This window comes from Fredinandcohnia onubensis (assembly GCF_002734285.1).
GTDB classification, from domain to species: Bacteria; Bacillota; Bacilli; order Bacillales; family Bacillaceae_L; genus Ferdinandcohnia; species Ferdinandcohnia onubensis_A.
On record NZ_NSEA01000005.1, the window covers coordinates 57,672 to 115,342 of the forward strand.

At 37.8% G+C, this 57,671-nt stretch carries 54 protein-coding genes and 1 other RNA gene (2 of these 55 cut by a window edge); 48 read left to right on the top strand and 7 right to left on the bottom strand.

Going from position 1 to position 57,671, the window contains the following annotated elements:
• From rnr to CKJ95_RS06165, 6 genes are all read left to right on the top strand, one after another.
• Nucleotides 1–1,405 carry the 3' portion of a ribonuclease R gene (rnr, locus tag CKJ95_RS06140; protein ID WP_099352522.1) on the top strand. 938 nt of this gene lie to the left of the window's left edge, so only the last 1,405 of its 2,343 coding nucleotides appear in the window; the start codon falls outside the window, past its left edge; the stop codon is at nucleotides 1,403–1,405.
• Between the two features lie 119 nt (nucleotides 1,406–1,524).
• Nucleotides 1,525–2,502 (top strand): L-lactate dehydrogenase, encoded by a 978-nt coding sequence (locus CKJ95_RS06145; RefSeq protein ID WP_373604835.1) that lies wholly within the window; start codon nucleotides 1,525–1,527, stop codon nucleotides 2,500–2,502.
• A 21-nt stretch (nucleotides 2,503–2,523) separates the two neighbouring features.
• Nucleotides 2,524–3,300 (top strand): formate/nitrite transporter family protein, encoded by a 777-nt coding sequence (locus CKJ95_RS06150; protein WP_099352523.1) that lies wholly within the window; start codon nucleotides 2,524–2,526, stop codon nucleotides 3,298–3,300.
• Between the two features lie 114 nt (nucleotides 3,301–3,414).
• Nucleotides 3,415–3,882: an SsrA-binding protein SmpB gene (gene smpB / locus CKJ95_RS06155; RefSeq protein WP_099352524.1), complete on the top strand. Its 468-nt coding sequence runs from the start codon at nucleotides 3,415–3,417 to the stop codon at nucleotides 3,880–3,882.
• A gap of 163 nt (nucleotides 3,883–4,045) precedes the next feature.
• Nucleotides 4,046–4,384: a transfer-messenger RNA gene (gene ssrA, locus CKJ95_RS06160) on the top strand.
• A gap of 596 nt (nucleotides 4,385–4,980) precedes the next feature.
• Nucleotides 4,981–6,498, top strand: a complete 1,518-nt coding sequence (locus CKJ95_RS06165) for a fatty acyl-CoA synthetase (protein ID WP_257215720.1) — start codon at nucleotides 4,981–4,983, stop codon at nucleotides 6,496–6,498.
• Between the two features lie 107 nt (nucleotides 6,499–6,605).
• On the opposite strand, the gene CKJ95_RS06170 is transcribed toward CKJ95_RS06165, so the two are convergent.
• Nucleotides 6,606–9,104: an NEW3 domain-containing protein gene (locus tag CKJ95_RS06170; protein ID WP_099352525.1), complete on the bottom strand. Its 2,499-nt coding sequence runs from the start codon at nucleotides 9,102–9,104 to the stop codon at nucleotides 6,606–6,608.
• 356 nt (nucleotides 9,105–9,460) lie between these two features.
• Here CKJ95_RS06170 and CKJ95_RS06175 point away from each other — a divergent pair, with 356 nt between their 5' ends.
• From CKJ95_RS06175 to CKJ95_RS06210, 8 genes are all read left to right on the top strand, one after another.
• Nucleotides 9,461–10,666 (top strand): ROK family transcriptional regulator, encoded by a 1,206-nt coding sequence (locus CKJ95_RS06175; protein ID WP_099352526.1) that lies wholly within the window; start codon nucleotides 9,461–9,463, stop codon nucleotides 10,664–10,666.
• A gap of 125 nt (nucleotides 10,667–10,791) precedes the next feature.
• Nucleotides 10,792–11,883, top strand: a complete 1,092-nt coding sequence (locus CKJ95_RS06180; RefSeq protein ID WP_099352527.1) for an extracellular solute-binding protein — start codon at nucleotides 10,792–10,794, stop codon at nucleotides 11,881–11,883.
• A gap of 86 nt (nucleotides 11,884–11,969) precedes the next feature.
• Nucleotides 11,970–13,040, top strand: coding sequence for an ABC transporter ATP-binding protein (locus CKJ95_RS06185; RefSeq protein ID WP_099352528.1), 1,071 nt, complete (start codon nucleotides 11,970–11,972; stop codon nucleotides 13,038–13,040).
• A gap of 11 nt (nucleotides 13,041–13,051) precedes the next feature.
• On the top strand, nucleotides 13,052–14,779 hold the full coding sequence (locus CKJ95_RS06190) for an ABC transporter permease (RefSeq protein ID WP_099352529.1): 1,728 nt from the start codon (nucleotides 13,052–13,054) through the stop codon (nucleotides 14,777–14,779).
• A gap of 202 nt (nucleotides 14,780–14,981) precedes the next feature.
• Complete coding sequence (locus CKJ95_RS06195; RefSeq protein ID WP_099352530.1) at nucleotides 14,982–15,734, top strand: creatininase family protein; 753 nt, start codon at nucleotides 14,982–14,984, stop codon at nucleotides 15,732–15,734.
• A 1-nt stretch (nucleotide 15,735) separates the two neighbouring features.
• Nucleotides 15,736–17,259, top strand: coding sequence for an argininosuccinate lyase (gene argH, locus CKJ95_RS06200; RefSeq protein ID WP_099352531.1), 1,524 nt, complete (start codon nucleotides 15,736–15,738; stop codon nucleotides 17,257–17,259).
• Nucleotides 17,252–18,205: an N-acetylglucosamine kinase gene (locus tag CKJ95_RS06205; protein ID WP_099352532.1), complete on the top strand. Its 954-nt coding sequence runs from the start codon at nucleotides 17,252–17,254 to the stop codon at nucleotides 18,203–18,205. Before argH ends, CKJ95_RS06205 begins: the two co-directional genes overlap by 8 nt.
• A gap of 175 nt (nucleotides 18,206–18,380) precedes the next feature.
• A complete protein-coding gene (locus CKJ95_RS06210) occupies nucleotides 18,381–19,268 on the top strand; it encodes a DMT family transporter (protein ID WP_099352533.1) in 888 nt (295 codons plus the stop codon).
• A 58-nt stretch (nucleotides 19,269–19,326) separates the two neighbouring features.
• On the opposite strand, the gene CKJ95_RS06215 is transcribed toward CKJ95_RS06210, so the two are convergent.
• Nucleotides 19,327–19,542, bottom strand: a complete 216-nt coding sequence (locus tag CKJ95_RS06215) for a hypothetical protein (RefSeq protein ID WP_099352534.1) — start codon at nucleotides 19,540–19,542, stop codon at nucleotides 19,327–19,329.
• Between the two features lie 117 nt (nucleotides 19,543–19,659).
• Entirely contained in the window at nucleotides 19,660–20,259 is a 600-nt protein-coding gene (locus tag CKJ95_RS06220; protein WP_099352535.1) for a YitT family protein, read from the bottom strand.
• A 161-nt stretch (nucleotides 20,260–20,420) separates the two neighbouring features.
• Here CKJ95_RS06220 and CKJ95_RS06225 point away from each other — a divergent pair, with 161 nt between their 5' ends.
• From CKJ95_RS06225 to fba, 7 genes are all read left to right on the top strand, one after another.
• Complete coding sequence (locus tag CKJ95_RS06225) at nucleotides 20,421–20,951, top strand: Gmad2 immunoglobulin-like domain-containing protein (protein ID WP_099352536.1); 531 nt, start codon at nucleotides 20,421–20,423, stop codon at nucleotides 20,949–20,951.
• 182 nt (nucleotides 20,952–21,133) lie between these two features.
• A complete protein-coding gene (tnpA, locus tag CKJ95_RS06230; RefSeq protein ID WP_099352537.1) occupies nucleotides 21,134–21,604 on the top strand; it encodes an IS200/IS605 family transposase in 471 nt (156 codons plus the stop codon).
• An 817-nt stretch (nucleotides 21,605–22,421) separates the two neighbouring features.
• Nucleotides 22,422–23,897 (top strand): CoA-acylating methylmalonate-semialdehyde dehydrogenase, encoded by a 1,476-nt coding sequence (locus CKJ95_RS06235; RefSeq protein ID WP_099352538.1) that lies wholly within the window; start codon nucleotides 22,422–22,424, stop codon nucleotides 23,895–23,897.
• 83 nt (nucleotides 23,898–23,980) lie between these two features.
• The gene (gene iolB, locus CKJ95_RS06240) at nucleotides 23,981–24,799 is read left to right on the top strand and encodes a 5-deoxy-glucuronate isomerase (protein WP_099352539.1); all 819 of its coding nucleotides are present in this window, start codon (nucleotides 23,981–23,983) and stop codon (nucleotides 24,797–24,799) included.
• A gap of 21 nt (nucleotides 24,800–24,820) precedes the next feature.
• Nucleotides 24,821–25,819, top strand: coding sequence for a 5-dehydro-2-deoxygluconokinase (gene iolC, locus CKJ95_RS06245; RefSeq protein WP_099352540.1), 999 nt, complete (start codon nucleotides 24,821–24,823; stop codon nucleotides 25,817–25,819).
• A 14-nt stretch (nucleotides 25,820–25,833) separates the two neighbouring features.
• Nucleotides 25,834–27,744 (top strand): 3D-(3,5/4)-trihydroxycyclohexane-1,2-dione acylhydrolase (decyclizing), encoded by a 1,911-nt coding sequence (gene iolD / locus CKJ95_RS06250; protein WP_099352541.1) that lies wholly within the window; start codon nucleotides 25,834–25,836, stop codon nucleotides 27,742–27,744.
• Nucleotides 27,745–27,864: 120 nt separating this feature from the next.
• Nucleotides 27,865–28,704: a class II fructose-1,6-bisphosphate aldolase gene (gene fba / locus CKJ95_RS06255; protein ID WP_099352698.1), complete on the top strand. Its 840-nt coding sequence runs from the start codon at nucleotides 27,865–27,867 to the stop codon at nucleotides 28,702–28,704.
• Nucleotides 28,705–29,001: 297 nt separating this feature from the next.
• On the opposite strand, the gene CKJ95_RS06260 is transcribed toward fba, so the two are convergent.
• Nucleotides 29,002–30,744, bottom strand: a complete 1,743-nt coding sequence (locus CKJ95_RS06260) for a sensor histidine kinase (protein ID WP_099352542.1) — start codon at nucleotides 30,742–30,744, stop codon at nucleotides 29,002–29,004.
• A 95-nt stretch (nucleotides 30,745–30,839) separates the two neighbouring features.
• The gene (locus CKJ95_RS06265; protein ID WP_099352543.1) at nucleotides 30,840–32,300 is read right to left on the bottom strand and encodes a response regulator transcription factor; all 1,461 of its coding nucleotides are present in this window, start codon (nucleotides 32,298–32,300) and stop codon (nucleotides 30,840–30,842) included.
• A 283-nt stretch (nucleotides 32,301–32,583) separates the two neighbouring features.
• Between CKJ95_RS06265 and CKJ95_RS06270 the strand changes: the two genes are divergently transcribed.
• From CKJ95_RS06270 to CKJ95_RS23655, 9 genes are all read left to right on the top strand, one after another.
• A complete protein-coding gene (locus CKJ95_RS06270) occupies nucleotides 32,584–33,828 on the top strand; it encodes an ABC transporter substrate-binding protein (RefSeq protein ID WP_099352544.1) in 1,245 nt (414 codons plus the stop codon).
• A gap of 86 nt (nucleotides 33,829–33,914) precedes the next feature.
• Nucleotides 33,915–34,856: a carbohydrate ABC transporter permease gene (locus CKJ95_RS06275; protein ID WP_099352545.1), complete on the top strand. Its 942-nt coding sequence runs from the start codon at nucleotides 33,915–33,917 to the stop codon at nucleotides 34,854–34,856.
• Between the two features lie 11 nt (nucleotides 34,857–34,867).
• Complete coding sequence (locus CKJ95_RS06280) at nucleotides 34,868–35,680, top strand: carbohydrate ABC transporter permease (RefSeq protein WP_099352546.1); 813 nt, start codon at nucleotides 34,868–34,870, stop codon at nucleotides 35,678–35,680.
• 35 nt (nucleotides 35,681–35,715) lie between these two features.
• The gene (locus CKJ95_RS06285) at nucleotides 35,716–37,716 is read left to right on the top strand and encodes an alpha-amylase family protein (RefSeq protein ID WP_099352547.1); all 2,001 of its coding nucleotides are present in this window, start codon (nucleotides 35,716–35,718) and stop codon (nucleotides 37,714–37,716) included.
• Nucleotides 37,717–37,988: 272 nt separating this feature from the next.
• The gene (locus CKJ95_RS06290; RefSeq protein WP_180271426.1) at nucleotides 37,989–39,200 is read left to right on the top strand and encodes an ABC transporter substrate-binding protein; all 1,212 of its coding nucleotides are present in this window, start codon (nucleotides 37,989–37,991) and stop codon (nucleotides 39,198–39,200) included.
• 408 nt (nucleotides 39,201–39,608) lie between these two features.
• Nucleotides 39,609–39,812 (top strand): hypothetical protein, encoded by a 204-nt coding sequence (locus CKJ95_RS06295; protein WP_099352549.1) that lies wholly within the window; start codon nucleotides 39,609–39,611, stop codon nucleotides 39,810–39,812.
• A 38-nt stretch (nucleotides 39,813–39,850) separates the two neighbouring features.
• Nucleotides 39,851–40,762, top strand: a complete 912-nt coding sequence (gene iolE / locus CKJ95_RS06300) for a myo-inosose-2 dehydratase (protein ID WP_099352550.1) — start codon at nucleotides 39,851–39,853, stop codon at nucleotides 40,760–40,762.
• 74 nt (nucleotides 40,763–40,836) lie between these two features.
• Entirely contained in the window at nucleotides 40,837–41,889 is a 1,053-nt protein-coding gene (locus CKJ95_RS06305; RefSeq protein ID WP_099352551.1) for a Gfo/Idh/MocA family protein, read from the top strand.
• A 167-nt stretch (nucleotides 41,890–42,056) separates the two neighbouring features.
• Nucleotides 42,057–42,182: a sugar phosphate isomerase/epimerase gene (locus CKJ95_RS23655; protein ID WP_218962742.1), complete on the top strand. Its 126-nt coding sequence runs from the start codon at nucleotides 42,057–42,059 to the stop codon at nucleotides 42,180–42,182.
• Nucleotides 42,183–42,361: 179 nt separating this feature from the next.
• Here the strand turns inward: CKJ95_RS23655 and CKJ95_RS06310 are convergent, their stop codons facing one another.
• Both CKJ95_RS06310 and CKJ95_RS06320 read right to left on the bottom strand, forming a co-directional pair.
• Nucleotides 42,362–43,126 (bottom strand): DeoR/GlpR family DNA-binding transcription regulator, encoded by a 765-nt coding sequence (locus tag CKJ95_RS06310; protein WP_099352552.1) that lies wholly within the window; start codon nucleotides 43,124–43,126, stop codon nucleotides 42,362–42,364.
• Nucleotides 43,127–43,449: 323 nt separating this feature from the next.
• Complete coding sequence (locus CKJ95_RS06320) at nucleotides 43,450–44,460, bottom strand: LacI family DNA-binding transcriptional regulator (protein ID WP_099352554.1); 1,011 nt, start codon at nucleotides 44,458–44,460, stop codon at nucleotides 43,450–43,452.
• A 220-nt stretch (nucleotides 44,461–44,680) separates the two neighbouring features.
• On the opposite strand from CKJ95_RS06320, the gene CKJ95_RS06325 reads away from it, so the two are divergent.
• The 18 genes from CKJ95_RS06325 to CKJ95_RS06405 form a co-directional block, all read left to right on the top strand.
• Nucleotides 44,681–45,199, top strand: coding sequence for an amidohydrolase family protein (locus tag CKJ95_RS06325; protein ID WP_099352555.1), 519 nt, complete (start codon nucleotides 44,681–44,683; stop codon nucleotides 45,197–45,199).
• Nucleotides 45,187–45,375 (top strand): amidohydrolase family protein, encoded by a 189-nt coding sequence (locus tag CKJ95_RS06330; RefSeq protein WP_099352556.1) that lies wholly within the window; start codon nucleotides 45,187–45,189, stop codon nucleotides 45,373–45,375. The genes CKJ95_RS06325 and CKJ95_RS06330 overlap by 13 nt, the downstream gene beginning before the upstream one ends.
• Nucleotides 45,332–45,493 carry an amidohydrolase family protein gene (locus CKJ95_RS24060; RefSeq protein ID WP_373604837.1) on the top strand — a complete coding sequence of 54 codons (162 nt, stop codon included), beginning with the start codon at nucleotides 45,332–45,334 and terminating at the stop codon, nucleotides 45,491–45,493. The genes CKJ95_RS06330 and CKJ95_RS24060 overlap by 44 nt, the downstream gene beginning before the upstream one ends.
• Before the next feature lies 1 nt (nucleotide 45,494).
• Nucleotides 45,495–45,830 carry a UxaA family hydrolase gene (locus CKJ95_RS06335; RefSeq protein WP_306475356.1) on the top strand — a complete coding sequence of 112 codons (336 nt, stop codon included), beginning with the start codon at nucleotides 45,495–45,497 and terminating at the stop codon, nucleotides 45,828–45,830.
• Nucleotides 45,814–46,980 carry a UxaA family hydrolase gene (locus CKJ95_RS06340; RefSeq protein WP_099352558.1) on the top strand — a complete coding sequence of 389 codons (1,167 nt, stop codon included), beginning with the start codon at nucleotides 45,814–45,816 and terminating at the stop codon, nucleotides 46,978–46,980. Before CKJ95_RS06335 ends, CKJ95_RS06340 begins: the two co-directional genes overlap by 17 nt.
• Nucleotides 46,981–46,999: 19 nt before the next feature.
• Entirely contained in the window at nucleotides 47,000–47,818 is an 819-nt protein-coding gene (locus CKJ95_RS06345; RefSeq protein WP_099352699.1) for an SDR family NAD(P)-dependent oxidoreductase, read from the top strand.
• Complete coding sequence (locus CKJ95_RS06350; RefSeq protein WP_099352559.1) at nucleotides 47,815–48,588, top strand: SDR family NAD(P)-dependent oxidoreductase; 774 nt, start codon at nucleotides 47,815–47,817, stop codon at nucleotides 48,586–48,588. The genes CKJ95_RS06345 and CKJ95_RS06350 overlap by 4 nt, the downstream gene beginning before the upstream one ends.
• 19 nt (nucleotides 48,589–48,607) lie before the next feature.
• Nucleotides 48,608–49,504, top strand: coding sequence for a fumarylacetoacetate hydrolase family protein (locus tag CKJ95_RS06355; RefSeq protein ID WP_099352560.1), 897 nt, complete (start codon nucleotides 48,608–48,610; stop codon nucleotides 49,502–49,504).
• Nucleotides 49,497–49,919 (top strand): RbsD/FucU family protein, encoded by a 423-nt coding sequence (locus tag CKJ95_RS06360; protein ID WP_099352561.1) that lies wholly within the window; start codon nucleotides 49,497–49,499, stop codon nucleotides 49,917–49,919. The genes CKJ95_RS06355 and CKJ95_RS06360 overlap by 8 nt, the downstream gene beginning before the upstream one ends.
• 246 nt (nucleotides 49,920–50,165) lie before the next feature.
• Entirely contained in the window at nucleotides 50,166–50,999 is an 834-nt protein-coding gene (locus tag CKJ95_RS06365; RefSeq protein ID WP_099352562.1) for an amino acid ABC transporter substrate-binding protein, read from the top strand.
• The gene (locus CKJ95_RS06370) at nucleotides 50,983–51,687 is read left to right on the top strand and encodes an amino acid ABC transporter permease (protein ID WP_099352563.1); all 705 of its coding nucleotides are present in this window, start codon (nucleotides 50,983–50,985) and stop codon (nucleotides 51,685–51,687) included. The genes CKJ95_RS06365 and CKJ95_RS06370 overlap by 17 nt, the downstream gene beginning before the upstream one ends.
• Nucleotides 51,688–51,700: 13 nt before the next feature.
• Nucleotides 51,701–52,450 (top strand): amino acid ABC transporter ATP-binding protein, encoded by a 750-nt coding sequence (locus CKJ95_RS06375; RefSeq protein ID WP_099352564.1) that lies wholly within the window; start codon nucleotides 51,701–51,703, stop codon nucleotides 52,448–52,450.
• A gap of 80 nt (nucleotides 52,451–52,530) precedes the next feature.
• The gene (locus CKJ95_RS06380) at nucleotides 52,531–53,127 is read left to right on the top strand and encodes an NADPH-dependent FMN reductase (protein ID WP_099352565.1); all 597 of its coding nucleotides are present in this window, start codon (nucleotides 52,531–52,533) and stop codon (nucleotides 53,125–53,127) included.
• A gap of 145 nt (nucleotides 53,128–53,272) precedes the next feature.
• Complete coding sequence (locus CKJ95_RS06385) at nucleotides 53,273–54,511, top strand: Zn-dependent hydrolase (protein ID WP_099352566.1); 1,239 nt, start codon at nucleotides 53,273–53,275, stop codon at nucleotides 54,509–54,511.
• Nucleotides 54,512–54,586: 75 nt separating this feature from the next.
• Nucleotides 54,587–55,666, top strand: coding sequence for a Gfo/Idh/MocA family protein (locus tag CKJ95_RS06390; protein ID WP_099352700.1), 1,080 nt, complete (start codon nucleotides 54,587–54,589; stop codon nucleotides 55,664–55,666).
• A 65-nt stretch (nucleotides 55,667–55,731) separates the two neighbouring features.
• Nucleotides 55,732–56,454, top strand: a complete 723-nt coding sequence (locus CKJ95_RS06395; RefSeq protein WP_099352567.1) for a FadR/GntR family transcriptional regulator — start codon at nucleotides 55,732–55,734, stop codon at nucleotides 56,452–56,454.
• A 96-nt stretch (nucleotides 56,455–56,550) separates the two neighbouring features.
• The gene (locus tag CKJ95_RS06400) at nucleotides 56,551–57,270 is read left to right on the top strand and encodes a (Fe-S)-binding protein (protein WP_099352568.1); all 720 of its coding nucleotides are present in this window, start codon (nucleotides 56,551–56,553) and stop codon (nucleotides 57,268–57,270) included.
• A 13-nt stretch (nucleotides 57,271–57,283) separates the two neighbouring features.
• Nucleotides 57,284–57,671 carry the start of a LutB/LldF family L-lactate oxidation iron-sulfur protein gene (locus CKJ95_RS06405; protein WP_099352569.1) on the top strand. The gene runs 1,040 nt beyond the window's last position, so 388 of the gene's 1,428 nt are visible here — the first part of the coding sequence; its start codon is at nucleotides 57,284–57,286; its stop codon lies off the right edge, out of view.

Here is a 57,671-nt window from a genome sequence, read left to right on the forward strand (position 1 = left end):
TTATCTTGTCGATCGCGTGATTCCGATGATTCCACATCGCTTATCCAATGGGATTTGTTCATTAAATCCAAAGGTAGACCGTCTAACACTTTCCTGTGAGATGGAAGTTGATCAAAACGGTGCTGTTGTTAAACATGACATTTTCCAAAGTGTAATAAAAACAACAGAACGAATGACGTATTCCGATGTGAATAGCATTCTTGCCGATAAAGATGAGGAACTAAGAACACGTTACGAGCCACTAGTTCCAATGTTTGAAGATATGGAGCAACTTGCTGCAATCCTTCGTGAAAAACGAATGAAACGTGGCGCAATTGACTTTGATTTTAAAGAAGCAAAAGTTCTTGTGAATGAAGAAGGCGCACCATATGATGTCGTCTTACGCGAGCGCTCCGTTGGTGAACGATTAATCGAAGAGTTCATGTTACTTGCAAACGAAACGGTTGCCGAGCATTTCCATTGGATGAATGTGCCGTTTATTTACCGAATTCACGAGGATCCAAATGAAGAGAAGTTAAGACGTTTCTTAGAATTTATCACAAACTTTGGCTATCTTGTAAGAGGAGCTGGAAATTCAATTCATCCTCGTGCGTTGCAGGAAGTAATTGAAGCTGTTCAGGGCAAGCCAGAGGAAATGGTTGTTTCAACGGTCATGTTGCGTTCAATGAAGCAAGCAAAATACGATCCAGAAAGTGTAGGTCACTTTGGATTATCAACTGAATTTTATACACATTTCACGTCACCAATTCGACGTTATCCAGACCTAATCGTTCATCGATTAATCCGAACATATTTAATCCAAGGTAAACTTGACAATGCGACTCAAGATAAATGGAAGGAAAAACTTCCGGAAATTGCAGACCATTCCTCTAATATGGAACGTCGCGCAGTAGAAGCTGAACGTGAAACAGATAGCATGAAAAAAGCAGAGTACATGATGGATAAAATCGGTGAGGAATACGATGGCATCATTAGCTCTGTTACAAACTTTGGAATGTTTGTTGAGCTACCGAATACAATTGAAGGACTTGTTCACGTAAGTTATTTAACAGATGACTATTATCGTTATGACGAAAGAAGTTATGCGATGATTGGAGAACGTACCGGAAATGTATTCCGCATAGGTGATGAAATTACGGTTCGTGTTATCAACGTAAATAAAGATGAGCGCTCTGTAGACTTTGAGGTTGTCGGCATGAAAGGAAGCCGTCGCAAGTTTTCGAAGGAGCAACCTACGATCATCAAATCCGAGAAAAGAAAAGGTCGAACTAGTTCGAATAATGACAATAAGAAGAGCGACCGTAACAACGACGGTGAATGGTCAACGCGCAAACCGCGTAAGAAAAAGAAAAGTTTTGACAATGTACCACCGCAGAAAAGTAAGAAACGCAAGAAGAGAAGATAACCGAACCGAAAGTACTCCACAAGTGTGGAGTGCTTTTTTTTATGCTTTACTTCAGAATAGTTAATTTTATAGAACATATACTAAAGGTTGCTATTTGAATGAATGGGAGGATGAAAAACATGAGCATGAAAATAGGGGATCGTATCAGTCGTGTGGCCCTAATTGGGACTGGTTTTGTTGGCTCAAGTTACGCTTTTGCCTTAATGAACCAAGGAATTGTGAATGAACTCATCATGATTGACGTAAATGAGGAGAAAGCCAGAGGGGACGTACTAGATCTCAATCATGGCAAAGCTTTTACAGGCAATCCTACACTCATTAAATCTGGAAATTACGATGATTGCAAAAATGTGGATCTAGTTGTCATCTGTGCTGGAGCCAATCAAAAACCTGGAGAAACAAGACTAGACCTTGTAGAAAAAAACCTGAGAATATTTAAAGAAATCGTCGATAAGGTGATGGCAAGCGGATTTGATGGAATCTTTCTTGTCGCGACAAATCCGGTTGATATTTTAACATATGCTACCTGGAAATATAGCGGTTTACCGAAAGAACGTGTTATAGGTTCTGGTACGATTCTGGACACTGCACGTTTTCGATTCTTATTAGGGGAATATTTTAATGTTGCCCCGAAAAATATTCACGCCTATATTATCGGAGAACATGGGGATAGTGAATTACCTGTGTATAGCTCTGCTTATATAGGTGCGCTCCCAATAAAAAAGTATATGGAGCGAAATGAAAAGTATAAAAAAGCAGATTTGGATGAAATCTTTATCCGGGTACGTGACGCAGCTTATGAAATTATAAAAAGTAAAGGAGCAACCTACTACGGAATTGCAATGGGGCTAGCTCGAATCACGAAAGCTATATTTTCGAATGAAAATGCAGTGTTAACTGTTTCTGCTCATATGGACGGACAATATGGACAAGAAAATGTATATATTGGAGTGCCTTGCGTGATTAACCGAAACGGTATCCGTGAAATCATGGAACTGGAGTTAAATGAAGAAGAACAACAAAAGTTTAACAATAGTGCGAATGTGTTGAAAAACATACTTGCACCATATTTTGATGAGGTGAAACCAAAAAGTTAATCCGTTAGCGGGTGAATTTATATGGAAGCAAAACTACTATCAAGTATTGAAAAGCTGGCACTGTCACGCCGAGATACATTTAAAAACAGTAGGCTCATCTATTTTTTACGAGCCGTATTAGCCAGTATGTTTATTGGCTTTGGGGTAATTGTTGCTTTTCGAACAGGTAATTTCTTTTTTGTGCAACAATCACCCGTCGCCTTCCCCATCGCAGCAATTACATTCGGTGCAGCTATTATCCTCATTGCCTATGGTGGAGGGGATTTATTTACAGGAGATACTTTTTATTACACATATGCGGCTCTACGAAAGGTAATGAAGTGGAATGTGGTTGGCCAAATGTGGCTGTACAGCTATATTGGTAACATCATCGGTGCCATTTTCTTTGCATTATTAATTTACATGACCGGCTTATTTGAGGGTGAATTTGCAAATGAATTTCTTTTAACGATTGCTAAAAACAAAACACAATTCCCCATTTCTCAGCTGTTTTTTCGAGCAATTCTCTGTAACTGGCTTGTTTGCCTTGCCTTCTTTTTACCATTGGGGATGCAAGGAGACGGACCTAAAATATTCATTATGATGTTATTAGTATTTTGTTTTTTTATCTCTGGATATGAACATAGCATTGCCAATATGTGTACGTTTGCTATTTCGTATGTTATGAATCATCCAGACTCCGTCACAATTAATGGAGTCATCCGCAATTTAATCCCAGTAACCATCGGTAACTTAATAGGTGGTGGCGGATTCATGGCATGGATGTATTTCTACGCGAATAAGGCAAATATTGAGTAACAGATTCAGGGGTGTGAGCTCCTGAATCATTTTATTATTGAGTCAAACCCTTACCTTGTGATGTTGTCCAATTTTTGCTAAAATAAAAGGTACCGTGTTAAGGGGGAAATCAATATGCCAAAAGGTTCAGGCAAGGTAATCGCACAAAACAAAAAAGCAAATCATGATTATTTTATTGAAGAAACTTATGAAACAGGAATTGTTCTTCAAGGGACAGAAATTAAGTCTCTTCGAAATGGCCGAGCCAATTTGAAGGATTCATATGCCCGTGTTCATAACGGTGAAGTATTCCTGTACAACATGCATATTAGCCCTTATGAGCAAGGTAACCGATATAATCATGAACCGCTTCGTACACGTAAGCTTCTTCTTCATAAAAAAGAAATCAACAAACTAATTGGTCTAACAAAAGAAGAAGGTTATGCACTTGTTCCAATCAAAATCTATTTAAAAAATGGATATGCAAAGCTTTTATTAGGTCTAGGTAAAGGTAAGAAAAAATACGACAAACGTGAAGACCTGAAGAAAAAAGAAGCAAAACGTGACATCGAACGTGCTTTCAGAGAAAGACAGAAGATGTAATTGGTACTACTTACAATAACTTACAATTGAAATTGTAAGTACATGTGCTATAATAAGACATGTGGTTGACAATTGAATAGTCAACGAAAGCAAAAACACTTCATCCGAAACACCCAGATAACTGGTGATTAAGTTCATCATTATCATTTTATAATGGGGACGCTACGGATTCGACAGGGGTAGTTTGAGCTTAAGTTGCGAGTCGAGGGGATCGGCCTCGTTAAAACGTCAACGCCTATAACTGGCAAAGAAAACAACAACTTCGCTTTAGCTGCTTAATAACAGTCTATAGCGGTTCCTCCCTCCATCGCCCATGTGGTAGGGTCAGGGACTCACTTTAAGTGGGCTACGCCGGAGTTCACCGTCTGAGGACAAAGGAAGAGAACAACCAGACTAGCTGCTTGGAAGCCTGTCGATAGGCTGAAAAGTTAGCGAAATGCTAATATATCGACTACACTCGTAGAAGCTTAAGTGCCAATATCTTTGGACGTGGGTTCGATTAGTAATTAGTCGCCTTATGTGGTAACACATAAGTGATAATCCGGCTTTATCGGTGAAACCTAAGTCGTACTTGATGCGATAAGGCAATGCCGAGCGGTATGTAGAGCAATCTAACAGCCGTGTATCGACTCATAGGCTGCCATGAATCATGGTAGTACTAGGATGCGAAATCCTACCTGAACAGGTACAAATTATATTTCGCATAATACGCCGGAGGACCTGATAACTGCAGGTTCAAGATATAGTCAGTGCCATGACGAAAGCATGGAAAAGCACGTCCCACCGTCTCCACCAAATACATACTTGGTGGTTAAATACGAAATTGACACGGACTCACCGATGATGGTGAGTCCGTTTTACATTTCAAAAAAGAATTCTTCAAACATAAATTTATTTTGCCAATAATCCAGCAATATTTTCCGTTTAAACCATTGTAAGGAATCTCTCTCTTCTTGTTGTTAAAGCATGAAAACGCTTTATAAACATATTGACAGCCTAGTAGGAGTAGGCTAATATTCAAAATAAATAGTCTTTATTTTTGGAATATTACATAATTTATAGGTGTGTAAAAATAGACGAGAGAGGACTGATATTGATTTGAGAACAAACACCATAGCCGAGGCCGTCCGTCGTACGGCCGCACGGATCCCACATAGTACTGCCATTGTGTTCGGTGACAGGGAATGGAGTTACCGTGAACTTGACATGGCGGTCACGCGTATCGCACGTAAACTGCGTGAACAGGGGGTGAAAAAGGGAGACCGAGTCGCCTCCTACGGTAAAAACTCTGATCTATACGTCCTCCTGTTTCTGGCCACAGCACGTATAGGAGCCATTCACGTTCCGGTAAACTTCCAACTCCGAGCCGGGGAACTCGACTATATTTTGGGTGATTCCGATCCATTGTTCGTAATTGCTGACCAAGCTCTCGCCAACGCAATCTCCCAAACCAGGTCGAACAGCCATCGGCAGGTCCTTCGATTCGAGGACGAACTATTGGAGTGGACCATCAGTAACGACAACCGTCCTGTGGAAGATGATGAGTTTGATGTAGAAGACACGGATGTTGCACAGTTACTCTACACCTCAGGCACCACATCAGACCCAAAGGGTGCAATTATGACGCATCGTGCTCTGATGCACCATTACATAAGTTGCATCCACGGTTTGGACATCAAGGAGTCAGATCGCGCGCTTCACTGCCTGCCCCTTTACCACTCCGCGCAGATGCATGTGTTCATGCTGCCTGCGCTGTTAGTGGGTGGCTGGAACAAGGTGCTTCCTGCTCCTGTGGCAGGTGCTGTGCTGGAAACCATCGAACGTGACGCCATTACATCGTTCTTCGCTGCTCCAACCGTTTGGGTTTCAATCGCGAATCACTCTGACCTGACATCCCGGGACCTCGGAAATCTTCGGAAGGCCTACTATGGAGCTTCGATCATGCCTGGCCCAATACTCGAACGACTTCAGAAGTGTCTGCCAAAGCTCGGTTTCTACAATGTGTATGGCCAGTCCGAGATGGGTCCTGCCTGTACAGTTCTGCGTCCTGAAGAGCATGCGGATCACCCAGGTTCCGCAGGAAGACCAATGCTTTTCGTCGAGGCGCGGGTTGTGGACACCGAAGGTAATTGTGTACCTCCGGGAGAACTTGGCGAAATTGTATACCGTTCACCACAGCTGTGTCTAGGCTACTGGAACAAAAGTGAGGCTACTGCCAAGGCGTTCGCTGGTGGTTGGTTCCACTCTGGAGATCTCGTGAAGCAGGACGAGAACGGATACATTGAGGTAATCGATCGGGTGAAGGATGTCATCAACACTGGTGGTGTGCTAGTGGCTTCCCGCCAAATAGAGGACTGCATCTACGAGTTGCCCAAGGTCGCTGAAGTCGCAGTTGTCGGTGTCCCTGATGAAAAGTGGATCGAGGCAGTCACTGCCTTCGTTGTCATCAAAACTCCAGTATCTGAGGAGGAGATTCTCCAGCATGTCAGGAATAATTTAGCCAGCTATAAAGTACCAAAGAGGGTTGAGTTCGTAGACGAATTGCCGAGAAATGCTAGCGGCAAAATCCTCAAACGTCATCTGCGCGGTGTTGGAAGCTCAAAGAGCGCTACGTGAGCCTATTTTGGATCTCTTGTTCTCAAAAATAAATTGTCCAATAAATGTTAAAACACAAAAAAGCTATAGACTCCACGTCTATAGCTTTTCCCAATGTTTCTATATTTTTAATTTTTTGCCCCATAGCTAATCAAGTTAGCAAAAATTCGATATCCTCCTGGAACCTGAGCGCCAATTTGGCGGTAGAATACTAAGTTGGTGTATAGGTAAGTACCCTCACCGTATTCGGCCATTAGGATTCCACTTGTGAATGGGTCCTCATTAGGGTCTGCCATTGAAACGAATGTTTCATAGTTTTCCGACCATTCCATTGGGAAGTAAAGGCCTCTTTCTTGTACCCAGTTGTCCCAGTCCTTGTCAGTAATCTTGTTAGGGAAATTAAAGAGATCATGATCTGGTTTAAGCACATTAACTTTTGCATTTTCATCCGTTACGCGCCAGCGAATGGATGGTGTACCAATTTTCAAACGGTATGGTGGTGTTAACTCAGCATCCCATGGATCTGCTGCCGTCACGTATTGCATCACCAAATGTCCACCATTTTCCACATATTCAAGCAATCTTTCATTATTTGCTAGTAGATCTTCTCTACCAAGAGTTGCGCGAATCCCCGTAACAATTGTATCGTATTGTGAGAGATCTCCACTGGCTAAATCTTCTGGAGTTAGCTTTGTAATATCAAACCCTGCATTAATGAAAGAATCAGCAATTGTATCAAAGCCGCTATCGATGTAGCCAACTTTTAGGTTATCTGGCTTTAATAATTCAAAAGCAACACCGTTAATGGCAGCAGGATACATGAAGTAAGAATCATTAATATGCTCATATTTAATTTCTTGTACAGTCGTGTTAAAAGACTTTCCATCTGCTTCTGCGATTGCAGCAATTGTAAAATTACCCTCTGCGACAGTTGAAGGTGGTACTAATGTGAATTCTACTACTTTTTCCTCGAATCTTTCTGTAAACTTTACTTCTCCTACAGCGGGTTCACTCGTCCAGCCTTCTGGTAAGTCGAGAGCAACCTTTGCAGTATTAGCACCATTGGCATAGTTTTTCACCTTAACTGAAACTGGAATTTCATCTTGGACATTAGCTGTATTTACTGTAATGTTTACTGGATCGGGTGTAACGCTTAATTCAGGAAGAACACTTACCGTATTATCAAAGTCGATAACAGAAGTCGTTTCAACACCGTTTTCCTTAAATGTTAACTGTGCTTGAATCGAAGCATGATCATAAGGTTGAAAATACTCTGCATCAGCTGGAACAGTTACATTGAAACTTACAGTCTTTGATTCACCTGGCTTTAAATGCTTTAACTGACTTGCACCTTCATGCTTCCAGTTTTCAGGAGTCAGTAAAGCCGCTTCAATATGATGAATTTTTTGCTTACCGTTATTTGTAACTGTAACCTCTACTTGAGTTTGTTCACCTTGTGTTAATACGTAAGAACCAATTTCAGTATCCACAGCTAAGTTTGAAGAGACTAAGCTTACTTGTTGAAGCTGTTCTTCTTTTAGCTCAAGCTTATGAAGGAGGTCATTTTTAAGTGCATCATCTAGTTTACCTGATTTTGTCGTTGAGATTAATTTTTGAACAGCACCTAAAGCTTTTTGAGACTCAGGTAAAATTGCCTCACGATTTGGGTAAAGCTCGATAATGTTTTCTAGATTATTTTGCAATGTGTCTAATTGCTCGCTAATATTTTTAGCAGGAACAATGTCTGCCCAAGCGTGGAAATCATAAGGAACTCCTGCAAAAAGATCAGAAGTTTCTGTATCTACTGCTGATTTTTCTAATTTCAGATGTTGTTGCTTTGGTTCAACTGGAAGATCACGTCCCATTCCTTGGCTTTTATGTAGGTATCTTGAAGCTTCACCAAGTTGTGGGTAACTCATTCCATAGATTGGATCATAATCGCCAATTTCAATAGATGTTGTAGCTTCGGCTTCTGAAACTGGTAAGTAAAGTTTTTTAATCTGCCAAGGCTCTAACCCATTTTCTAATTGCTCTGGGAAAACAGATGGATCTGCGGCATCTTCAAAAGCTTTAACAGATAAGATATTGATCAATCTGTGATGTCCGTGTTGGCTATCAACATTTAGGAAGGAAGGCATGACAATATCAGGTTGATAGGTTCTAATAAATTTGATAAGACGTTCGTACGTGACGTCCTCTCCCCATTTTTCAAGTGTTTCATCTGGTGATTTGGAAAAACCGAAATCATAGATCGCATCAGAGGTTGTTTCACTTAAGTGATAGGCTTTTACACCATTTACCTTTGCGGCTTCTATCATTTCATTTGAACGAATAATTCCAAGCGCATTTCCTAGTTCGTTTCCGATTGCGTTTTGACCGCCTTCACCGCGGTTAGCTATTAAACTTGCTGTTTTAACACCTAGCCCTCGGGATAAATAGGCTAGAAAATCACTACGTTCATCATCTGGGTGAGCACCTGTGTTTAAGAAAGTGACGGTGGTATCTAGAGGCTTAACTGCATTCCAAAGTTCAACATCGGCTTCACTTTGTTCTTGTGCTAGACTGAGTGGTGGGAATAATGAAGCAAGTAAAAGAATGGACATCAATACATAGAGACATTTCTTCATTTTGTAACCCCTTTCAATTTTAGGTAAAAAAATCTACAAAACTCTCCTTTCTTAGGATTTTTAGTTAGTAATTATAACTAACTAACTAACTAATGATCATACCTTCAATTCGAATTATATATCCTTTCTGAATATTGTAAATATTACCAAATAACTATTTGCTATTTCTTTGTAGGTATAACGTAGGAGGCATATAGTTTTAGGACAAACCGTTGATATAATAGTAATAATCAGCTTTACCAGTGTACTTACTAAATTTAGAAAATTTAGTATTGTAAACGATAACAAATTGTTATATAGTGTAGTTGAATTAGTTAAACTTACTAACTAACTAAATGAAATAAGGCCGTGATGCTATGAATAGACTACCATCCCATCTTCATGTAAGAATGAATAATAAAAAAATGGTCCTGCAATGTGTTCGAATTTATCAACCAATTTCAAGGGCAGAAATATCCGAAAAACTAAATATTAGTAAACCGACTGTTTCCTTATTGGTTGATGAACTAGTACGAGAGAATTGGATTCATGAAAAGGGAAATGGTGAATCCTCCTCACAAGGAGGAAGAAGGCCTATTCATCTTTATTTTAATGAAAAAGCTGCTTATGTAATTGGAACAGACATTGGAGGAACAAAGGTAAGAATTATTATTTCCGATCTGAATGGAAAGATGCTCTGTTCGACAAGCTTTAGCACAAGTAAGTACTTAGAAAGTGGCTTAGTCAAACAAATACATAAAGAGGTTCAAGAGTTGATTCAAAGTAGTCAGCTCGACCCTGCGAAGATCTTGGGTATGGGAATAGGGGTACCTGGCATTACAGAAACAGTATCAGGCGTTGTTGTCGAAGCACCAAGTTTAAATTGGGTTCGTTATCCGCTTTTGATGGAGGCAGAACAATATTTTTCTTTCCCAGTCTTCGTAGATAATGATGTGAATGTAGCAGTTCTCGGAGAACAATGGTTAGGAAACGCGAAGAATAAGGAAAATGTTTTATTTATAGCCGTCGGAACTGGTATTGGGAGTGGCATTATTATTCAAAATCAGTTATATCGTGGCTCTTCAAATGCGGCTGGGGAATTCGGATATATCGTCACTGATAAGAACGATATAAAAAATGAATTTAAACCTACTTTTCACCGGTATGGATATCTTGAAAGTGTTGCTGGAGGAAAAGCAATTGGAGAAAAGGTAACAAAACTGATTTTGCAACACGAGGGTCACCTTTTGTATAAAGAGGCACTGAAATCCGAAATCACAGGAGAGCAGGCTTTTTCACTGGCAAAAGCGGGTGATGAGATTGCCCAAACAGTGGTCGATGAAGCGATTGAACATCTTGCATATGGAATCATTAATGCAGCCACTCTATTAAATCCAGAAATTATCCTATTAGATGGCGGGGTCATGAAATCATCCGATTACATTCTTCCTAAATTACGGCTTATTGTCCAACGGTATCTTCCGAGTTCAGTAGAACTACAATTGTCGCAATTAGGAGAACATGCAGGCGTTCTTGGAGCTATATCGCTATTCCTTAGAGAACATGAAAGTATTTTAAACTAGCTGGAATAGCAGAATACACATAACTTTTCTGCATATTTTATAGCAAGCTCTTATTCGATTCGATTCTTTAGTAGGTCAAATCGTCCTGCTTTTGAATAAATAAAAATGATTTAAGGGGGATTCTTATGTTTAAAAAGAAGCATTTTTTAGTTCTTTTGATTGCAGCATTGATGCTTTTTGTATCAGCATGCTCTGGTAGTTCTTCTACTGAGGAAGAGGAGCCAGCCAAGGGAAATGACGAAGGCAAAACGGAAGAAACAGCTGAAGCAAGTGGTAACCTCGTAATCTATACAGCTCGTGACCAAACAATTGTGGATCAAGTTGTTGGGATGTTCAATGAAAAGTACCCAGATGTCAAGGTTGATGTATTAACAATGGGTGCTCAACAAGTTCTTGAGCGTGTTCGTGGAGAAAAAGCAAATCCACAAGCTGACTTCTGGTGGGGAGGAACGCAATCCGCTTTCATGACAGCAGCAGATGAAGATTTACTTGAATCGTTTAAGCCAAGCTTTGATGAGAGTATTCTTCCAGAACATAAGGATGCTGAAGGCCGTTGGTATGGTGAAATGCTTTTACCAGAGGTAATCATGATTAACTCTGACATGCTGTCTAAAGAAGAAGCTCCACAAGATTGGGATGATCTTCTAGACCCAAAATGGAAGGATGAAATCATTATCCGTGGTGTATTAGCATCTGGAACGATGAGAACGATCTACTCTGCAATGATTCATGAGCAAGGTGCTGATAATCCAGAAGCTGGGTACGAATGGCTTGCAAAATTAGATGCGAATACAAAAGAATATGCACAAGATCCTACTAATCTATACTTAAAGCTTGCTCGTCAAGAGGGCTCTATTTCTCTTTGGAACCTTCAAGACATTTTAATCCAAAAAAATCAGCACAACCAACCATTTGATTTCGTGTATCCAGAAAGTGGTGCACCAATCTTAGTTGATGCTGTTGGTCTTGTGAAAAATGCAAAGAACCTTGAGAATGCAAAATTATTCTATGAGTTCTTGTTTGAACCAGAGACACGTACAACATTAGCAGAAGATTTATACCAAATTCCAACTCGTACAGACATCGACAAGTCTACAATGCCAGATTGGTACCAAGAGCTTGAATTGAAGTCATTAGATCTTGATTGGTCAGTAATGGCTGAAAAAGAAGCTGAGTGGATGCAACATTGGGATGAAAATATCAAAGGTAAAAATTAATAAGTTCTTGTAAGAGGGGTGAAGATTTGTTTTCACCCCCTTTTTAAAGGTTAGGAAGTAGTACTTTATACAGCGAGGTGTTTGGTTTGAAAAATGTAAGACTTGATCATGTTAGTAAAATGTTTGGTAAAGCAAAAGGGGTAGAAAACGTAAATATCGATGTAAAACCTGGTGAGTTTTTCACATTTTTAGGTCCATCAGGATGTGGGAAAACAACGACATTGCGGATGATAGCGGGATTTTATTTTCCTACAGAGGGAAAAATCCTGTTTGACAATAAAGATGTAACAACCCTCCAGCCAAACAAGCGTAACATTGGTATGGTATTCCAAAACTACGCACTATTCCCACATATGACCGTATTTGAAAATATTGCATTCGGTCTAGAAGTACGTAAACTACCGAAAGCCGTTATTAAAGAGAAGGTAGAAAAAGCACAAAAGCTTGTTCACCTTGATAAATATGGTACGCGTAAAATCAATGAGTTATCTGGTGGACAACAGCAGCGTGTTGCTTTAGCGCGTGCACTCGTTATTGAACCGGATATTCTTCTACTTGATGAACCACTATCAAACTTAGATGCGAAGCTTCGTGAGGAAACGAGAATTGAGATTAAGAGATTGCAAGTTGAATTAGGTGTCACAACGATCTATGTTACTCATGACCAAACGGAAGCCATGACGATGTCTGATCGCATAATGGTTATGAAAGATGGAGTCGTTCAGCAAATTGGCACTCCTCAAGAAATCTATAATCGTCCTTCCAACCACTTTGTAGCCTCCTTTATTGGAGAATCCAATATTGTTAATGGCGAAGTTGTTGAGATTAATGGTGACGCAGTCAAAGTGAAATTGGAAGAGGATGTTTTCGTAACAGGTTCAATGACTCAATCTGCAAATGGGAAAAAGCTTGTTGTAGGTGAAAAAATCAAATGCTCGATTCGACCGGAAGCATTGCATGAAGGACCAGGTGTGAACCAATTAACAGGCACGGTTCAGCTTGTTGAATTTACTGGAGTCAGTATCAATTATCTTGTGAAAGTAGGATCCAATGTTATAAAGGTCATGATTATTAACAAAGGCAACAAAATTTTAAGTCGCGGTGATTCAATTACCCTTCACGTACCCGAAAATGGAATTTACTTGATAGGCGAATAGGAGGTGAAAGAATGAGTGCGAATCAAAGTACAGTCGTGCAAGAGCACTGGTGGGCACGACTTACCCGTTCAAAATATTTTGTGTATGTGTTAATTTCTCCATTGTTTTTAGTGTTATTAGCTTATGTTATTTATCCGTTTTATCAAACGTTTATTCAATCCGTGGTCGGTGAAGAAGGTGCAAATCTCGAAAATTACCAACGCTTCTTTGGTTTAACAAGTACAGCAAACCTAGAGGCGCTTTGGACAAGTATATATATATCGGTAATAAGTGTAATTACGTGTGCCATTGTTGGTGTCACGATGGCATTTTTAATGGAACGTTACGAATTCCCAGGAAGAAAAATTCTCTCTGTCTTAATTCTAGTACCGATGGCGTTACCACCACTAGTTGGGGTACTGTCATTTACCTTCCTTTATGGGGAAAGTGGGATTATTCCAAGAGCTGTCCAAGCGCTATTTAATCTGGAAGAGGTTCCATTTGCCTTAAGAGGTGTCGTTGGGGTAATAGTGGTACACACCTTTACAATGTATACGTATTTTTACTTAACGGCGGCTGCAGCAATCAAAGGGTTAGATCCTTCATTGGAAGAGGCAGCAACAAGCCTTGGATCAGGAAGAATTCGCATTTGGAGAAGGGTAATCCTACCAATGCTGACTCCAGCACTCGTAGCTTCTTCATTACTTGTATTTATGATTTCAATGGCTTCTTATACAGCTCCCTTAATGTTCGGTGTAGAAAGAACCATGACGATGCAAATCTATTTATCTCGTACAAATGGAGATTTAGATATGGCGGCAACGCAATCAACAATCCTTTCCATTGTGTCGATTTCGTTCTTAATTTTAATGAGATGGTATCAAGGAAGACGTAACTTCCAAAACCAAAGCAAAGGGATCAGTGTTCATAGAACTGAATTACGTTCCCCATTTGTAAAATACTTATCGATGTTCCTTTCATTTGTTGGGGTTATTATCTTAATGCTTCCAATTCTTGTCCTCGTGCTTATTTCGTTTTCCGTGGACGGGGAATGGACGGTACAGATTATCCCAACTGCGTACACCCTGCAACACTATATTGACCTGTTTACAGATGAACGAACATGGCGTCCAATTTGGAACAGTTTACAGATGAGTTTTGTCGCAACAGCAGGTAATATCCTGTTTGGTGTGGCAGCGGCCTATGCAATGGTTCGGACGAAATTTAAAGGGAAAGCATTATTAGATATTCTAATCATGGTTCCTTGGGCATTACCTGGTACGGTTGTAGCGGTTAACTTAATTGCAGCATTTAGTGAACCTAACGTATTCAGTTTTAACCAAGTGTTAATCGGAACCTTCTGGATTTTACCTTTGGCTTATTTTGTACGACATTTACCACTTATCTTCCGTTCTACTTCTGCAGCTTTAATGCAAATGGATGAATCAGTAGAGGAAGCAGCGCGAAGCTTAGGTGCTAATTGGTGGTACACATTTAGAAGAGTCGTTGTTCCAATGGCCTTCTCAGGTATTCTTGCTGGTACGTTGCTAGCATTAGTTCAAGGGTTAGGTGAATTCGTTGCTTCAATCCTGATCTATAGTACGTCAACGATGCCACTATCAGTTGCGATATTCCAAAAAATGTACGCTTTCCAATTTGGAACTGCGTGTGCATACGGCGTGCTTCAAATCATTTTAATAATTACAGTTCTATTTATTTCACAAAAGATTACGGATGGAAAAGCAGGCTCCGCAATCTAACTTTATTCAGCAGAGAGCCTCTACTTTTAGAGGAGGGAAGCAGGATGTGACCTAATTCAAGGCGTGTTAAAACCAAGGCTGAATAAAGTTAAGCCTCCGGCGGATGCCACGATTTTTCAAAGGAATCTTTTCGAGCAAGCTCGAAAAAAATCGGGCGGCAAATACGCCAAGGCGCATTTGATTTAGGAGGAGGGATATTTTTATGAAGGCTAGTGATGTTCATGGAAGAGACTTGAAGACGTTGGAGCAGGCAACATTTGCGGTTGTTCCATTAGGGAGCTTTGAGTACCACGGGCCGCATTCTCCTTTAGGAACGGATATTATCCTTGCTGATGGATTTGCAGATTTAATTGATGATGATCTAGGTGGAGCCGTTTTGCCAACGGTTCCCTACACCGCATGTCCTGGAAAAACTTCCAAATATCAAGGGACGATCCCGATTCGACCAAGTATTATCACCGAATATTTAATTGATATTACGATGGGAATTATCAACCAAGGGATTAAAAGGATTGTTCTTTTAAATGCTCATGATGCCAATATGGGAGTTTCTCGAACAGTCGCAGAATATGTGACAGGGAAACATACGGACGCTAGCTTCTTGTTAATCAACTGGTGGCAGATGGTTGCGATCGATGCTGCGGAAGAGATCGGTTTTGTGGGGACAAAAGGTAGAGGCCATGGTGGCCCATATGAAATGTCCGCGGTAAAAGCATTTCGTCCCGATTTGGTGCATGTACAAGAAGGGGACACAGAATTTAAAGAGGTGGCCCAACTTTCTTCTATGCCATATGTTCTTGTAGAAGGAACACCGAGAGCTTGGGATGGCTATACAGGCCTAATTCAACAAACCTCTTATGAAAAAGGAAAGTTAATTGTAGAAAAGGCAGCGGTAAACATGAATAAGTTAATTAAAAATTGGATTGCTGATGAAGAAATAGAAGGGATTGACTAGAATGAAAAACTCACTTAGAGATAAGATCATTGAAACTGAAGGTACAGTTTTTCCTTCTAAAACATATACGTCAATGGTTCTTGAACCTGCATATAATGAGGCAAAGCATCAATTGCTTGATTCAATGATTGAAATCCACAATGCCCATTTAATTATGCTAGTCGAACAAGGGCTCGTTGGAAAAGATGAGGCAAAAAAAATTGCCAAGGCAGTATCTCACCTTGATCAAGATGAAATTCAAAAAAGAAGCTATACTGGCGAATTTGAAGATTTATTTTTTGAAGTCGAGCATGCATTGATTGAGGATGCAGGCGACATTGCAGGTAACCTTCATATTGCCCGGAGCCGCAATGATATGGGGATTGCCATCTATCGCATGACATTAAGGAAAAAGCTTCTTCCTTTAATAGAAAAGGCATTAAAGCTCCGCGAGGCTCTCATCGAAATGACGACCGAGCATAAAGAAACAATTATGATTGGGTATACACACACGCAGCAGGCGCAACCAACAACCCTTGCCCATTATCTAAATGCAATGACTGATATGTTAACCCGTGATATTGTTCGACTTCAAGCTGCATACAAAACCGTAAACCGCAGCAGTATGGGGGCAGCAGCACTCACAACTTCTGGTTTTGCGATAAACCGAGAACGAATGAAGGATTTACTAGGCTTTGAGGATATGATTGATAATGCGTGGGACGCTGTCGCAGGTGCCGACTATATCGCAGAAACAGCAACTGCTGTTCAATTATCAGCATTGAATCTCGGAAGGTCCATGCAAGATTTCTTATTATGGGGAACTCAGGAATATGGCGCTTTTCTACTTTCTGCCCCATATGTGCAAATCAGTTCAATCATGCCGCAAAAACGAAACCCTGTTTCAATTGAACACATGAGAGCACTTTTATCAAGTGTAGCGGGTGATTGTCAAACTGTATTATTGATGGTTCATAACACTCCATTCGGAGATATTGTCGATACTGAAGATGACATGCAGCCATACATCTGGAAAGCCATTGAAAGACTAGGTGGCATTTATGAGTTGCTGACTTCTGTCTTACTTACAATGGAAGTGAATAAAGAAACTCTTCTAAAACGTGCAAGCGAAAGCTTTGCAAATGTAACAGAATTAGCGGATACAATTGTACGCAGTGATGGTTTATCCTTCCGCCAAGCACATCATGTTGTAAGTTCTACAGTTAAAGAGCTTACAAATCAAGGAAAAACATCGTTAGAATCATTAACATTGGATCTATTAAATGAACAGTCTAAAAAGATAGTTGGCAAGGAATCTACCTTAACAGCAGAAGAATTAAAGCAAGTTTTAAGTCCAGAGTATTTTGTTAAAATTCGTGATTTAGAGGGTGGACCAAGTCCAAGTAGAATGGAAAAAACGATCAAAACGCGCTTAACTGAACAAGAAGAACTTTCAGCTTGGTTAGATGAAAAACGAGAACATCTTAACAAATCCACGGCTAAAGTCTCAAGCTTCATAACAGATTGGACTGGAGCCAATGAATAAGAATACCATCGAACTGCTTGCGGTCGATGGGGGAGGAACAAAAACACTTGCGGTTCTGGTAGATGCAAATGGAACGATTCTTGGTGAAGGAAGAGCGGGTGCCACAAATTATCATGTAGCAGGGGCTAGCAAAGTCAGAGAAGCCTTAGAAAAATCCATTCTTTCTGCCTTTAAGGATGCAGGGATTGATCCGAGTAATATGGGTAACGTGAAAAAAGCTGTATTTGCGCTTGCTGGTATTGATACGGACAATGATGAAAAAGAAGTTTCTAGAGTTGTTAAGGAAACCGTGAACGGCTTGCAAATTAAGATTGAGAGACTACAAGTAGAAAATGATTGTCTATCTGCCCTTTTAGGCTCGACCCAAAACAAAGCTGGCGTCCTCTTAATTGCAGGAACAGGCTCAATCGTTTTTGCTCATGATGGCAACAATCGAATTGTCCGTTCCGGTGGATGGGGGCACCGATTTGGGGATGAAGGGAGCGGTTATTGGATTGGCAAGCAAGCCATTAAATCTGTTCTTAAAATGCAGGATGGTCGTGGAGAAGATACACTATTAACCAAGTTAGTATTAGAGAAATTTGATTTTACAAAAATTGAAGAACTTTATAATTGGGCTTACAGTGATGCATATTCAGTTGATGATGTGGGTGCTCTTGCAACCACAGTGGATGAGGCATTTCGGTTGGGCGATCCAGTAAGTAAACGAATATTAGAACGCGCTGTAGAGGAACTGCTACTTCTGGTACATACTGCAATTGAAAATGCAGGAATCCAACAGAACGAATTCGATTTGATTTTACAAGGTGGCGTTTTTCAACACAACCACTACATAAAAAATCAAGTTCGTAACAGAATTCAGCTTAATTTTCCAAAAGTAAACATGATAACCACTACCGAAGAGCCTATTTGGAGCATCATTAAACGTGGGTTGAAGCTACTCTAGCAGTCACCCTAACAATATTAATAAGATTCTACTGATCGTAGCGGTGCCTTTCCCCGGTAATTTTTATGTTTTAGGGGTAAGGTACTTTTTTTGGCTAAACAGAAATGTTTACGGAACCATCTAGGATGTTTAAACTATAAAAGTTGTCATTTTTGTACTCTGGATGGTGTTATTAATGTTAAAAGCTTATTCTTGGCTAACTTTTTGCGTAGTGGTATGGGGCAGTAATTTTATAATCGGGAAAATTTTAGTTTTGGATTTTTCTCCAGCCCTATTAACTATGTTAAGGCTTGTGTTTATTGTTATTTTTCTGATTGGATTAACCTTATTCAAAAAACACTTTAAACCGATAAATAAATCAGATTTTCTTTCTATTTTTTTTCTAGGGGTAATTGGTGTATTTATAAACCAATGGTCATTTTTTAAAGGATTGCAAACAGCGGATCCAACAACATCAGCGTTAATTTTGGCGACTACGCCCATTTTAACAAGTATATTAGCTGCCATATTTTTAAAAGAAAAATTAACAATGCGCATGTTAATAGGGTCTTTTGTCGCTATCATAGGTATTTACTTTGTTGTAACAAAAGGAACTTTTGCAACAATTCAACTGGACAAAGGCCTTATTTGGATTGTTGTAACGATGATAACATTTGCGATTATGATTATTATGACAAGGCTTTTATCCAACAAGACAGACCCACTGACTATTACGTTATATTCAAATATAGTCGGACTTATTGTAGCAATTCCATTTGCTTTTTTACTGGATTCACCTTTACGCATAAGTCCAAACTTTTCTGATTGGGTTTTATTGATCGGTACGGCTGTAGTGGTACATGGTATTGCTAATCTGATTTGGAATAATAATATAAGATTTGTCGATGCCTCTAAGGCAGCAATTTTATCTAATTTAGAACCTTTTGTAGCAATGATAATGGGATTAATCGTATTATCCAAACCAATAACTAGTGCTGAAATGATGGGGTCACTTTTTATAGTCGGTGGAGTCATATTATCTACGTATCAGAGAAAAATGCGAGCTCCATCCCAAGCGAGATGAAATCAGGTTCCCTGCACGGTTATGGACCCCTTCTTGTATAAAAGAGGTCCATATTCATTTAAGATTCGTCTGTTGTTTGTGTTTGAAGTGTAGATTGGGCCTGACTTATTAATGTTTGAATCTGAGCAATCTCCTGTGAAGCTGATTTTAAAGCTTCGTTTGCTAAAATTTGGTTTGCAGCTGACTGTTCGATTGCTGAAGTAATCATGTCCTTTGCAATTGAAGCTTGAGCTTCTGCTTGTTTTAATTTATTTGTGTCAAGTTGATTTGCCATTTTACAGCCTCCTACTTTTACTTGTTGTAAGACAACGATTATATTTTACCTAATTCCGCTTTTTATATGATTGTATTTATTGTAAAAATAAATTAGATAACAGTGGGCATATTGAAATTAAGATCTCGTTTTAAAATCACTATTATTCAAATTCCAAGTGCAGACACTTGTAGTTATTCCACCAGCTAATATGGTAATAGCAGAAAGTAAGAATGTATCACTAGAAACGAATATACCCCCAAGACAAATAACAAAAACGTCTATAATCAGAATGATGATCCCTACATTCATTTTCACTATCTCTGAGAAGAACTGGGCTAATAAATCTGTCCCGCCAGTACTTGTTTCGAAGCGAAGCATAATTCCAATACCAAAACCAATCAAGATACCACCAGTTAACGAGCTAAAAATAGGTGAAATATGTAAGCGGAGTTGATTTAAGTTATGAAACAGGTCAATGAAAAATGAGGACAGAAGCATACCGTGCAAACTATTAAAAAAATATGCTCGATACTTAAACCAAGAGATAATAAAGATAGGAATACTTAATATCATGATTGTGAACCCAGCATTGGTATGAAATAAATAACTAATAATTAAACCTAACCCAATAATCCCACCATCTAAAACTCTATTTGGTATTAAAAAAGTATTGATTCCGATCGCAATTGTTATACTGCCTATAAGGATAGCAGCTGCTTTTATAAAAAATGGCATTGATTCAGAACTCTCCTGTCTAAATGGACGTGTTCTATTTATATGCTATAAATGAATCAATATGGACAACTTTTATACCCCAACTAAGGTATTTTTTTCCTTAAAAATCCACAGAATAGAACAGAGAGATAAATTAGATTCTGTTGAGGAGGGGTATTCTAATGAGAAAGATTATATTCTATACGATTGTGTTGAGCGTCGCTTTATTCTTAGGCGCATGTAATCAAAAAGATCAGACTAATACACCTGATGAGAATGAACAGGTGAATGAAACAGAGGAACAAATTGATAACAACAATAATAAAGCGACTCAGGAAGAAGAAAATAATGAAGTAGATGAAAATGAGCAAGGTCCTAAAAATGATGTAACACCAACAAATGAAGAAAAAGTATACCAGAACAAAACCTTCAAAGATGTAAAAATGTCTGAAACGGATAATGAATTCGTATTTACTGGTAAAGCTCAAGTTTTTGAAGGTGTTTTTGACTATGCAGTTTATGATGGTGAGGAAAATCTATTTGAAAACCACTATCAAACAGTAGGTGCACCATCTTGGGGTGACTTTGAAATCCCGATTGAGAAAAAATTAATAGCAAATGCAAAAAATGAAGTCAGATTCGAACTCTTTGTTTATTCCGCTAAAGATGGTTCGAAAGAGAATGTATTAACTCTCCCACTGACAAGTAAATAGATTAAGGCAAAAGCTGACTCAATGCAGAGTCAGCTTTTTTATTTTGTATCTTTTGAAAACCCCTGGCTATGCCGGGGGTTCCAGAGAGCTTATAGCGATGTATCAAAAAAAGCCTCACTTCGTGATAAGATATAGTTGGTTTCCCGACCACTACATCCAATATACGAAGGAGGCATGTCCAAATGCAGGACAAGAACAGTTTAGCACATACAACATGGAAATGTAAGTATCACATAGTGTTTGCACCAAAGTACAGAAGACAAATTATCTATGGAAAATACAAACAAAGTATAGGGAAAATACTTAGAGAACTATGTGAAAGAAAAGGTGTCACTATTCACGAAGCAAATGCATGTCGAGATCATATTCATATGTTAGTGAGCATCCCACCAAAGTTGAGTGTATCTCAATTTATGGGATATTTAAAAGGAAAAAGTAGCTTAATGATATTCGATCGACATGCAAATTTAAAATATAAATATGGAAATCGCAAATTTTGGTGTCGAGGTTTCTATGTTGATACAGTGGGAAGAAATAAGAAGCAAATAGAAGAATATATTAGAAATCAGCTCAGAGAAGATTATATGGCGGATCAATTAACGTTATTCGAAGAGTTTGATCCGTTTACCGGAGAAAAAAATAGGAAGAAATAAGAGATTCTTTAGAATCAGCGAGTAGATGTGGTGCATAAGGGGAAACCATTCAGTGGGCCTTTTAGGCCGAGGCCGGTAAGAGAGGCTTTCAGCCGCAGAACAAACCACCAGTGTCCTTTACTCATACTCTGAAAAAAGTGAAGGTTGCCTGTTATAATTATCATTAGTAATCATTTGATTGCTCATAAAAAAATCATCCTTTCTGTGAATGTTGTGTGGTAACTTCATTTTACTAAAAAGGATGATTTTTTGTGTATTTTTTTTAAAACTTGGGGGTTAATATTACTGAATTTTGTAATTTTGTTAATTGTAGCGGAAGGTACGAGACTCCTGCGGGAATAGCGTGGCCAGGGGAGAGCCCGCAGGAGCTTGCGACGAGGAGGCTCCCGGACCCGCCCGCGAGTACCTGCAGCGGAAATCAACAACCCATTTAAACGATCAAAATAGATATAAATAAGAGGTTGCCCTCAAAAGTCACTTTTCAATGACTTTTAGGACAGCCCCTTTTGATGCTATAGATTGATTCTCATTCTGGTATGGAATCAATCAAGAAATAGATATTTATTATGAGTAGACTTTAGTTGTGTCCATTATGTAAAAAAACATCCAACAGTTAGACAAAAAGAAGAAAAAAGGTTGACTGAAAGCGTTTTTGCTATTAAGATTTAATCAAAGATAACCAAAATTTAACCAAAACATAATAAAAATTATACATAGAACATTAAAGTTAGTTGGTTATCGTTCTATAAGTATATCTTGATACGATTCAAGAAAAGTATTACACAATTAAGATTTAATACTTAAGGAGGAAATAAAAATGGCTGAAATAGCAGTGAGTGTTAAAAAACTTAAAAACTATATTAATGGAGAGTGGATTGACAGCAAGACGACTCAATACGAGAATGTATACAACCCAGCTACAAAGGAAGTCATTGCTCAGGTTCCGATCTCAACAAAAGAGGACCTTGATTATGCAGTAGAAGTGGCTGCGAAGGCATTTGGGGAGTGGAAAGATACCCCTGTTCAGAAGCGTGGAAGAATTCTATTTAAATTCCAACAGTTGTTACAAGAAAATAAAGAAGAGTTAGCTCGAATTATTACGATTGAAAATGGTAAAAACCTTACGGAGGCATTAGGTGAAGTAGGACGAGGAATCGAAAATGTTGAGTTTGCAGCAGGAGCACCTACCCTAATGATGGGAGATTCATTAACTACAATTGCAAAAGACGTTGAAATAACAAACTACCGTTATCCAATCGGGGTTGTTGGAGGAATTACACCATTCAACTTCCCAATGATGGTACCTTGTTGGATGTTCCCTGTGGCAATTGCTGTAGGTAATACTTTTATCTTGAAGCCCTCCGAAAGAACTCCGTTGTTACCGCAAAAATTGGCAGAGCTATTAGAAGAGGCTGGTCTTCCTAAAGGCGTATTTAATATCGTTCATGGAGCACACGATGTGGTAAACGGACTTCTTGATCATACACAAGTGAAAGCTATATCATTCGTTGGTTCACAGCCAGTTGGTGAATATGTTTACAAACGTGGGAGTGAAAATCTTAAACGTGTTCAAGCGTTAACAGGTGCTAAGAATCACTCAATCGTTTTAAATGATGCCGATTTAGATCATGCGGCATCAAATGTAATCGCTTCAGCATTTGGCTCTGCAGGCGAACGATGCATGGCTTGCTCTGTGGTAACAGTAGAAGAAGGCATTGCTGATCGTTTCCTTGAAATATTAATCGAAAAAGCAAAAGAAGTAGAAATTGGAAACGGTCTTGATGAGGATGTGTTCCTAGGTCCAGTTATTCGCGAACAGAACCATCAACGTACATTAGGCTATATCCAAAAAGGTATCGATGAAGGAGCGAAATTAGTTTGTGATGGCCGTGAAAAACAACCGAAGGAAGGATATTTTGTTGGACCGACTATTTTTGACGATGTAACAACTGATATGCAAATCTGGAAGGATGAAATTTTCGCTCCAGTATTATCAATTGTTCGTGTGAAAAATCTAAAAGTAGCAGTTGAAACAGCCAATAAATCTGAATTTGCAAATGGCGCTTGTATTTATACATCAAATGCTTCGTCGATTCGTTACTTCCGTGAAAATATTGATGCGGGTATGTTAGGTATTAATCTAGGTGTACCAGCACCAATGGCATTTTTTCCATTTTCTGGGTGGAAGTCTTCGTTCTATGGAACATTACCTGCTAACGGAAAAGATGGCGTTGAGTTCTACACTCGCAAGAAAGTAGTAACTGCAAACTACAAAGAACCATCATTTGAATAAAATTTGAACCTAAGCTATTATCCTAGCAAATTTGATTGTAGGGATAATTACTATTTATAGAGATTACCAAGGGGTTGAAAACTGTGAGTAAATTACTCCGAAAAGAAAGAGTAATAGAAATATCATCAGGTGTTAGGGTTGTCCATGAAATATCAAGTGTAAATTCGTCATTAGAATATGTTGCCATGAAAGTAATCGATTTAGCTCCAAAAGCAAGCTATAAAGAAGTACTTGGAAAGGTAGAATGCTGCGTTGTTGCCTTAACAGGAAAAGTAAATATTTCAGACCAGCAAGAAACATTTGAAAATATCGGCACAAGAAAAAGCGTTTTCGAAAAGAAACCCACTGACAGTGTCTATATTTCAAATGACAGCAGTTTTTCTGTTGAAGCAGTAACAGAAGCACGGATTATCCTTTGCTATTCTCCATCTAATAAACAATTGCCAACAAGACTGATTAAAGCCGAGGAAAATAGCATAGAACATAGAGGGAAATATAATAATAGACGACTAGTACACAATATTTTACCTGATTCTAATCCATCTGCAAATAGTTTACTAGTGGTAGAGGTGTTTACAGAAAGCGGAAACTGGTCAAGCTATCCACCACATAAACATGATCAAGATGACCTACCTCATGAGTCATTTTTGGAAGAAACGTACTACCATGAAATAAATCCAAGACAAGGATTTATTTTCCAACGTGTGTATACGGATGACCGTTCAATCGATGAAACGATGGCGGTCGAAAACGGAGATGTTGTAATAGTTCCAGGAGGCTATCATCCTGTTGCGGTACCTGATGGATATGAATCCTATTATTTAAACATCATGGCAGGACCGACTAGAATTTGGAAATTCCATAATGAACCTGCTCATGAATGGATATTAGAACGAAAATAAAGTAAGAGGTGTGCGAAAGATATGAAAATTGAATTTCATTCAGATAGAGAATTTGACATTATTGCGATTGGTCGTGCTTGCATCGATTTAAATGCTGTAGAATATAACCGTCCAATGGAAGAAACAATGACTTTTAAAAAATACGTCGGTGGTTCTCCGGCAAACATTTCAATAGGAACTTCTAAATTAGGCTTAAAAGCAGGTTTTATTGGTAAGCTAGCAGATGACCAGCATGGACGTTTTATTAGACAATATATGGCTGGTGTAGGTGTAGATACCTCCAATTTGGTTATAGACCAAAAAGGGCATAAAACGGGATTAGCGTTTACAGAAATTAAAAGCCCAGAAGAGTGTAGCATCTTAATGTACCGTGATGAAGTCGCAGACCTTTACTTAGATCCTTCAGAAGTAAGTGAAGACTACATTAGACAATCAAAAATCTTATTAGTTTCCGGAACAGCTCTTGCAAAAAGCCCGTCTCGTGAAGCCGTATTAAAAGCAGTACAGTTGGCAAAGAAGCATGACGTGAAGGTGATCTTTGAATTAGACTACCGTGGTTATACTTGGTCATCTATAGAAGAAACATCCGTTTATTATACAATAGTTGCCCAGCAGGCCGATATAGTCGTTGGTACACGTGATGAATATGATGTAATGGAGAAAGTGGAAACAGGTAACAATAAAGCAACAATCACCGCTTTATTCAAACATTCTCCAGAATTAGTAGTCATTAAACACGGTGTAGAAGGCTCATATGCATATACGAAATCAGGAGAAGTATTTAGAGGATATGCTTACATGACAAAAGTATTAAAAACTTTTGGTGCAGGCGACTCCTACGCATCAGCTTTTCTTTACGCATTAATTAACGGAAAAGATATTGAAACAGCTCTTAAATATGGTAGTGCTTCTGCTGCAATTGTTGTAAGTAAGCACAGTTCTTCCGAAGCAATGCCAACAGTAGAAGAAATTGAGCAATTAATTGCTGACCGCTCTAAAGAAGTAGTGACAAATCAGTAAGAGGTGAAAAGGTTATGGAGAAAATTAGATTAACCACGGCGCAAGCATTAATCAAATTTTTATATCAACAATATATCCATGTTGACGGTCAGGAATTCCCATTCGTTGAAGGTGTTTTTAATGTGTTTGGACACGGAAACGTTTTGGGTGTCGGTCAGGCACTTGAACAAGATTCAGGTCATTTAAAAGTCATTCAAGGGAAAAATGAACAGGGGATGGCACACGCTGCTATCGCCTATAGCAAACAAATGTTACGTCAGAAAATATATGCTGTTACAACTTCAGTTGGTCCAGGTTCAGCTAATCTAGTTGCAGCTGCGGGAACTGCATTAGCCAACAATATTCCTGTATTGTTTATTCCGGGTGATACATTTGCAACAAGACAGCCGGATCCAGTATTGCAACAGGTTGAACAAGAGTACAGTTTGGCAGTTTCTACAAATGATGCATTAAAGCCTGTCTCAAGATATTGGGATCGTATTACTCGTCCTGAACAGTTAATGTCTAGTTTACTTCGTGCATTCGAGGTAATGACAGATCCAGGAAAAGCGGGTCCTGCAACCATATGTATTGCACAAGATGTTGAAGGGGAAGCGTTTGACTTTGAAGAAAGATTCTTTGAAAGACGTGTGCATTATTTAGACCGTAAAGCACCGGTAGAACGTGAACTACAAGGTGCTGCAGAGCTTATCAAAGCGAGCCAAAAACCTGTCATCCTTGTTGGAGGTGGCGCTAAATATTCAGGAGCACGTGACATTTTAGTGGCACTTTCAGAAAAGCATAATATTCCATTAGTAGAAACTCAAGCAGGAAAAGCAACTGTTGAGTCAACATTTAATAATAACCTAGGCGGAATTGGGGTAACTGGTACACTTGCAGCAAATAAAGTGGCTAGCCAGTCTGATTTAATAATTGGCATTGGAACAAGATATACAGACTTTACTACTTCTTCCAAAACGGCATTTAACTTTGAAAGCACAAAATTCCTAAATATAAATGTCAGCCGCATACAGGCTTATAAAATGGATGCATTTCAGGTGGTTGCAGATGCAAAGGTAACATTAGAACAATTGTCTCCACTGTTAGAAGGTTATGAAAGCGAATTTGGTTCAATTATTACAGACTTGAAAGAAGAGTGGATTGCTGAGCGTGAACGTTTAGGCAAAGTAACCTTTACACGTGAAAACTTCGTACCGGAGGTTAAAAACCATTTTTCACAAGAAATTTTGAACGAATATGCTGATACACTAAATACAGAACTGGCTCAAACTACTGCGTTAATAACGGTGAATGAGACTATTTCTCCAGACAGCACCATTATTACGTCCTCAGGATCACTTCCAGGTGATGTACAGCGAATTTGGAATCCAACTGTACATAACACGTACAATGTAGAATACGGTTATTCATGTATGGGTTATGAAGTTTCAGGTGCACTAGGGGTTAAATTAGCTGAGCCTGATAAAGAAGTTTATTCACTGGTCGGTGATGGTAGCTTCTTAATGATGCATTCTGAGTTAGTTACAGCCATTCAATACGGCCATAAAATTAACGTTGTTCTTTTTGACAATTCAGGATTTGGATGTATTAGTAACTTGCAAATAGAAAATGGTGGCGGTAGCTACTTCTGCGAATTTAGAACACATGATAACAAGATTTTAAATGTAGACTATGCAAAAGTAGCAGAAGGATATGGTGCGAAAACATATCGTGTTCATACAATTGAACAATTGAAAGAAGCGTTAGAAGATGCGAAGAAACAAGTAACATCTACTCTAATTGATATTAAAGTGCTTCCAAAAACAATGACAGTTGGTTATGACAGCTGGTGGAATGTGGGAGTGGCAGAAGTTTCAAATTGTGAAAATATACAAAAGGCATTTGAAAATAGACAGAAAAAGTTAGAATCAGCTAGACAATATTAATACAGGAATAAAAAGGAGGTTGGGGTTAGCACTCCCGCCTCCTAATCGACTAAAATCGTAATCAATAATCAAGAGAGGTGAAAAAAGTTGACAGCAAAACTATCATCAAGTTTAGTATCAATGAAAGAGATGCTGGGAAAGGCGAAAGAGGGAAAATATGCAGTTGGCGCATTTAACATAAACAACTTTCAATGGGTTGAAGCAATTTTGGAAGCTGCACAGGAAGAGCATGCCCCTGTAATAGTAGCATCATCTGATCGACTTGTAGATTATTTAGGCGGATTTAATACAATCGCAGCTATGGTTAATAGTATAGTAGAAACAAAGAATATTACTGTTCCAGTTGCATTGCATCTGGACCATGGCAGCACTGTCGAACGCTGTAAAGAAGCAATTGACGCAGGTTACACTTCCGTCATGATTGATAGATCCCATTTTCCAATTGATGAAAATATTGAAATGACTAAGCAGGTTACTGATTATGCAAAATTTCACGGAGTTTCAGTTGAAGGAGAAGTCGGAACCGTAGGCGGGAATGAAGACGGACTTATAGGCGGCATTCAATTTGCTGATCCAGGGGAATGTTTGCGTATCGTGAAAGAAACTGGTATTGATGCATTAGCAGCAGCCCTTGGTTCTGTTCATGGTCCATACCAAGGTGAGCCGAAGTTGGGATTTACTGAAATGAAGGAGATTTCCGAATTGACCAATGTACCGCTTGTTTTACATGGAGGTTCAGGTATCCCTGAACACCAAATTCAAAAGGCAATAGAATATGGTCATACTAAGATAAATGTAAATACAGAATGTTTGCTGGCATGGACAAAAGCCGTTCGTTCTATCCTGGATCAGGATAAAGAGATTTACGATGTAAGTGTAATACTTACCCATGGAAAAAAAGCTGTAAAACAAACAGTAAAGGCTAAAATTAGAGAATTCAAAACAAGTAATAGAGTGTAATAAAGGGGGATGTCTATCTATCCAATGGGACATCCTCTTTTCCTTATACTTTTGAAATATGATAGTTAATTAATTGAGAGGGATAATTATGCCAGAGGTGATCTGACTAAACAATCATGTCATCATTTTTGGGTCATCAAAAGAAGTATGGTCCAATTTATATACAAGTATTGACTGACTCGGCAAATTATGCAGCAGACCGCGGGTGGGGGCATTGAAAAGTATAAAATAGAAATAAACAATCCCCCAATTTTTGGAGGATCGTTTTCAACATAATAATAAAGACTATTTGTAACCCTATCTTAAGCAATTTAATGGAAGAGATATAATAATTTTAAACCATTTTCCTTCCTCACCATGGGCTTGAAGACCATATTCATTACCAAAATTTAATTTAATTCGTTGATTAACATTCAATAAACCAACATGATCTACATGTAGCTCATTGGAAGGAGGTCGAAGCAACCATATATTTAGCTTTTCTAATCTTTCAGGAGTTACCCCTATGCCGTTATCGAGAATGTGTATATGTAGTTTTCCCTCGTGGTCCTCAGAAGAAATGGTTATATTATTATTCGTATTGGGCTTTTGAAAGAATCCGTGTTTAAAACAATTTTCTACAATAGGCTGCAGTGAAAGTTTAGGAATATGGATTGACAATATTTCCTCAGGTAAATCGATGTTAATACTTATTTTTTCTGAATACTTTGCTTTCTGAATCTGAAGGAAAGCATCTAGATACATCAATTCTTCTTTAAGGGTAACCATCGTATCCTTTTTAAAGGCATATCTCATCATCCGAGATAATGACAATACGATCATTTGAACTTCCTTCTTTTTGCCCTTCAATGATAAAATGTCTACCGCTTCTAATGTATTATATAAAAAATGAGGATTGATTTGTGCTGATAGCGCTTTTATTTGCGCCTCCCGGTTTTTAATTTCCACATGATATACTTTATTTATTAAACTATCAATGCTTTCGACCATGTTATTCATTTGTTTTCCTAGTTCGCCAATTTCATCATTTGAATGGATAGATACTCGAGTTTTAAAATTTCCTTTTTCTACTTTTTTCATCGAAGCATGCAATTGCAAGAGTGGTTTAGTTACCCATTTAGAAATATAAACGGACAATAAAATCGATATAAGAATACTAATACTGACAAGTGTGATAGAGAATAGCCTTGTTTTTTTTAGTCCAGTGCTAAGTTGTTTTTCAGGTACAATTGATGCAATAATCCAACTGTTTTTATTGGATTTATAATAATTCACCAATTTTCTTTCATCATCACCATTAAAGTTAAAGGTCCCTTCACTATTCGTTTCTTTTAATAGCTTTGAAATGATAATGATATTTAATTGCTCAGGCTTGTTCGTATAAATAGTTCTGCCATTAGGTTTTAAAACCAAAAACATTCGGTTGTCATTTTGGATATTTCGAACTGAATCCAAGTTTGAAATTTTTAAATCAAGCCTTATCCATCCTAACGGTTCCGCAGTTTCGGGCTCAGTCACTAATCTCAGAAAGGAAATCGCTGAATCGTTTGTTGTTTTGTTGTTATTGAGGAGTATACCGTATTCTATTCTAGTGTCTGATGTTTGAAACCCTTTTAGCTTTGGATTTGGAACCGCAATTTCTGAAAGTTTATGGCTAATTTTATTTCCTTTCAAATCATAAATAAACAAATTTTCAATTTCTGTCCACGATAGTTTTGTATACGTAAATAAATGGGAGATATATTCCCGTAATTGTACTGATGAATTTTCATCTATTAAGCTATTGTTCTTTAACATATTGATTAGAAATGTTTCATCAGACAATTGTAGGCTAGCTTTTTCCATAAGGTCAATTTGGACATCGAAGCTGTTGCTCATTTGTTTTAAGGTTAATAAATTTGCTTTAGAAACTTCGTCGAAAATTGCAATCGAATCAAACCAGTAAGTAATCGTCGAATAAATAAGTAATAGAGCGACTATTAAACTAGCAAATATAATGGCAATTTTTCTTTGGAGTGAATTAAAAAGTATATATTTCAAAGTGACACCGCCATATTTTTAAGTAATATCATAATTTGTTTCATCACTTAATATAAGGGGTAAATCTATAAAAAAATGTTGAATATCTTAACCAATTATTTTTTTGTTACTTCCCTCTCTACCATTCTAAATTGAGAAGGAGTTAAATTCGAATATTTTCTGAATACCTGGCTGAAATACCTAACATCTTCATAGCCTACCAAGTTTGAGATTTCGCTGATTGTTATAGATTCATTTTTAAGTAGTTCTTTAGCTTTTTCCATCCTAATTGTTGTTAGTGTTTCAATAAACGTAACCCCAAGTTCTTGTTTAAATAATCGGGCAAGATAATTAGGGTGAATGTAGTAAGAGTCTGCATAGTCTTTCAAAGTTTTCTTAGTAGAGAATTCTAGCTGCATGTCATTTGTTACTCTTTCCAATATGTCTTTACCCGTTAAGGAATTTTGGTCTTTTCCTAACGTTTCTATTAAATTTAAACATTGATTGAAAAATAACTCTGGTGAATCAAAACTCTGAAGCCATTCAAGTAATACATTAGACTTGTGATATTTCCAAACATAGAGTTGAAATGCATTCTCCTTTTTATTTTGTGGAATGGTTTGATTTAAAATAAAGGTCAGTGCGTTTATGGATGTCTTTTTATCATTCGACGCCATCAAATTAGTCAGATTTGAGGTATAGCTTCGGTCTATTTCATCTCTATTAGTAATAGTAGAATCATCAGAAATACAGATATCTTTTATCGAGATGCTCCTTTTTTCCCCTAAGGTTAAATAAGATGGAATTAAAGAAAAAGCTTTTGTGATTAAAGAAGACAAATTATTTAGATCTCTAATATTCTCGAATGTGATACTGGTGACTGTTTGATAGTCAATTAATTTCATCAGTTTTGTAAGCAAATTTTTATCGGCAAACATAATAAAGAATTGAGGAATTCCGTACATCCATATTAGTAACTGTTCTTCTGACAATGCTTCCTCTATTTTCATTCGTATATTTATAAAGTTATGTGTGCTATATAAATTTCCTAATAGGACTACATGAATAGCAGTATCCTCTTTTACAAAACCCGCTAAATATTGCCTAGCTTCTTCACTTAATTCAGCGATATCTTCTTTATTTGAAATATGATGTGAGATTTGATCATGAAACTGTTCGTGTTCCTTTTTACGTTCCAAGAGGATTCGGTCACGTTCCTTTAGTAATACAGTATGAAGTTCATCGGGATTAATAGGTTTTAATAGATAATCGGATACCCCTAATTTAATAGCTTCTTTTACAAAAGCAAATTCATCAAAACCGCTAATAACAATAAACTTAGATGTAGGAACAAGTTCTTTTGTTTTTTTGATAAATCCAATTCCAGTTAACTTAGGCATCATGATATCTACTAAAAATAAGTCTATCTTTAAAACGGAGGAAGCGATCTTTTCGATAAGATCATTTCCGTCATCCCCTTCGTAAACGATTTCAAAACCGTACTCAGAAAAAGGAAATTTATATTTGATACCTTCACGAATTAACTCTTCATCATCCAAGATCCCAATCTTTATCATAAACGTATCCCCTTTATAATGATGTCTCTATAGCTAAGTAATATTTTATAAATATAGTATCAAGTCTAATTATACAGATAAATGTGAAAATTTTAAACATCAATGGTTTAAAATGTCACATTGTTGAAAAAATAAAAGTTTTGTAACATTTTACCTAGAGGATGTTTCGAATTAAAAAAGTAGTCTCTTACTATTTTTTATAGCAAGTTGTTAGCGCTAACAATTAAATTGCGAAACATTTAATCTTTTAAAATGAATTTTTAATAAAACAGGGGGGTACAAGATGAAAAAGAAATTATTAGTTGGTTTAATCATTAGCTGTCTTTTATTCGTAGTTGGTTGTGGCAGCAGTTCAGATTCTGCTTCATCAAAAGATTCTGGTAAAGTTCAACTTGAGTGGTTTATGTGGGCGAGTAATGATGCAGAAGTAAAGTCTTGGCAAGAGATGGCTGACAAAGTTAATGAGCAGTATCCTGATATTCAAGTAAACTTAAAGACGGCACCTTTTGCAGAGTATTGGAATAAGCTTCAAACACAGGTTGCTGGTGGTACAGCACCTGATATTATTTCAATGCAAAGTATGCGCTTACAAAGCTACGGTAGTGCCCTTGAACCACTGGATGAGTTTATCGAAAAAGACGACAATTTTAAACTAGATGATTTCAATAAAACGATTGTTGAGAATATGAAATATGATGGGAAACAAGCTGTACTGCCTTATGATTATGGGGCAATCATTATGTACTATAATAAAGACTTATTTAAAAAACATAATGTTCCTGAACCTAAACCAGGCTGGACATGGGATGAGTTTCAAGAAACAGCAAAAGCTCTTAGCAAAGACGGAGATTATGGTTTTATCGCAAATGCCTATCCAGATTTCTGGTTCCCGTTCCTTCTCTCAAATGGAGGACAGTACTTGGATGAAGGTAAATATAAAATCAATGTTCCTGAAAACGTTAAAACAATTCAAAGTTTAGTAGATATGGTCGGGAGTAAGACATCACCTGAGATGGTGGCGACGAACAATGGAAGCTGGTCTATGGAACAGTGGTTAAAAGGTAATGTTGGAATGGTAGCCGATGGACCATGGGATACATTATGGTATAACGACGCAGCCAATTTCGAATTTGGTATTGCAACCATTCCAGTTGGTGACAAAGATTCAGTTAGTGTATCTGCAGGTTCTGGATTTGCGATTAGTAAAGACAGTGATCATAAAGAAGAAGCATACAAAGCGATTACAGCTTTGACAAACCTTGAAGCACAAAAAACCCTTGCTTCAACAGGCCGTGCTTACCCAGCACGTATGGCTGCACTTGAAGATTACTTTAGTCAAGTACCAGCAGAGTTTAAGCCGGTCTTAGAATACCAAGATCAGCATACTGTACCATATGAAATTACGGATACATGGAATCAAGCTAGTGATATTTTAACAAAAGGGTTGATACCACTTCTGAATGGAGAGAAATCACCTAAGGAAGGTTTAGATGAAATTCAAAAGCAGCTTGAAAGTATCGAAAAATAAACGGTAGTAAACCTTGATTGGCTAATAGAATATCCTTCATTCTTTTAGCCAATCTCACAATTTTTATCAACAAGGAGGGAGATTGAATGAACCTATCATACGTAGAAAATGAAAAAAAGGCAGCTACCGTTAAAAAAACAAAACGCTCCCGAAAAACAAGTGATTCTCGTGCAGCAATATTCTTTTTGCTTCCTAACCTTACTGGTTTTTTAGTATTTACATTAATCCCAATTATTGCAACATTCCTACTTAGTTTGTTTGAATGGTCCCTAATATCTGAACCGAAGTTTGTAGGTTTTCATAACTATGTTCGTTTATTTACACAAAATCCAGACTTTGGGCAGGTAATTTTTAATACTCTATTCTATGTAATTGTATATGTCTTATTAAATTTGGTTGTCTCACTTGGCTTTGCTACCTGGCTGAGTCAAAAAATCAAAGGTATAAAAATATATCGTGCATTATTATTTTTACCAGTCCTTGTTTCACCTGTTGCGATTGCAATGGTATGGCAATGGATGTTTGAACCCCAAAATGGGTTATTGAATTGGGCATTTCAGTTGGTAGGACTTCAAGGTCCTAACTGGCTTGGAGATACAAAATGGGCAATGATTTCTTTAATCATCATGTGCGTTTGGCAAAATTTTGGCTACAATATGATTATTTATTTAGCAGCTATGCAAGGTGTGTCACCCTCTGTTTTAGAAGCAGCTTCAATCGATGGTGCTGGGCCAATTGTTCGATTCTTTAGAATAACTCTGCCGGCTATCAGCCCAGCGATATTTTTTGGAACTGTAATGACTTTAATAAATGCATTCCAAATCTTCGACCAAGCATATGTACTAACAAATGGTGGGCCAGGTAATTCTACAGAAGTCCTAGGGCTATATATTTATAAAAATGCATTTCAATGGTTCAAGATGGGAGATGCAGCTGCGCTTGCTGTTATAATGTTTGGCTTTATTTTATTAGTTACAATTATCCAGTTGGTGCTGCAGAAGAAGTGGGTTCATTATGAGACTAAGTAAGGAGGTATGAAATGAGACCCCTATCAATACTAAATCGATCAACATTGACTCTGGTATGTATTCTGGTATTTATTCCGTTTTTATGGATGGTAGTTACATCGTTAAAACCGGATGACGAGGTATTATCAATGGATTGGATTGGTTCCCGTTTAGCATGGGAGAATTACCCAAGGGCGTTGGAATTTTTCCCTTTTGGTACATTCTTTCTTAATAGTTTGATTGTTGCAGTTGTCGGAACATTTTTGGTTCTTCTGACATCAAGTTTAGCGGGATACGCTTTCTCCAGGCTTAGATTTAAAGGAAGGGATAAAATATTTGGGGCTTATTTGATTACGTTAATGGTTCCGCAACAGGTAATAGTAGTTCCGCTCTTTTTATTAATGAAAGAATTTGGATGGGTTAATAGCTATTGGGCTTTAATTATTCCATCTGCATTTACAGCTTTTGGTACTTTTTTATTGCGGCAATTTTACCTAACCATCCCATATGAAGTGGATGAGGCCGCTCGAATTGATGGATGCAGCCATTTCGGCGTCTATTGGAGGATTCTTCTCCCATTGATTAAACCAGGATTAGCCACTTTGACTGTATTTACTTTTATAGGGTACTGGAATGCATTCTTATGGCCTCTAATTATAACTAATGACGAGATATTATATACGCTACCGCTCGGATTGCAAATGTTTCATGGTCAGTATTCAACTCAATGGAACTTACTGATGGCAGCGTCAACATTGACTACATTACCATCGTTTATTGTTTATTTGATTGCACAACGATACATTGTCGAAGGTATCTCAACGTCTGGTTTAGGCGGTAGATAAAAATTTATTATATATAAATCAGGAGGATTTTCCATATGTGCCAATATGAATTACGTTTTAGACAAATCCATTTAGATTTTCACACAAGTCCTTATATACCAGGAATTGGATCTGAATTTAATCCAGAAGAATTTGCAGATGTACTTGAAAAAGCAAAGGTGAATTCGATTACTTGTTTTGCAAGATGTCACCATGGGCACCTATATTATGACTCCACACTGTTTCCGGAGATCATACACCCTCATCTTACCAATGAAAACTTACTAAAAGAACAAATTGAGGCCTGTCACAAAAGAAATATCCGTGTGCCTATTTACATCACAGTACAATGGGATGATTACATTTCAAAAAAATACCCAGAATGGCTTGCGCGTGATGTAAACGGAGAGCCCATTTATCATCCAGAACCCAACAAAGATAAAGGGTTTTACAGTCATTTATGTGTGAACAGTCCTTATATAGATTATCTAAAAGCGCAGACACAAGAAGTGTTAGATTCTCTTCCAGTGGACGGATTATTTTTTGATATTGTCAATCCATTAGAATGCTCCTGCGATAACTGCAGAAATGGAATGGAAAAAGAAGGCTTAAACCCAAATAGTAGGGAAGATCGAATCTCATATGGGCAAAAAGTGATTGATCAATTCAAATTAGATCTCACTGCGTTTATTCGAGAAAGTAATAAAGAATGTTCTATTTTTTATAATAGAGGTCATATCACAACTGCACACCGCTCAGTAAGGGATGCCTATACTCATTTTGAATTGGAGTCACTACCAGGTGGTGAATGGGGGTATCAACATTTCCCGATAACAGCACGATACGCTAGAAATCTAGGTTTAGATTCACTAGGGATGACCGGAAAGTTCCACACAACCTGGGGTGACTTCCACTCCTTCAAAAATAAAGCTGCTTTAGAATATGAATGCTTCCGCTCCTTAGCATTGAATTTAAAAAGTATGGTAGGGGATCAATTGAATCCAAATGGGAAGATATCACAGCCTGTTTACGATCTTATTGGGTCCGTTTATTCCCAGATTGAAGCGAAAGAGCCATGGTGTAAAAATGCGGTACATTTAGTTGAGATTGGTGTCTTTACACCTGAAGAGTATTTAGATAGGCAAAGTCTTGGTGGACTGCCTCCTGCTATTATGGGAATTACAAGAATGCTAGAAGAAGGCGGGCATCAATTTGATATAATAGATTCACAAAGTGATTTGGAAAAATATAAAGTATTAGTTTTACCTGATACTATTCCTGTAAACGAACAATTAGAAAATAAACTAGAACATTATCTGGAAAATGGCGGAAAGCTTATTGCTAGCTACCAATCCGGACTACAACCAGATCACAAAAAATTTGCGCTGTCATCACTAGGTGTAGAACTAGTCGGTGAAGCTCCATTTAGTCCAGATTTCTTGGTTCCAAGAGGAACATTAGGGAAGGGTCTTCCTGAGACAGAACATGTTATGTATCAAAAGGGATTGCAGGTTCGAGTTTTGGAAGGTACGGAGGTATTGGTAGAAACTAAAGTTCCTTATTTCAATCGGACAGAGGAACAATTTTGTTCTCATCTCCATACTCCATCATCAGAGGAAACAGGTTATCCAGGTGTTGTTAGAAAGGGATCAAGTATTTACTTTATGCACCCAATTTTTAGCCAGTACAATCAATATGCACCTCACTGGTGTAAACAGCTCTTTTTAAATGCCTTAGAACAACTTCTACCGGAGCCTCTGATTAAACATAACGGTCCGTCAACAATGCAGGTCACAATAAATGAGCAGGAAAATAATGGGGTAATTCATTTGCTTCATTATATCCCAGAACGCCGTTCAGAAAAGCTTGATATCGTGGAGGATGTCATCCCACTTTATCAAATCGATCTATCTGTCCACCTTCCAAAGAAAATAACAGGTATCCGTTGTGTACCTGAAAATATTTCATTGAATTTCACTGAGAAAGATGGCAGGATCAACTTTAGCGTTCCGAAGATTGAAGGGCATCAAATGATCGAACTTCAATATGGTGAATAAGCATATGCTTTCACTAAGAAACATTGTGTAGGGGCATCTATCTAATAGATGCCCAACAGTATATACATGTTATTAAAAAAATGAATTTGGCCTGAATATAGAGTATTATAGAATGTGCTTGATAATTCCTATGATAGATTGAAAAATGAAAAGCCTATGAGAATTGCGAGGAGATGTAGATGAAAAGGAACATAATATTCATTTGTATTGTATGTATGTTATTTATATCCGGTTGCTCCTCACAATTTTTTTTATTTAATGACGATAGAAGTATGTCTAATAATGATCAAAAGGATAACGAGTTAGTGATCTCAGCACTTCCATCTACTGCTGTTCGACTTGAGGCTGACGGAAAGGCATTTATGGCTGAACATCCAGAGGTGAAAATAAAAATTAATGAATATGAAGAGAGTATCTATAAAGAACAGGCACCGAAGTTGTTTATTTCATCTGAAAAACCAGATATCGCTTGGTATTGGAATGAACGTAATTATGAAGAAATTGTGGAATCAGGGGCGCTTGTTCAACTTGATTCATTATATAAGGACGAGGGTTGGACTAAAGTACTTGAGCCTAATACATTAAAGCGGTACACCTCCAAAGACGGACACAAATATTCTGTCAATACGAATATTGTTTGGACACCGGTTATTTTTTACAACAAACAAGCTTTCCTCGAAGCAGGGGTAAAGGTGCCAGAAACGTTTGATGAGTTATTTGCGATGGCTATACAGTTAAAAAACAAGGGTTATATTCCGCTTATTTCAGCAATTGGAGAACCTGCAGTCAGGGGACATATCTTCGATGCCCTTATACAACGTACCCTTACTCAAAAGCAATTTAACGAATTAATTCTTCATCATGATGACAACGATAAACTCTATCAAAGTAAAGAGATACTCTCCACATGGAAAATGATGCGTCGAATGGCAAACGAATTAATGCCAGAAAACTTTGACACGGTTACAGAGGAAGAAGCGCGGGCGTTGTTTGTGCAAGGTAAAGCAGCGATGTACTCAACTATTTCTATGCAGGCTGGATTTTTGGAGGAACAATTACCGGAAAATTTTAACATTGGTTTTTTTTATTACCCATCTGTTAAAAAAAACATCAAACCTAAAGTACAGTTATATACAGGGGATGCGCTTATGGTTATAAAAGGAACTGGAAAAGAAGAGCTTGCTAAAAAGTTCGTTGCTTTTGTTATGAGCTATGAACGTCAAAAGGCGTTGGCTGCACAACGAATGACTTTTCCGTCCAGAACAGATATTAAGAATGAGGATCTGGATCAGTATGGTGAATTGTATTCAAACATGTATCGAGAAATGAATAAGTTGGGAACAACACAACTATGGGATGATAGTGTTCCGACAGAAGTAGCAAATAAAAGTTTTCAACTTCACCTAGAAGTGATGACAGATAAAAAAGAACCAATAGAGGCAGGAAAAGAGCTTCAAGACATATATGATAAAGTAACCAAATAGACTTTGGGATTGCAAAGGGGAGCTTTGTATGGCTGTTTTAAATATCTATTAAAAAGGAATCGGGAAATGTTTTTCTCGATTTTTTTATTATATTAAATAGGATCTATAAATTTTGTTGAGGTTTAACCAAAATTTGGTATGCGAAAAAAATACACAAACTCTTTATTCTATTTTTACTTGAATTGTCGAGTAACAAGCGAAGCGCAGTAGACTAAACCCGAACAGTTATTTAGAACTTAAAAATTAAGTGATTTATTGACTTTGAAAATAATACATTATAATATTTGAATATACATCACCAAAATATTACCAAAACATAATAAAATTATACGCATCGAAGCTAGAGGATTTTTTTATTCAATCAAATATTAGGATTTTTTGTGAGTATAATGAAAACGCTTTTAAACAATGGGTGATGGTAAGTTTGGAGAATTATTTGTTATTCGCTTCTATGGAATTGACTCAATCTCAGTTACTTGTACAAAAGAAGAGCATCAGCCAGAAGTTGGAGGATGTAACGGCTTGCAAAATACAAAAGTGGCAATCACATGCCAGAAATCTGTTGTACAAACGAAGTTATTGAACTTGTTGATGGGGAAGGTAATGGCTTAATTAGTAGACAATAGAAAATACTGAGGGGAAGAGATATTATGGAAAATTTTAAAAATATAAAACTCGGGTGCGCTCCAATCGCTTGGACAAATGATGATATGCCAGAGTTAGGAATGGAGAATACATTTGAGCAATGCATTAGTGAAATGGCATTAGCTGGTTATGCAGGAACAGAAATTGGCAACAAATATCCTAGAGATCCGGATACATTAAAAAGATATTTAGAGCCTAGAAATCTCCAAGTCGCAAGTGCTTGGTTCAGCGCTTTCTTAACAATCAAACCTTTTGAAGAAACAAAGCAGTCATTTATTTTACATCGTGATTTCTTGCATGCAATGGGTGCAAAGGTGATTGTTGTTTCTGAACAAGGTCATAGCATTCAAGGACAAAAGGAAACCCCTTTATTTGAAGAAAAACCAGTTTATACAGATATGGAATGGGATTTATTTACTTCGGGCTTGGAAGCATTAGGTGTACTAGCGCAAGAAAAAGGTATGGAAATTGTTTATCATCATCACATGGGAACAGGTGTCCAAACTACAGCAGAAATTGAGCGCTTAATGGAAAATACTGAGGCCAATAAAGTATCCTTACTGTTTGACACTGGTCATCTTGTCTTTTCAGGAGAAAATCCATTAGAAGTTTTCAATAAATATCAATCCCGCATCAAGCATATTCATTTTAAGGATATTCGCAAACAAGTGGCGAAGGAAATTATGGAACAGAAAGATAGTTTCTTAACAGCGGTAAAAAAAGGCGTTTTTACGGTTCCTGGCGATGGTATAATAGACTTCAGACCTATAATGGATGCTATTATTGAAAGTGGATATGAAGGATGGATTGTAGTTGAGGCAGAGCAGGACCCGGCTAAAGCAAATCCATTTGAATATGCGCTTCGGGCAAAAAAATATATTGATAAAGTTATGTTAAAAAAGGAATTCGTTAAGTAAATCATATTTTATATATATCCAATACTATTAAAAGAATAAAAGATATCATATAAGTAGATAGGAGGAAATGTTTTATGACTTTAAGATTTGGTGTAGTAGGAACAGGTGCAATTGGTCGTGAGCATATTAATAGAATTACAAATAAATTATCAAATGGAAAAATTGTAGCAGTAACAGATGTAAATCAAGAATCAGCTAAACAAACAGTTGATGATTATCAATTGGATGCGTTTATTTATCCGGATGATCAATCTCTTATTGCAGATCCAAATGTGGATGGGGTCATTGTAACTAGCTGGGGGCCAGCCCATGAGTCTACAGTGTTAGCCGCAATTGAAGCTGGTAAATATGTATTCTGTGAAAAACCACTTGCTACTACGGCTGAAGGCTGCATGAGAATTGTCGAAGCTGAAATGAAGCATAGCAAAAAACTGGTACAAGTTGGTTTTATGCGACGTTATGACAGTGGATATGTTCAATTAAAGCAGGCAATTGATGAGGGATTCATTGGTGAACCGTTAATCATTCACGCAGCCCATCGCAACCAATCAGTTGCTGCTCGCTATACGACAGATATGGCAGTTGTCGATACACTTATCCACGAAATTGATGTTCTACATTGGTTAGTTAATGATGATTATAAAACGGTACAGGTAGTTTTTCCGGCGAAAACTAAAAATGCATTAGAGCATTTACGTGACCCGCAAGTGTTCATCATCGAAACAAAAGGTGGTATTGTAATTAATGTTGAAGTATTTGTGAACTGCAAGTATGGTTATGATATTCAATGTGAGGTTGTTGGTGAGGAGGGTATTGTCAGATTACCTGAACCATCCAGCATCAGCTACCGCAAAGATGCCACATTAGGGACCAAGATTTTAACAGATTGGAAGGACCGGTTTATCCAAGCATATGATGTGGAGCTTCAAGACTTTATCGATTCAATTCTAAAAAATGGTGAACTTACAGGGCCTGATTCTTGGGACGGCTATATAGCAGCAGTTACAGCAGATGCGTGTGTGAAGGCGCAGCAAACAGGTGAACGAGAAGTGATCACACTTCCAGATAGACCGGCATTTTATAGCAAAACCGGAGTTTGTTTGACAGTTGAAAGTAATCCAAGATGACAACTCAGCTATTAGATGCTCATTAGCTATGAAATTATGTTTTAAGTAGGCTACTACTCTTTAAATCTCAAATAATCTTGTTAAGAATTTAAAATTATGTGAGAAACTTGGCTATTAAAAAGCGGTGTGCGAATTTTAATGGATTCTTTAACGGATGAAGATCGTGTATGGGTCTAGGAGTAGGCATAATTGATTTTGAAGGTATTCTCTCATTATTAAATGAGATTGGTTATTCTGGATATTACCAGTTGGATGCTGAGGAAACTATTAGGATAGCTAAGAGACTAGCTTAAAGGCTGCAGCAAATTATTGTCAATTTGAGTCAGTGAAGTGAAATATGTGGTTTAGGGATGGTTATATAAATGCGCCATCCCTTTCTTCATGGCTGTTTTTAGTCTTATGGCAGTTTAAAAAAATCGGGACATTCCAAAAGTGACTTTTTAAATAACTTTTCGAACAGCCCAGCTATAGTTTATTGAGCAACAACAATTTGAATGTTATTCTTTTTCGTGTATTCCTGGTAAGTTTCATTAGGTAACCGATCTGTGACGAGGTAATCAATTTTCTCTAATTGGCAATAGGTCATTAAACCATACCTATCAAACTTATCATGGTCAACTAATAAAAATACCTCGGAACTTCTGTTGATAATCGAAGTTTTTAATTCGGTTTCGAGTGGTGAAGCATTCGTGACACCGTTTGATAAGGAAACACCCGTTGATGCCATAAATGCCTTATTAATATTATAAGCATTTAATATGTCCAAATATTTTAAAAATCCAAATGAGTTAGTTCTTCTTTCGAGGACTCCTCCCGCAGTAATCACATTTAAATTTTCAAAAGGAATGGCACGTACAATAAAATCAAGACTATTCGTTATTACTGTAAGCTCTTTCTCTTTGATATAATCAATCATTTCTATTGTGGTTGTACCTGAATCGATAAAAATGATATCACCATTCTTAACGAAATCCGCTGCAGTTCTCCCTATATTTTCCTTTTCCTTTTGATTGCGAATTTGACGGTCATTAAAAGATTCTAATTTTGCACGTTTATCTTCATTAATAGCAACCCCACCGTAAACCTTTTTAAAATCTCCTTTTTCAACAAGTTCTTGAACATCACGACGAATCGTATTTTTTGACACTTTAAACACTTCCATTAATTCATCTAGAGATACTGATTTGTGTTTAATAATATATTCCTCAATTTTGTTAATCCGCTTGTCCTTGATCATTCCTATTCACCCTTTGTGTCTAAATAAAATCATTTGGATGGTGCGATTTTCAATGTTTCATTATATTATTATATTATCAAAAAATAATCAAAACTTCATCATCTCGTATAGTTTTTTTGGCCTTGAATTTTAGAAGTAAAGTTTTTCCAATATGACAGAAAATAGTGATAAATAAGGGTGCACCTTCAATCCCAAAATTAGTAGACGGTGAATTCATTAATATTTTTTCGCTTTCCGAGGAAACGGTAAATAACATACAATGGCCTCTGCGATGCAATTGTCCTAAAAAGCTATTTTTTTCAATGACTTTTCTGATAGCCTCACTATAATTCTTTCGTAGACTTCCTTATAAAGATTTCGGATGGAAGAACAATCTTTCTTGTTTCTTTTGGTCCCTTTTTTTCAATTCTTTCAATTAAAAGTTGTGTTCCTAGATAACCAAATTCATAAGCTGGTTGAGCTGCTAAAGTTAAGAATGGTCTGTAGTCAGGAATTGGGTCGGGGTCGTCAAAGCAGACCAACGAAATATCCTCAGGAACCTGCAAATTTTTCTCATTTAAAATTTTTATGATGTCAATCGCAATGAAGTTGTTTCCGGCAAAGATAGCAGTTGGTCTTTCAGATTTTGGAAGTGCTAAAATGTTATCAATTACGTCTTTTGCATCGTTTTGCTTAAAAGATATATTGAATAATAACTTTTCATTTATAGGAATCCCATGAATTTTTAATGTTTCTTTAAATGATTGCTCCCTCGATTGGGATGTTGATATATTCGTTGGACCATTTATTAATGCAATTTTTGAATGGCCAAACTCAATTAAATGCGATACTAGTCTCCTTGTTCCCTCATAGTTATCTCCAAGTACAATGTCACACTCAATTTCCTTCACATGTCTATCAATTAAAACAAAAGGAATCTTATGTTTGATAAGGGTTTTCAGGTTCTTTTTTGAATCATCTCCCGTCGGGGCAATTAAGACCCCATCGACACCAGATGAAAGCAACATTTCAATATATTCGGATTCCTTGACGAAATTTTCATCACTGTTACTTAATAGTAACCGATAACCCATTTGTTTTGCCTTGTCTTCTGCGCCCCTCGCAACCTTAGTAAAGAAAGGATTAGTAATATCCGTGATGAGCAATGACAGAATTTTTGAGTGCTTTAAGGTAAGGGTACGTGCAGCATTGTTAGGGATATAGTTCAGCTCTTTTATTACCTGCTCAACCTTTTTTTTTGTCTTTTCGCTGATATTCCCGGAATTGTTGATTACGCGGGATACTGTCATTGAAGATACATTTGCTTTTTTTGCTATATCATATATGGTTACCATTCGATTAATCCCTTCCTTTTAATTCCTATATTTTTACTATATTTGATAAAGATATTGACTTCAAGAAAATTTAGTGTTATTTTTTTGTTACCGGTAACAATAAACTAAATGTTTATTTTATTCAAATTATTCATAATGAAAAATGGAAAAGTAACATACATAACACATGATTGAAGGGGATTATCATAAAAATCATTGATTCGCATCAACTTTTTGGAAATTGGATCGTGGAGATTATGAGTGGTTAACAGAAGACCATGGAATCCTTTATCGGGATTATTTGCCAAAGGATCTTGAACCTTTTATGAAAAATCAATCCGTTCTAGGAACGGTCCTTGTTCAAGCAGCTCCAACCCTTGATGAAACTCTCTATCTATTATCCTTATATGATCAACATAAATGGATTTATGGAGTGGTAGGTTGGTTAGACTTAGCTTCTAATAATTTTAAAGAACAATTGCACTCTTTGTTGCAGAGAAAAGGAATTGTAGGATTGCGACCGATGCGACAAGACATCAAAGCAAGTGACTGGATCTTACAAGATCTAGTCATCGATAACTTGATAGAAATGGCTGAAGTAAACATACCTTTAGATCTATTAATTACAGAGCGCCATATTCCGTATGTAATTACTGCATTGGAAAAGGTTCCAGGTCTATCTGCTGTTATTGATCATATAGCCAAACCAAACATTGCAAAAGCTGAGATAACCAGTGGAAAGAAGATATGGCTCAATTAGCATCATTTCCAAATGTAAAATGTAAAATTTCTGGGTTAATGACAGAAGCGATGCCTTATTTATGGAAGGTGGAAGATTTTAAACCTTATATTCAACACGTTATCTATACATTTGCCCCATCACGCATTCTCTTTGGGAACGGATTGGCCTGTTTGTTTAACAGCTGGAAGCTATGATGATACTTTTGAAATCGTTAACAAATGCTTACCTGAAGGCTTAAGTACTTCAGAAAAAGAGCAGATTTTTTATTTGAATGCTTCACAATTTTATAAGTTAAGGGAAAGGAATGACTGACTTGGCTCACATAGAAAAGGAAAATACTAGTATCGTAATGTCTGAGGTTGATAATGTTGCTACACTTTTACAAGCAATCGAATCTGGAGACGTTGCCCAATTCATATTAAATGGAGAAAAGCAAGAATTAATGTTAAAACAAGCTATTCCTTTTGGACATAAAATTGCGATAAAGTCAATTTCTAAAGGAGAAAACGTTGTGAAGTATGGGCAAGTCATTGGAGCAGCAAGCACTGATATTACACCGGGTGAGCATGTTCATGTTCATAACATTGAAGGAATTCGTGGAAGAGGAGATAAAGCTAAAGGAGAGAAAACGAATGAGCACACTTATTAAAGGTTACCGTCGTCAAAATGGGAAAATTGGTATCCGAAATCATCTACTCATCATCCCAACTGTTGTTTGCGCAAATCATGTATCAAACCGAATCCAACAAGCTGTACCTAAATCCGTAGCGATTCCACATCAGCATGGCTGCAGCCAAATTGGTGAAGACAAGGAACGTACACATAAGCTCCTAGCGGGTATGGGGAAAAACCCAAATGTCGGTGCAGTTTTATTAGTCAGCCTAGGTTGTGAAGTAATTGACGCGAGTGAACTACAAAAGGAAATCGTCGAAGAAACAGGCAAGCCGGTTGAATGGATAGATATTCAGGATGTTGGTGGCTCGATTAAGGCGATTCAAAAAGGATCCGAAATCTTGAAAAAACTAGATAAGGAGATTGAAAATATTCCGATTGAGGATGTACCTCTATCAGAATTAATCGTAGGTGTAAAGTGTGGAGGATCTGATTCTACTTCAGGTCTATGTAGCAACCCAGCGTTAGGTAAAACATCTGATCTACTCACAGCTCAAGGTGGCACAATTATCATGGGAGAAACTACTGAAATCATTGGTGCGGAACACATCGTAGCAGAAACTGCAATTAATGAAGAAGTAGCAAAGAAAGTATATATTGCCGTTGAAAAGTTTGAAAAAGAGGTAGAGCGTATCGGTGCGGATATGAGAGGCGGAAATCCTAGCCCAGGTAATATCGAGGGTGGTTTATCAACCATCGAAGAAAAATCACTTGGTTGCATCAGTAAAGCTGGGACAAGCCCATTGAAGGATGTTCTTCCATTTGCAGACCAAATCCCAGGTAAGGGATATTATTTCATGGACTCTCCAGGTAATGATATCGAATGTGTTTCCGGAATGGCAGCTGCAGGCGTTCATATGGTTTGTTTTACCACAGGAAGAGGAACACCGACTGGAAACCCAATTATTCCAGTTATCAAAATTACGGGAAATGAACTAACAGCTAAAAAGATGGAAGACAATATTGATGTCGACACAAGCCCTGTGATGAAGGGGAACGAAACTTTAGACGAAGCAGGAAGCCGAATTCTTGAAACGATCGTGAAAGTGGCAAATGGCGAGCAGACAAAAGCAGAGGTTTTAGGGCACCAAGAATTCAGTATTAGCAGAATCAGTATTAGTCTGTAAAAGGAAGAAGGTCATGGAAGTGAGTAAATTAAAGAATCGAGTTGCTCTTGTAACCGGTGGTAGTCGAGGAATTGGAGCTGCCATCGTTGTAAAATTAGCGGAAGAAGGCGCGAATGTAGCAATTAACTACTATCCTTCTCCGAAATCTTTTGAGGATGCAACAAATATAAAAGAAGAAATTGAAAAGCAGTTTGGCATTCGAGCAATGACGGTTCAAGCGGATGTTGGCATTAAGCAGGAAGTCGATAACATGATAGATGAAGTAGAAAAAGAGCTCGGTACCCTCGATATTTTAGTTAATAATGCAGGGATTGCGCCTTTTGAAGCATTTATGAGTCTAACAGAAGAAATTTGGGATCGCACGTACCAGACGAATGTAAAAGGAATCTTTTTGACATCACAACGCGCAGCAAAAAGCATGATCAAACAAAAGTATGGAAAAATCATCAACATCAGTTCAACGGCAAGTGTCGTTGTAACGAGCCCAGTGATTCCACATTATATTTCGTCAAAAGCGGCAGCAGCGCATTTAACGAGAGCATTAGCAATTGAGTTAGGACAACACAACATAAATGTTAATGCGGTTGGTCCAAGTACAATCGACACTGAATTTTGCAAAGGATACTTAGATGACCCAGAAATTCGTGCAAAGGAAATTGCAGCAAATCCAATGAAACGACTCGGAACAGAAAAACAAATTGCAGATTCGGTTGCATTTTTGGCTTCAGAGGAAGCTATGCAGATTAATGGACATTTATTGATGGTTGACGGTGGACTTACTGTTAAAGCAGCGCAACCAGAAGACAATTTAAACCATGAGAAGGAGGTTACTTTGTGAGACTACAAGATAAGGTTGCAATAATAACAGGTGCTGGAAGTGGAATAGGGAAAGAAACAGCTCTCTTATTTGGAAAAGAAGGCGCGATGGTGAATGTACTTGATGTAAATATTGAAAATGGTCAACAAACTGTTGCTGAAATTGAAAAATATGGTGGGCATGCTGCATTTTATCACCTAGATGTGACAAATCCGACAGAAGTAAAGTCTGCCATTTCAGAGATTGAAAATAAAAATAGAAAAATTGATGTCTTATTTAATAACGCAGGAATCAGCAATGTTGGAAGAATAGACGAAGTCGAGCCAGATGCATGGGATCGCATCATGCAAATAAATGTAAACGGCGTCTATCTGGTTTCCAAATATACAGTTCCTTTTATGATGAAACAACAAAGTGGTTCAATCATCAATATGTCATCATGCGTTGCTGAAATGGGCTTGGCAAAACGTGCTGCTTATGCAGCAACGAAGGGTGCTGTACTTGCAATGTCCAAATCAATGCAGGTCGATTATGCTCCATACAATATCCGTGTTAACGCACTTCTACCAGGGACGATCATGACGCCATTTGTAGAGGACTACTTACGAACAAGCTATGATGATCCAGAGGCAGCCATAAACAATATCAAGATGAGACAGTTAAGTGGAGATTTAGGTAGACCAGATGATGTGGCCAAAGCCGCGTTATTCCTTGCATCTGATGAATCTTCTTTTGTGATGGGAGCACCATTATATGTGGATGGCGGAGTTGTTTTTGGAAAAAATGCTTAAAAATTGGGAGGAATAGATTATGAAATTTGCAACTATTAATGAAAAACTAGCAGTTCAACTTGAAGGAAAATTAATCGATATTGAAGCTACAGCCACACAAAATAACTGGGGGGCCGTTCCTACTGATGTTATGGAAGTCATCAATTTTAACGAACCAGAATTGAAAAGTTTTGAAGAAAAACTAATCAATGCAGTACAACAAGATCGTGCTGTGGCGTACGATGAAAGCCAAGTAACATGGGGACCTGCTGTTACAAAGCCTCATAAAATTATTTGTGTTGGGTTAAATTACAGAAAACATGCAGATGAAACAAATGCTCCGTACCCAGAGTTTCCAATTCTATTTAATAAATTTGATAATACATTAACTGGACATAATTGTGAAATTGCAGTGCCTAATGTGACAAATGAACTCGATTATGAGGTTGAACTTGGTATCGTAATTAGAAAGAAAACAAAGGATGTGTCGGAAGAAGAGGCTCTGTCCCATGTTTTTGGTTATTGTACAGTCAATGATCTATCAGCACGTGATTTACAGATGAGAACACATCAATGGTTATTAGGAAAATCATGTGACGGTTTCAGTCCAGTTGGACCATATTTAGTCACATCAGATGAAGTTGGCAATCCAAATGATCTTGCGTTAAAAACATATGTAAATGGTGAATTGCATCAGGATTCAAATACATCAGACATGATTTTCAATTGTGCGGAAATTGTAAGCTACATCTCAAAATACATGACATTAGAGCCAGGAGATTTAATTCTAACAGGAACTCCAGAAGGTGTTGTGTTTGGATTACCTGTTGAAGAACGTGCATATATTCAACCAGGTGATGAAGTTACGGTTGAAATTGAAAAATTAGGGCGACTAACAAGTGTATTTGTTAAAGAGGGAGCTTTTGTAAATGCTTAAGGGCATCCCGTCTATTCTTTCGCCAGATTTAATCAAAACCCTTATGGAAATGGGGCATGGCGATGAAATTGTGCTTGCAGATGGAAACTTTCCTGCAGCAAGCAATGCACATCATTTAATTAATGCACAAGGACATGGGACTAAAGAGTTGTTGAAGGCAATCTTGGCTCTTTTTCCACTTGATACTTATGTAGCTTCTCCTGTCATGTTGATGGATACCGTCGAAGGAGATCCACGCCCAGACATTTGGGATGAATATGGAAAAATCATCACGGAAACTAGCGATTCAGATGCTAAAATCGAAAAGCTTGAAAGATATGAATTCTATTCTAGAAGCCGTAATGCATACGTAATCGTTGCAACTAGCGAACGATCACCTTATGCAAATATAATTTTAAAAAAGGGAGTATTATAATTTTCCTGGAAAATGAAATTCTATTTATATGAAGAGCTTAATTAAAACAGAAGATGGGTCACCATTTCCGCTATTAACGGAAATCGAAAAATACGGTAAGATATTGAACAATAATAACTTGATCTGATTAGGGCTGTCCGATGGATAGCTCTTTTTTTTATTGGATGTATTAGTGAATGAGATTGGCTGAACTTGTAAAATCTACTACTAAGCAGAAACGCATTAAATTCACAGGGGGTTTTTAAAATGAAAAAACAGGTCTTTCTAATTTCCATCATCCTTACATTTGCTTTTATCCTAGTAGGATGTGGCGGCACTGATCAAGACAACAACAATGCGGATAAAGAAGAAAACAACGATACGGAACAAACGGGCTCTTTATTTGATGAAATCAAAGAAAATGGAGTACTTACAGTAGGAACAGAAGGCACGTATGCACCTTATACTTTCCATAATGAAGAGGATAAATTAACTGGCTATGACGTGGAAGTGATTAGAGAAGTTGCAAAGCGTATGGATCTTGAAGTGGAGTTCATGGAAACACAATGGGATTCAATGTTTGCTGGTTTAAATTCAAAACGATTTGATTTAATTGCCAACCAAGTGGGGATTAATGAAGACCGTCTCGCTAATTATGAATTTTCAGAACCATATACCTATTCCTCAGCTGTTCTGGTTGTACCAAAGGATAATAGTGATATAGCTTCGTTTGAGGACTTAAAAGGTAGAAAAGCTGCGCAATCTTTGACAAGTAATTACGGTGCAATCGCTCAAGAAAGTGGCGCTGAAATCGTAGGTGTAGAAGGGCTCGCTCAGTCGATTGAATTGATTAAGCAAGGCCGTGCGGAAGCTACTGTTAATGATAAGCTTGCAGTCCTTGATTATATAAAATCACAAGGTGATGAGAGTATTAAAATTGCAGCTGAGTCTGATGATGTTTCAGAAATGGCTTTTACTTTTAATAAAGGGAACGAAGACTTGGTAAAGGCCATTAACGAACAGTTGGCTGCAATGAAGGAAGATGGGACATTAGCAAAAATTTCGCAGGAATGGTTTGGTGAAGATGTTTCTACAAAATAGCCTAATTTTCACGATTACTGCCAATATGGAGGGATGGGAGTTATTTATGAACTCCCTTCCCTCCATGCTTTCTGGAGCGATTCAATATACGATTCCACTCACACTTATATCATTTATAGGTGGACTTATACTTGCTTTGCTCACAGCAATCATGAGATTGTCCAAATCTAAACTCATTCAGATTCCGGCTATTATCTATGTTTCAGCGATTCGCGGAACGCCTTTACTTGTCCAATTATTTATTATTTTTTACGGACTTCCCAATATTGGAGTCAATATTGACCCTTTCCCGAGTGCAGCCATCGCGTTTATTTTAAATGTTGGCGCCTATGCATCAGAAATTATTCGTGCATCCATTTTATCAATACCAAAAGGACAATGGGAAGCTGCGTTTACAATTGGAATGACAAGATGGACAGCCTTAAGGCGCATCATTCTCCCGCAAGCAGCAAGGGTCTCCGTACCACCGCTGTCAAATTCATTTATCAGCCTTGTAAAAGATACATCTTTAGCTTCATTAGTGCTAGTGGCTGAATTATTTCGTAAAGCCCAGGAAATTGCAGCTAGGACGTACGATTTCCTTCTTTTATATTTGGAAGCTGCACTCATTTATTGGGCAATTTGTTTCATTTTATCACTTATTCAGGAAGTACTCGAACGAAGGTTGAGTCGTCATGTCTTAAAGTAAAAGGGGTGAGGATATGTTTTTATCTGTTAAGGGCTTGGCAAAATCTTTTGGTGAAAATGAAGTGTTAAAAGATATTGATCTTGAGATTAATAAAGGGGAAGTCGTCTCCATTATTGGCCCATCCGGATCAGGAAAAACAACGATGCTCCGTTGCTTTAATGGTCTTGAACAACCGGATAAAGGATTTTTTCAGTTTGAAGATGGATTATCCATTAACTTTGCAGGAAAGTTAAGGAAACAGGACATCATTAGATTAAGCAGAAAATCAGGGATGGTTTTTCAATCCTATAACCTTTTTCCACATAAAACAGCTCTTCAAAATGTAATGGAAGGCCCATTGATTGTCCAAAAAAGAAATAAGACGGAAGTTAGAAGGGAGGCAGTAGATTTACTAGAAAAGGTTGGATTAAAGGAGAAAATGGATTTATATCCTGACCAATTATCTGGCGGACAGCAACAGCGGGTAGGAATCGCAAGGGCATTAGCGCTGAAGCCGGAGTTGCTCTTATTCGATGAACCAACATCGGCCTTAGATCCAGAACTAATTGGAGAAGTGTTGAAGGTAATGAAGGATCTGGCTAATGAAAATTGGACCATGATTATTGTCACTCATGAAATCCAATTTGCTGGTGAAATCTCAGATAAAGTCCTGTTTATGGATGGAGGGTATGTTGTCGAACAAGGCAAACCTGATGCTGTATTAAAAACTCCAAAGGAAGAACGGACGAAACAGTTCTTACAACGAATCTTAAATCCCACTTAAAAAACGCTTGTATAGAATCTAGTTGAGATAGGGAAATTAATACCGTAATGCTTTTCTTAACTACATAGGTGGTGTTAAGTATGGGCTTTTTAGACAAATTATTTGGCAAAAATACAGCAACGGAGGAACCACAAATGACAGATGAAAAATTAAACATCGGGATTATTTTAAGTAGTACACGAGAAGGTCGAGTTAGTCCACAGGTTGGAGAATGGGTAAAGGGTTATGGTGATAAGAAAGGGAATGCAAATTACGAAATCGTAGATATTAAAGAGTATGATTTACCTTTCTTAGGAACAGGTGATGCACCTGGAATTGCAAAATGGAATGAGAAATTAGCAAGCCTTGATGGATTTATCTTTGTTGTGGCAGAGTACAATCACAGTATCACAGGAGCATTAAAAAATGCGATGGATTTAGCTCGTGAAGCATGGTACAACAAATCAGCTGGAATCGTTAGCTATGGTTCAACTGGTGGTGCACGTGCAGCGGAACATTTACGTGGAATCTGTGGTGAATTAAACATTGCAGATGTACGTACTCATCCAACGTTATCACTTTTCCTAGATTTTGAAAATGGTACGGATTTTAAACCACAAAATATTCATGACGATAATATGAACATGCTGTTAGACCAAGTCGTTTCTTGGGGTAAAGCATTAAAAACAGTACGATAAGATAACAAAGAAGCAACGTCTATAAAAAAGGCGTTGCTTTTTAGTTTGCCATTTTTCTAAATCTTAAAAATCATATCTAAACAACTCCATCTAACTGGTATAATATTGATAGAATCTTGAATGACAGGACGGGAGATATATCAGCATGGATCGTATTGAAAGATATCAAGTACTTTTTAATAAAATCAATCAATATAACTCTGGTGAAAAAGGAATAACTAGAATTGCCTATACGAATGAAGAACAAACTTGTACACATGCTTTTATGCGGATGTGTAAAACTGAAGGATTAGAAATCAGTATGGACCAATGCGGAAATGTAATTGCTAGGAGAGAAGGAAAAAACAAGGATTTACCGCCAGTTATAATGGGCTCCCATCTAGATACAGTCTATCAGGGTGGAAAATATGACGGGGTAGTGGGTGTTACAGCTGCATTGGAAGTTGTAAAAAGGCTCAATGAAAAAGGAATTGAAACCGCTCACCCAATTGAGATTGTTTCATTTGCCTGTGAGGAATCTGCTAGATTCGGCGTTTCTACTGTAGGAAGTAAGGCGATGTCTGGACGATTTGATAAAGAGAAATTTAGACATTTAAAAGATCGTGATGGAATTACAATGGAAGAGGCTCTTTCATTATGTGCGCTTGATATTGATAGTGTCGAAGAAGCTAGTAGAGAAAATGAAGAAATAAAAGCATTCTTTGAATTGCATGTAGAGCAAGGTCCAGTTTTAATGAACAATAATAAAAATATTGGGATTGTGACGGGAATTGCTGCATCGGTAAGGTTGTTTATTAAAATTAAAGGAACCGCCTCACATTCTGGAACAACCCCAATGCATATGAGAAAAGATGCCCTATTAGGGGCGTCCGAGATAGCGCTAGAATTAGAGAAAATCGCCAAGGAAGAACAACAATATGGAACAGTTGCCACTGTTGGTGTCATGGATATTCATGCAGGTGCAATGAATGTGGTACCAGGTGAAGTGGATATTAAGGTTGATATCCGATCAACCTCCGTAGAGTCAAGACAAAGCGTTTTAGACCATTTACATAAAACGATACAAGCCTTGGAAACTAATAGACAGCTTGAAATAGTGAGCAATGAAATCATAAGTGAAGAACCGGTTTTACTCTCTAAAGAAATTAATGATATTACAGAATCCATTTGTGAGAGCTTAAATCTTTCCTATCAAAAGATGGCAAGTGGGGCAGGACATGATGCGATGAATATGACCAAGCTATGTCCAACGGGTTTAATTTTTGTACCTTCCGTAGATGGACTAAGCCACCATCCGGACGAGTATACCGAGCTTAAAGACATCATGATTGGGATTGACGTGCTGGAAGAGCTAATACTTCATTACTCAGTCAAGGTGGATTAGTATTCTAAACTATTTGTCATAGGAACATGTGTCTTTTCCACAATAATAGGAGGGATAAGAGTGGTACATTATGGTATGAATTACGCGCCAAAGGGAAAACCCAATCCTGTTGTGAAAAAAGGGGAGTTTATAATTGCAGCAGCCTGTCTTGATCATGGACATATTTACGGAATGTGCAATGGACTAATTGAGGCAGGTGCTACATTAAAATGGGTGTATGACCCCGATCCCCTAAAAGTAGCTAAGTTTTTGGAAACTTTCCCTGAAGTAATGCAAGCTGAGTCTTTAGATCAAATTTTATCAGATACTAGTGTTCGGCTTGTGGCTGGTGCAGCGATTCCTTCACAACGAAGTGAACTTGGTATCCAGGTAATGAATGCAGGAAAAGATTATTTTACAGACAAAACACCCTTTACTACATTAAAACAATTGGAAGAAGCAAAGGAAGTTGTAGAACAAACTGGCCAAAAGTACATGGTGTATTATAGTGAGCGTCTTCATGTTGAGGGAGCTGTATTTGCTGGTGATTTAATCAAAAATGGTGCAATTGGACGTGTCATTCAGGTGACTGGTTTCGGCCCACACCGATTAAATGCATCTAGCCGACCAGAATGGTTTTTTAAAAGAGAACAATATGGTGGAATTTTATGTGATATTGGCTCTCATCAAATCGAACAATTTTTATACTATACGGGTTGTCAGGATGCAAAGGTGTTGCATAGTAAGATAGCGAACTATCATCACCAACAGTATCCGGAATTAGACGATTTTGGAGATGCTACATTGGTTGGAGATAATGGGGCAACAAATTACTTCCGAGTAGATTGGTTTACTCCTGACGGATTAAGGACCTGGGGTGATGGGAGAATCTTTATTACTGGTACAGAAGGAACAATTGAAATCAGGAAATACATCGATCTGGCACGTGAGAATAATGGAAATCACGTCTATTTAGTCAATCAGGATGGAGAGCAGTATTTCAATGTGTCCGGTAAGGTTGGATATCCGTTCTTCGGGGAGTTCATCTTAGATTGCTTGAACCGTACCGAAATAGCCATGACTCAGACTCATGCCTTTAGAGCAGCGGAGCTATGCTTGCGGGCGCAAGAGCAAGCAATTGACATTTATAGAAATGAGCAATTGAAGATGGGATGAAAATTACCTCATTTGAATAAAATTCAGATTTTACATGAATGAAATTATGTACCGGAGGATCAACTATGGAATACAAAAAAATCAAACCGAAAAAAATCTATGAAGAGGTTGCGGATACATTACAGGAAGCAATTCGTTCTGGGAAGCTTAAACCTGGAACAAAGCTAGAATCTGTTCAACAGCTAGCTGAAAGTTTTCAGGTCGGACGTTCAGCTATTCGTGAAGCATTAACTGCACTAAAAGCTATGGGATTAATTGAAATGCGCCAAGGAGAAGGAACATATGTAAAGGAATTCCAAGCAGAGGATCTTACATTCCCATTAGCAACAGCTATGTTAATGAATCAACAGGACGTCATGCATCTTCTTGAAATACGAAAAATAATCGAAACAGGGACAGCTGCAACAGCAGCGAAGAAGCACACTTCTGAGGACCTAGAAAAATTGGAAACAGCGCTTAATGGCATGAAAGCAGCATTAGGTAATGAGGAGTTAGGAGAAACAGCCGACCTCCAGTTTCATCTTGCCATTTCAGAAGCCACCCAAAACCCAATGCTAACGAATTTATTATTGAACGTTTCAGATCTCATGCAAGAAACAATGAAAGAAACACGAAGAATCACCATATTTTCAAAAGAAAAAACGACAGAGCGATTATACAATGAACATCTTGCTATATATGAAGCGATTGTAGCAAGAAATGAAGAAGGTGCACGAAGCACAATGATAACACATCTTAATAATGTCGAGGAAACCTTAGCGGAATTCTTTAAAGAATCTCTAAAATAGTCTTTAATAACATGGGAAAAGGTAGTAACATTGTTTTTAATGATAAGGTCATCAGATGACCTGTTCACTTGTTTTGTTGAAGGGGGAGAATCAAAAATGAAAGTCACATTATTTGCCACCTGTCTTATCGATATGTTTCAAACAAATGTGGGAAAAGCGACGGTTGAGCTACTTGAGCATCTCGGTTGTGAAGTGGAGTTTCCGGAAGGCCAGGTGTGCTGCGGACAGCCTGCCTATAATAGCGGGTATGTAGAAGAAACGAAGAAAGCCATGAAAAAAATGATTGAAACCTTCGAGAATGCGAAATACATCGTTTGTCCATCTGGCTCTTGTGCCAACATGTTCCATGAGTACAAGGATATATTTAAAGGAGATCCAGTATGGGAACCGAAGGCAATTGAACTTGCGAAGAAGACGTATGAATTAACGCAATTTATTGTTGAGGTACTAGAAATTACAGATGTCGGTTCAACTTTCAAAGGAAAAGTAACCTACCATACATCCTGCCATATGACGCGACTATTAGGCGTTAAGGAACCGCCTATTAAACTATTAAAAAATATTGATGGTGTTGAATATGTAGAGCTGCCAGGCAAGGAGAATTGCTGTGGTTTCGGTGGAACCTTTTCTGTAAAAATGGGCCGGATATCTGAGAAGATGGTTGATGAGAAAGTACAATGTGTCGAAACAACAGAAGCTGACTACCTGATTGGTGCAGACGCTGGCTGCCTTATGAACATTGGCGGAAGAATCAACCGAATCGGAAAACCAATAGAAGTTTTACATATTGCAGAAGTGCTAAACTATCGAAACTAAAGGGGGGATAAACATGGCATTAAAAACTAGTAACGAACCATTTAAAACTCGTGTTCAAAAGGAAGTGCAAAACTCTTTCATGAGAGGTGCGGTCTCAAAAGCTCAAGAAACTATTCAAGGAAGAAAGCAAACTGTTACAGACGAATTGGGAAACTGGGAGGAGTGGCGTAACCATGGGGAGGAAATTCGACAGCACGTCCTTGAAAATCTTGATTATTATCTCTATCAATTAAGCGAGCAGGTCGCAAACCGAGGTGGACATGTATTCTTTGCCCAAACGGCAGAAGAGGCAAGTACATATATAAGTGACCTTGCGAAAAAGAAGGAAGCAAAGCATGTCGTCAAGGCAAAATCAATGGTGACGGAAGAAATCAGTCTAAATCAAAAACTCGAGGAAGCGG

Bases quoted from the DNA above. Each gene is read 5' to 3' on its own strand.
- CKJ95_RS06145 (WP_373604835.1), top strand. From the start codon at position 1,525: ATGAGCATGAAAATAGGGGATCGTATCAGTCGTGTGGCCCTAATTGGG.
- CKJ95_RS06150 (WP_099352523.1), top strand. From the start codon at position 2,524: ATGGAAGCAAAACTACTATCAAGTATTGAAAAGCTGGCACTGTCACGC.
- smpB (WP_099352524.1), top strand. From the start codon at position 3,415: ATGCCAAAAGGTTCAGGCAAGGTAATCGCACAAAACAAAAAAGCAAAT.
- CKJ95_RS06170 (WP_099352525.1), bottom strand. From the start codon at position 9,104: ATGAAGAAATGTCTCTATGTATTGATGTCCATTCTTTTACTTGCTTCA.
- CKJ95_RS06175 (WP_099352526.1), top strand. From the start codon at position 9,461: ATGAATAGACTACCATCCCATCTTCATGTAAGAATGAATAATAAAAAA.
- CKJ95_RS06180 (WP_099352527.1), top strand. From the start codon at position 10,792: ATGTTTAAAAAGAAGCATTTTTTAGTTCTTTTGATTGCAGCATTGATG.
- CKJ95_RS06190 (WP_099352529.1), top strand. From the start codon at position 13,052: ATGAGTGCGAATCAAAGTACAGTCGTGCAAGAGCACTGGTGGGCACGA.
- CKJ95_RS06195 (WP_099352530.1), top strand. From the start codon at position 14,982: ATGAAGGCTAGTGATGTTCATGGAAGAGACTTGAAGACGTTGGAGCAG.
- argH (WP_099352531.1), top strand. From the start codon at position 15,736: ATGAAAAACTCACTTAGAGATAAGATCATTGAAACTGAAGGTACAGTT.
- CKJ95_RS06205 (WP_099352532.1), top strand. From the start codon at position 17,252: ATGAATAAGAATACCATCGAACTGCTTGCGGTCGATGGGGGAGGAACA.
- CKJ95_RS06210 (WP_099352533.1), top strand. From the start codon at position 18,381: ATGTTAAAAGCTTATTCTTGGCTAACTTTTTGCGTAGTGGTATGGGGC.
- CKJ95_RS06215 (WP_099352534.1), bottom strand. From the start codon at position 19,542: ATGGCAAATCAACTTGACACAAATAAATTAAAACAAGCAGAAGCTCAA.
- CKJ95_RS06220 (WP_099352535.1), bottom strand. From the start codon at position 20,259: ATGCCATTTTTTATAAAAGCAGCTGCTATCCTTATAGGCAGTATAACA.
- CKJ95_RS06225 (WP_099352536.1), top strand. From the start codon at position 20,421: ATGAGAAAGATTATATTCTATACGATTGTGTTGAGCGTCGCTTTATTC.
- tnpA (WP_099352537.1), top strand. From the start codon at position 21,134: ATGCAGGACAAGAACAGTTTAGCACATACAACATGGAAATGTAAGTAT.
- CKJ95_RS06235 (WP_099352538.1), top strand. From the start codon at position 22,422: ATGGCTGAAATAGCAGTGAGTGTTAAAAAACTTAAAAACTATATTAAT.
- iolC (WP_099352540.1), top strand. From the start codon at position 24,821: ATGAAAATTGAATTTCATTCAGATAGAGAATTTGACATTATTGCGATT.
- iolD (WP_099352541.1), top strand. From the start codon at position 25,834: ATGGAGAAAATTAGATTAACCACGGCGCAAGCATTAATCAAATTTTTA.
- fba (WP_099352698.1), top strand. From the start codon at position 27,865: ATGAAAGAGATGCTGGGAAAGGCGAAAGAGGGAAAATATGCAGTTGGC.
- CKJ95_RS06265 (WP_099352543.1), bottom strand. From the start codon at position 32,300: ATGATAAAGATTGGGATCTTGGATGATGAAGAGTTAATTCGTGAAGGT.
- CKJ95_RS06270 (WP_099352544.1), top strand. From the start codon at position 32,584: ATGAAAAAGAAATTATTAGTTGGTTTAATCATTAGCTGTCTTTTATTC.
- CKJ95_RS06275 (WP_099352545.1), top strand. From the start codon at position 33,915: ATGAACCTATCATACGTAGAAAATGAAAAAAAGGCAGCTACCGTTAAA.
- CKJ95_RS06280 (WP_099352546.1), top strand. From the start codon at position 34,868: ATGAGACCCCTATCAATACTAAATCGATCAACATTGACTCTGGTATGT.
- CKJ95_RS06285 (WP_099352547.1), top strand. From the start codon at position 35,716: ATGTGCCAATATGAATTACGTTTTAGACAAATCCATTTAGATTTTCAC.
- CKJ95_RS06290 (WP_180271426.1), top strand. From the start codon at position 37,989: ATGTCTAATAATGATCAAAAGGATAACGAGTTAGTGATCTCAGCACTT.
- CKJ95_RS06295 (WP_099352549.1), top strand. From the start codon at position 39,609: ATGGGTGATGGTAAGTTTGGAGAATTATTTGTTATTCGCTTCTATGGA.
- iolE (WP_099352550.1), top strand. From the start codon at position 39,851: ATGGAAAATTTTAAAAATATAAAACTCGGGTGCGCTCCAATCGCTTGG.
- CKJ95_RS06305 (WP_099352551.1), top strand. From the start codon at position 40,837: ATGACTTTAAGATTTGGTGTAGTAGGAACAGGTGCAATTGGTCGTGAG.
- CKJ95_RS23655 (WP_218962742.1), top strand. From the start codon at position 42,057: ATGGGTCTAGGAGTAGGCATAATTGATTTTGAAGGTATTCTCTCATTA.
- CKJ95_RS06310 (WP_099352552.1), bottom strand. From the start codon at position 43,126: ATGATCAAGGACAAGCGGATTAACAAAATTGAGGAATATATTATTAAA.
- CKJ95_RS06320 (WP_099352554.1), bottom strand. From the start codon at position 44,460: ATGGTAACCATATATGATATAGCAAAAAAAGCAAATGTATCTTCAATG.
- CKJ95_RS06330 (WP_099352556.1), top strand. From the start codon at position 45,187: ATGGCTCAATTAGCATCATTTCCAAATGTAAAATGTAAAATTTCTGGG.
- CKJ95_RS06340 (WP_099352558.1), top strand. From the start codon at position 45,814: ATGAGCACACTTATTAAAGGTTACCGTCGTCAAAATGGGAAAATTGGT.
- CKJ95_RS06355 (WP_099352560.1), top strand. From the start codon at position 48,608: ATGAAATTTGCAACTATTAATGAAAAACTAGCAGTTCAACTTGAAGGA.
- CKJ95_RS06360 (WP_099352561.1), top strand. From the start codon at position 49,497: ATGCTTAAGGGCATCCCGTCTATTCTTTCGCCAGATTTAATCAAAACC.
- CKJ95_RS06365 (WP_099352562.1), top strand. From the start codon at position 50,166: ATGAAAAAACAGGTCTTTCTAATTTCCATCATCCTTACATTTGCTTTT.
- CKJ95_RS06370 (WP_099352563.1), top strand. From the start codon at position 50,983: ATGTTTCTACAAAATAGCCTAATTTTCACGATTACTGCCAATATGGAG.
- CKJ95_RS06375 (WP_099352564.1), top strand. From the start codon at position 51,701: ATGTTTTTATCTGTTAAGGGCTTGGCAAAATCTTTTGGTGAAAATGAA.
- CKJ95_RS06380 (WP_099352565.1), top strand. From the start codon at position 52,531: ATGGGCTTTTTAGACAAATTATTTGGCAAAAATACAGCAACGGAGGAA.
- CKJ95_RS06385 (WP_099352566.1), top strand. From the start codon at position 53,273: ATGGATCGTATTGAAAGATATCAAGTACTTTTTAATAAAATCAATCAA.
- CKJ95_RS06390 (WP_099352700.1), top strand. From the start codon at position 54,587: ATGAATTACGCGCCAAAGGGAAAACCCAATCCTGTTGTGAAAAAAGGG.
- CKJ95_RS06395 (WP_099352567.1), top strand. From the start codon at position 55,732: ATGGAATACAAAAAAATCAAACCGAAAAAAATCTATGAAGAGGTTGCG.
- CKJ95_RS06400 (WP_099352568.1), top strand. From the start codon at position 56,551: ATGAAAGTCACATTATTTGCCACCTGTCTTATCGATATGTTTCAAACA.